This is a genomic window from Cecembia calidifontis, assembly GCF_004216715.1.
GTDB classification, from domain to species: domain Bacteria; phylum Bacteroidota; class Bacteroidia; order Cytophagales; family Cyclobacteriaceae; genus Cecembia_A; species Cecembia_A calidifontis.
Genome location: NZ_SGXG01000001.1, coordinates 3382915 through 3440585, shown reverse-complemented (window position 1 = coordinate 3440585; position 57671 = coordinate 3382915). Strand labels below are relative to the sequence as shown.

Here is a 57671-nt window from a genome sequence, read left to right as displayed (position 1 = left end):
CAGTCCAATTTCTACAGCTAAAGGATGGGGATGCATCTCATTCGGATAATTTTCGGGAAACTCGGGATGGTTTTTTTCAAGATATCTTCCTGCCCAACCTGAATTTAAAATCTGATCTGAATCAGAGGCACTCATCCAAATATCTTTTGACCGGAAATGGGAGAAATTCTGCTGAGGATAGCCTACAGAATGGATGACCTGAAGTCTTCTTTCATCATAAAGTGACTTAAATCCTTCCAATGCCGGGTGAAAAGCAAAATCCGTATTGGTAACTTCTATTAATTCATCCTCGGGCATGATTACATGAGGCCTCACTCTTGTAAGTGCACTGTAATTATTCAATGGGACCACTGTATTGAGGCCATCATTTCCACCATCCAAGTATATCAAGACCAAAACCCTTCCAGTTTCAGTAGCCATTTGGAGTAATCGCTCAATTTCCCTTCCTAATGAAGGTGTACCAAATCCCCCCAAGATTCCAGGTATAGCCAAACTATGGGCAACATGCTTGATAAATTTCCTTCTTTTCATGGTTTACATTAAGTGGGTTTCGGCCATTTGTAATAAAATCTGGAAAGCTGGATTTAGACGGTTCAAAACGGTGGTCCTTGCCAATGCATTATTAGGATTCGCCTTATAGGTCAGCCAGGCTCCCGTCCAATAATAATCCTGCTCCTGACCTGAAAGTAAGACCTGTTTAACCTGTTCGAACTGAACGGTCCCTAAGTCCACTCCAAGCAGAATCAATGCGGACTCTCTGATAAGTTTATTTGGATCTTCAACCCCGGGAAGTTTATCCACAAAATTCAGAACATTTGCATTGGCCATTGCACGGTCAGATAACCTAAAACCCCAAAACACCAATGAATCTGTTAAAAATATCCTTCTTGAAATGGTATAAGTATTTATCCAAATCTTGTCATAAAGCGGAGTTTGGTAATAAGGAGGCCATCCGGCCACATTGGGAGGGTCTCCTACTTCCATCCCCAAATTGGCCATCTGCCATAAGACCCCTGTATACATATCCCTTTCTTCGGCCGGGTTTGTTGCCTTGGTCATTTCAAAGGACTTCCAAAAACCCAATGTGAAATCAAATGGATTTTTAATCACCACGCCTATGATATGCGGATGATAAAAATGTGCGGATTTAAAAAGGGTATACAATGCAGGCAATATATCATAGTTATTGTTGCGTATGATATTGGCCAATGGCTGTATGACATTTCTTTCAGCCAATTCAGTGATTTCTGTTGTTACAAAAAAACTGTAAATCCTCCTTGCCAAATGTTTTGCACACTCAGGGTTAGAGAATATCATATCCAGTAATTCATCCAGTTCTTCAGCCCCAGCTTCACCCGTTTTTCCCTGAATTACCCTATTGCCGTAAAAAGCCGAAAAACGTTTGTCCCCAGTATGGTGTGCCTCCGGGTTGAAAAATGACAAAGGCTCACCAGTTTCATGTACACTGTCCCAATCAATGGTCCAGCCTGTAAGTACCCTGGCCGTCATTCTTACATCCTCTTCCGTGTATCTGGCATCTTTTCCTTTTCCAATACAAAATAATTCCTGCAATTCCCTGGCAAAATTCTCATCAGGAGTGTCTTTATTATTGAATGCCCCACTCAGGAAAATCAACATACCCGGGTCTATAGTCAGGTCTTTTATGATGGTTTTTAAATTCCCAAAGGCATTTCTTTCCAACATTTTTATATACCGGTATGCGATCTTTGATACAAATACATCCCAGAGTTTGATCGGAAGGAAATGCCACCAAAAAAGGATCATTTTTTCTAAGGAGGAATTCTGGGTGTTGATAATCCTCCCTATCATCCAGGTTTTTAGTGAAATTATCCGCTCCCCTTCAATGTCCCTATCAAAGGCTGCATTTACAAAAGGCTCTCCAGTTTCCACCTCCGGATCCAAGATGCCGTTCGCCATGTTATTGTAATTGTTTACAGGTTGAGGGTAGGCAGAAGGCCTGGTGAAAAAAGTATTTAAGATTTGGTCAATACTTGAATTTCTAAACCTGGCAATTTCATTATTGGTAACTCCAAAGCTTATTCTTTTGATAAGGTGAGCAAGATGCCTCTCTGTGAAATTTCCGGTAAATGGTTCTAAACCATCTCTTACTTCAAGCAATCTTTGATTAGGAGCATGTGGTTGGGTGGAGGACTTGCCATTTGTTTCAATGTTCAAAATTTCAGGTTCTACCTTTCGGTATCTATTGGCTACATCTCTAAACTGACCCGATCTTATTTCTTTCATGGCAACAATAGCTTATATTAATGGTACTTTCCACCAAAACAATGCATATTTCAGAAGGGATAAAAATGAAATTTCATGTCATTTTATGAGAAAAAATAACAATGTAAACCGTTAATATCCAAAGTTTTCACGATAAAAATTTTTATCCTGACAAAAATGAAATTCGTCTTTTCGAAAAGGAATTTTACTTGGTTGGATAATGATTTTCGTTATTTTTTTTTCTTAATGCCAGGATAATTATCAGGCTAAAATAAAAAATGGAACTGCCTGATTTTAAGCAAACAGTCCCATTTTTTGGTACTTTTCACTAGAACAACCCTAATTGTTCATCTTCATCTTTCTTGACCTTAAAGGACACAGTGGATCCTATCTCAATATCTTCATCCCCTTCCCCTTTCTCTTCTGCACCTTCCATTGTTTGTTCTTTTTTAGGTTCATTTTGAATGAGGTCAATTTGAAGGACTTGATGGGAAGTCAACTTATTGCCGATAGCTTTCCATCCTTTGACATCAATCAACATGTCCAGATCAAACTCCAGTTCCTCTTGTTCTTTTCCTTTGGCAACCTTTACTCTGACCTGAGGTTGTTTGTCAGTAGATACCACCACTAATTTAGACTGTTTGTGGTCTGAAATCACATTGAATTTCTTATTGATGGTCGTAGTTTCAATGAGGAATCTTTTAACAAAATAGTTTTTGCTGGCACCATCATAATAAATGGCAGACACAACCTTCTCGGGATCAAATTTTTCAATCAAGAGCACATCATTGGCTTCATAGCGGTTGGTCAACTCGAATGAGGTCAGTTCATAATCTCCGTTCTTATAAAACACAATGATCCTGTCTTCTCCTAAGAAATTGCCTATCCACTTTCCCCTTTGGTCTGTATTCAATCTTCCTATGGCTGCATCATAATACACATCCAGTCCGCCCAATGTAGAAACGCCCTCCATCTTTAATTGGATTTTTCTAACAGGATATTTGGTAAGAATGTTACCCCCTGCTGACCTTCCTTTGATTTCAATGGTACTGAAATCAAAATCAAAGACTTTGATCCTGGCTTTAGCTCCTTGTGTCAGGTACACGGTTACAATTTCAGCTTCTCCGTTAGGATTGGCTGTTAAGTATAGGACTTTTGAACCTTTAGTTCCTTTTGTCAAGTCATATTCCCGGTCCCTTGTTACGCCAAGTACTTGAAACCTTTTGACCATGGCCCTACCTGAAGTTCCGTCAAGATAGATCAGGTTGTAAACCATCCTTTCATCCCCTTTCCGGAAGACCCCCACATGGATGATGTCTTTTCCCACAAAACCTTTTTCCTGGATTTTGGTGACCAAACACTTTCCATCTCTGCGGAAGACAATGATATCATCAAGATCAGAACAATCACAGACAAACTCATCTTTTTTGAGGCCATAGCCCACAAATCCATCTGCCCTGTTAACATATAATTTGGCATTATTTGCTGCCACTACTGTAGCCTCAATGGTATCAAAAGTCCTGATCTCGGTCTTTCTTTCTCTTCCTTTACCATATTTAGTCAAGAGGTTTTCATAGTATTTGATGGCAAATTCTGTCAAGTGTTTTAAGTTGTAGTTTACTTCTTTTAACTCTTCCTGCAGCTTGCGCATCAATTCATCTGCTTTAAATGAATCGAACTTGGAAATTCTTTTTATCCTGATTTCTGTCAGACGAATGATATCCTCTGTGGTAATTTCCCTGTAAAAATCAGGCTTGAAAGGATCCAGCCCTCTATCAATGGTCTCCAGGACCGCTTCCCAGGTTTCACACTCCTCTATATCACGATAAATCCTGTTTTCAATGAAAATCTTTTCCAAGGAGGAAAAGAGCAATTTCTCCATCAACTCCCCCTTGCGGATTTCCAATTCCCTTTTCAGTAAGGATTTAGTCTGTTGGGTATTGTACTCCAGGATTTCGTTGACAGAAAGGAATACAGGCTTCTCATTGATGATCACACAGGCATTGGGCGAAATACTGACCTCACAATCCGTAAATGCATAAAGGGCATCAATGGTCATATCAGGGGATTGGCCCGGAGCCAACTGGATCTGTATTTCTACATCCTTGGCCGTGTTGTCCACCACTTTTTTGATCTTGATCTTGCCCTTATCATTGGCTTTGATAATGGAATCAATCAAAGAATTGGTGGTTGTGCCAAACGGTATGTCCTTGATTAAAAGTGTTTTATTGTCCTCTTCTTCAATCCTTGCTCTAACTTTTATCCGGCCACCTCTTTGGCCTTCGTTGTACTCGGAAAAATCAGCAAGACCTCCTGTGGGAAAATCAGGAAGAATATTGGTTTTCTCTCCTTTAAGTATAGCAATAGAACCCTGGATCAATTCTATGAAATTGTGAGGAAGGATTTTAGTGGATAAACCGACTGCTATACCTTCAACCCCTTGGGCAAGAAGTAAAGGGAATTTTACCGGAAGGGTAACCGGCTCACGCTTCCTACCATCATAGGACAACTGCCAATCGGTGGTCTGTGGATTGAACACCACTTCCAAGGCAAATTTGGAAAGCCTTGCTTCGATATACCTTGCAGCAGCAGCAGAATCTCCTGTCCGGATATCTCCCCAGTTTCCCTGGGTTTCGATCAGAAGGTCTTTTTGGCCAAGATTTACTATAGCATCTCCAATGGAAGCATCACCATGAGGGTGGTATTGCATGGACTGACCAATGATATTGGCAACCTTGTTGAACCTTCCATCATCCATTTCCTTCATGGCATGAAGGATCCTTCTCTGTACCGGTTTTAAACCATCTTCTATGGCAGGAACGGCCCTTTCCAAAATTACGTAAGAGGCATAATCCAAAAACCAGTCCTTATACATGCCGGTTACAGGAATGGAATCATGTAAACTCTCGTCTTTTTCTTCAGGGTTTGTTTTATCTATATCACTCATGCAATAAGTTATAACTAAAGGTTGATGTTAAAATTGGTGGTTAACCAACCAAAAACAGATCAATTCGGACTTTTATAAGGTTTGAATCAAGTTTGAAATAATGATTCCTTGTTTACCCTAAAAAGTCAAGCTGCTTCACTTTCCTCTGCCTCTTCTTCTACCTTTTTGGCGGGATCGTCAAAGACAATATCCTTTTCAATTTTTAGATTGTCAATGATAAAGTTTTGGCGGTCAGGGGTGTTTTTGCCCATATAGAAATTCAGCAAATCAGCAATTTTTGTCTCTTTGCTCAAAATAATGGGGTCTAATCGGATATCCTCCCCTATGAATTTTCCAAACTCTTCAGGAGAAATCTCCCCTAAGCCTTTGAAGCGGGTGATTTCAGCAGTCTTGCCCAATTTGTGTATGGCCCTTTGCCTCTCTTCATCGGTGTAACAATAAATGGTTTCTTTTTTATTCCTGACTCTGAACAAAGGTGTATCCAGGATAAAAAGGTGACCATTTTTCACCAAATCTGGAAAAAACTGAAGGAAATATGTCATGATCAGCAGTCTGATATGCATCCCGTCCACATCAGCATCTGTGGCGATGACTATTTTCCTGTAGCGCAAGCCTTCTATTCCGTCTTCGATATTAAGAGCGTGTTGCAACAGGTTAAATTCCTCATTTTCATACACCACTTTTTTGGTCATCCCAAAGCAGTTCAATGGTTTGCCCCTAAGAGAGAATACAGCCTGGGTCTGCACATCCCTTGATTTGGTAATGGAACCAGAGGCAGAATCCCCTTCGGTGATAAAAAGCATGGTTTTGTTTTTCATCTCCTCATCTCCTTTGGGATCATCGTAATGTACCCTACAGTCCCTGAGCTTTTTATTGTGCAGGTTGGCTTTTTTGGCCCTTTCATTGGCCAGTTTTTTAATGCCGGAAATTTCTTTTCTTTCCCTTTCCGATTGAAGGATACGCTTTAAAAGTGCATCTGCCACCGATGGGTTTTTATGCAGGTAATTGTCAAGTTCTGTTTTCACAAAATCATTGACAAAGGTCCTTAAGGTAGGGCCGTCCGGGCCCACATTCTGAGAACCCAATTTGGTTTTGGTTTGGGATTCAAAGACGGGTTCCTGTACCCTGACTGCAATAGCTCCTACAATAGATGACCTGATATCAGAAGCATCATAGTCTTTTTTGTAAAATTCCCTGATGGTTTTCACTATTGCTTCCCTAAAGGCAGCCAAATGGGTACCTCCCTGTGTGGTAAATTGACCATTGACAAAGGAGTAATATTCTTCCCCGTACTGATTGGAATGGGTAAGTGCTATTTCAATATCATTCCCTTTTAAGTGAATTATCGGATACCGGATACTGTCTTCATCCACTTTTCTCATTAATAAGTCATAAAGCCCTTTTTCAGAATAGTACTTTTTCCCGTTATAATTGATGGTAAGACCGGCATTCAAAAAAGCATAATTCCAGATCTGATTTTCGAGATATTCAGGAATAAAATGATAATTTTTGAAAATGGAAGCATCCGGAGAAAAGGTCACTTTGGTACCATTTCTTTCCGTTGTTTTTTCCAGTGCCCTGTCCTCTATTAATACCCCTTTTTCAAATACAGCGACTTTGGTTTCACCGTCCCGGAATGATTGTACTTTGAAATATTCTGATAAGGCATTGACAGCTTTGGTACCGACACCATTGAGGCCTACAGATTTTTGAAAAGCTCCTGAATCATATTTTCCTCCGGTATTGATTTTTGAAACACAATCAATCACCTTTCCCAAAGGAATACCCCTGCCATAATCCCTGACCTCAACCCTGTGTTCGGATATTTTGATGTCTATGGTCCGCCCATATCCCATCATATGCTCGTCAATACTGTTGTCTACAACCTCTTTTACGAGAACATATATACCATCATCCTGAGCACTTCCGTCACCCAATTTACCTATATACATACCGGGCCTTAACCGTATATGTTCCCTCCAATCCAGTGACTTAATACTGTCTTCGGTATATTGAACGTTTTCTGCCATTTATTGATAAAATCTTATTGTGAATTGATATTCAGATACTTATTGATCTTGATCTTGAATAGAATTGAACTTTTTGAATAGAATCCAGAACAGAGCCACAATCCAAACTACAAAAAATATTGGTATCAGGTAAAAGAAAAAAGCAAAATCACCCGAAGCGATCTCATTCTGGTTGTTGATGCTATGGATAAACAAAGCCAAAATAGAGAGGGAAACATTGATTACTCCAACAAAACTGTAAATCCATGTAAGGATATAATCCCTGAATTGATCTCCTGTGGGAAACAGTCTTTTAAAATTGGGAGTACTCTGATTTTCAATCATTTTTCCAGGAGTTATCAAAATGAGATTCAAAATCAAAAAGAAAATTATCCCTGAATAGAAAAAAGTCCCTTTGGTCATAAATTTTTGCCCCACTCCCTCCTCGTTCAGTTCATAGGTAACCACCTCAGGCAAAGCTGAATAAATGTAAAGAAATGATACCAAAAAGAACAGAACTGATAAGAAATGAAATGCTTTTCCGAAACGATAATACATGGTCTTTATGCTTATTTTACGGCCGCTAATATAAATATTAAAAGGCATACTCAATTGAAACTGTTTGTCCCAATTTGAGTTTTAATCAGGGCGCAAGGAAAAAGTATTTCCAAAGACATTGAATGTTAATGAGATTTGGAAATTGTTTTTTTGAAATTGCAGCTTTATTTCTGATTATCAATTGTACGAAAATCATGAACACCAATAACAATGTAGCCTGAAAAACTATTTATCCACAAGAATTTCATGAATCCAAAAGACAGGTTTTACTTTGTAGAGAAATTTGTAGCTCATTTAGACCAAACAAAAATGCCAACTTTAAAAAATTACCTCATTTATAGTTTCATTGTCTTCCTTTTTTGTCAGTGTTCATCAAAAGTAGAGGTTGAAGGTATTGACATTGAACAGTGGAAAAAGGATAGAAATGGCTGTTTGGGATGGAGGTTAAATGAAATAGAAAAGTTCAGGGTTGTAAAGAATGAATTCCTAGGGAAAAATAATCAGGCCTTGATCAAGACATTCGGAAGACCCGACAAAGTTGAATTGGCAGATAGAAGCCAGACATTCTTTATCTATTTCATAGAACCAGGACCAGAATGTAATACTGAATCACCCAATAGCCAACCACTAAAAGTGATTTTCAGGCTCAATGCTGTAAGTAGGGTAAGTGAGGTTACTATCAGCACCCTAGACCCCTAAAACACTCCATTTAAGCCTTTAAAAACTTAAATGAACAAAAATGCCATCCGATCAGGATGGCATTTTTGTTTTTATTCTTCTGAAAAACACAAAGCAGCTGCCCCCAGGGTCCCCGCATTATTTTCTAAGGAGGCTTTCATCAAGTTAAGGTCTCTAACATAATAAGGAGTCAGGTACTGTCTCACTGTTTTATCCAAAGCAGGCATCATGAATTCCAGACCTGCAGAAATCCCACCTCCAAAATAGACATTGGTAACATCCAATATCCTGATAGTGGAAACAATGGCTTCTCCCAAAATCCTGCCCACTTCCTCGAAGACCATCAGGGAAATTTCATTTCCTGCCCTTGCAGTATCTACCAATAAATGTGTCCCCAGTTCCTTGTTTTCCAAATCTCCAACCAGTCGGGGATAAGCTTGGATAAACCTTTCCAAAATTCTCAATATACCATTTCTACCTATCAATTTTTCCAACTCCTCATTACCTCTGGACAACATGTGTCCCATCTCCATGGCATTTCCTCTAGATCCTTTGAAAATTTCTCCATCGATGACCAAGGCACTTCCAATGCCTGTACCCATGGTGATAAAAAGGAAATTTTCAGGTGGATTATTCTTTCCAAAGCGATATTCTCCCAAAGCAGCCGCTGCGGCATCATTTTCTAAATAAAAAGAAATATGGCTGTAAGCCTTTTTTAATTCCCCTTTCAGATTGAATCCGTTCAGCGCAGGAATGGCCGGTATCTCCAATGTGGTATACCTGTCTTTGGAAATCAGACCCGGCAATCCTATCCCAACTTTACGTACTTCTGGAAATTTTCCGAGTATCTTTCCGATACATTCAATAAATAATGGATTGAATCCCCTGGGATCATCCCTGTAGGGAGCGGTATCAATTTTTTCAAAAGAAATAATTTCTCCAGATTTATTTACTAACCCAATTTTTAAATGGGTCCCTCCTACATCTACCCCCAAAAAATGTTGTGCTTCTTTATTCATGGTGTTTCTTCAATAGGTTTAATGCCCTAAAATAGCAAAGAGATTTGTTTACTTCCTAAATTCTTTCCCAAAGTCTTGAAATATTTCAAGAACGGCAGGACAAACCAAAGTATTTTTCAGGCTTAGATCCAAAATTCCATGCATGTTTTTCCTATTGGTATGGGGATACTCCCTACATGCCTTTGGTCTTTCCTCATAAACTAGACAGGTATTATCTTCGTTGAGAAAGGGACAGGGGGAAGCATTCAAGACAAAATCCCCTTCTTCATCCCTGTGCAAATAAGTATCCATGAATTCCGAACTTTTCATCCGGAAAACCCTGGCAAGTCTATCTATATCTGTCTGAAGGAAAATGGGACTTGTCGTTTTACAACAATTGGCACATTGGAGGCAATCAATTTTTTTGAATTTCTCTTCATGCGCTGATTCAAACATTTCATCCAATACCTTATTTTTTACTTTCTTCAGTTTTTGAAGCAGTTTTTTGTTGGCAGAATATTCTGTTTTTGCGAATTTATTAAAACTTTCTATATCCAACGCTCTTAAAATTAATTTCTTCTTTTGTACCAGAGCAAAATAAACAACTTTTGTTTTGAATAAAGCTGTAATTTCTTTATCTTAGAATACACTAAACCAGACAGTTATGAAAACACATCCAAGCGAACTATTCTTCTACTACAATCCTTCCCATGCCGTAGACAAGCAAATGAGGGCTTATGCCAGGTCTATTGCCAAACACATCAATGAGATTAACATAGAGAAAGAGCATATCACCCTGACAGGTTGGAGATCTATTCTCGAAAAGTTAAACCTTAGAGCCAAGGATCTGCTGAACAGGGCCCATCCTGATTACCAGGAGAAAATTGCCGGCAGAACCTGGGATGATGAAAGTTGGCTGCTCATTCTTTCCAAATACCCACACCTGATCAAAGCACCCATTGCCATCAAAAGGGATAAGGCGGTTTTGTGTACCACACCTAACAGGGTCTTGGAATTGGATTAAACCAATTCTATACCGTTTTCTTTGATCACAATTTTTCTGGCTTTATAGAGTTGACCAATAGACTGTTTGAAATGTTTTTTACTCATTCCCAGTGATTCTTTAATGGCTTCTGGGGATGATTTATCGTGAAGGGGTAAAAACTTCCGGACTTTTAGGACTTCCAGGATTTTTTCTGCCCCTTCTTCATATTTTTCTCTGCCTTCAGGAAGTAGTTGGAGGTCAAGCTTACCGTCTTCCCTCACTTTTTTGATAAAAGCTCTGGCCTTATCCCCTATATGAATCGGCTGAAATATTTCATTCTTGTAAAGGAGTCCTTCAAAATTTCCTTCAATCAAAACTTTATAACCAAGTTCAGTCTGGTCAAAAACCAATACTTCGGTTTCCTGACCTTTTTCAAATCCTCTGGTATCCCGGATAAGAAAATCCTCATATTTGCTTACACCTATCAACCGATTTGTTTTGTAATCCTTACAGACCCTTACCAGGTATTTTTCACCTTTTACCATAGGTTTTCCCATTTCTGCTTTTGGTAAAAATAGGTCCTTTGGTAAACCCCAGTCCATAAATGCACCAAACTTGGTGATTTCTTTGGCCTCCATTACTGCAAATTCATCCAATAGGGCTTTTGGCTTGGAAGTGACGGCTACAAGCCTATCTTCACTATCCGTGTAAACAAATACTTCTATTTCTTCTCCTTCTTTTTCTTTCCCTGTCAGATAACTTTTAGGAAGTAAGACTTCCCCGCCATCATGTAAGGAAAGATAAGCTCCGTTTGGAGTAAATCTATTGATGAGCAGACTACTCATTACACCCAATTCTTTCATGATACAAAGGTAACCAATTTAAATCATTAAGAATTGGATTTCCTTTCCATTCAAATTAGATTTGGGCATTAAAACTGGGAGAAATTCCATAATTCGATGGATATTTTTTCAGAAATTTTGTTTATCATCTGAATACTAAACCCAAATCAACATGAATAACATTACTGTAATCGGCTCAGGTACAATGGGCAATGGGATTGCACATGTATTTGCGCAAAACGGATACAAAGTCTCTTTGGTGGACATCAATCAAGCAGCTTTGGACAAAGCTTTGGCCACTATTTCTAGAAACATGGACAGACAGGTAGCCAAAGGAAGCCTCTCTGAAGAAGATAAAAACACCGCATTGAGCAAAATCAAAACATTTACTTCCCTGAAAGCAGGGATTGAACATGCCGATCTTGTTATAGAAGCTGCTACTGAAAACCTCCAAATCAAATTAGACCTTTTCAAACAATTGGATGAGCTCAGTAAAGATGAAGCAATTTTAGCTACCAACACCTCTTCCATTTCGATTACAAAAATTGCTGCTGCCACTACCAGGCCGGATAAAGTCATAGGGATGCATTTCATGAACCCGGTTCCGGTAATGAAACTTGTGGAAGTTATCCGTGGATATGCCACTTCAGATGAAGTGACCGCAAAGATCATGGATCTTTCCAAAAAACTGGACAAAATCCCCGTAGAGGTCAATGATTATCCCGGATTTGTTGCGAATAGGATCTTGATGCCGATGATCAATGAAGCCATCTATACTTTATATGAAAGCGTGGCCGGTGTGGAAGAAATAGACACTGTAATGAAGCTGGGCATGGCACATCCTATGGGCCCATTGCAATTGGCCGATTTTATAGGCCTTGATGTTTGTCTTTCCATTTTGAGGGTTTTGCATGAGGGTTTCGGAAATCCTAAATATGCACCTTGCCCACTTCTGGTCAATATGGTGGAAGCCGGATTCAAAGGAGTGAAAACAGGAGAAGGCTTTTACAAATATACCCCCGGTGTCAAAGAATTTACTGTTTCCCCACAGTTCACCAAATAAAAGAAAAATTTAAAGTAATACATTATAAAATCAATATCAAATTATTGATTTTCAATGAATTTTAATTGATTTATGCATATAGCAGTATCCGGAAATATCGGGAGTGGAAAAACCACCTTGGCAATAAAACTTGCCAAGCATTATGGATGGCATGCAGAGTTGGAAGCAGTAGAAAACAATCCTTATTTGGCAGATTTCTATGAAGATATGAAACGCTGGTCATTCCATTTGCAGGTTTATTTTCTCAACAGTAGGTTCAATCAGATCAAAAGAATAAGAGAAAGCGGCAATTCTGTGATTCAGGACAGGACCATTTATGAAGATGCCTATATTTTTGCAGCTAATCTTCACAAATCCCACTTGATCACCGAAAGAGATTATGAAAATTACCTCAATCTTTTTCACTCCATGATCAGTTATGTGGAGGCGCCGGACCTTTTGATATACCTTAAAGCAGATATTCCCAAACTGGTGGGTCAAATAGAGAAAAGAGGGAGACATTATGAAAATTCGATACGTATCGATTATCTGAAAAATCTAAACGCCCATTATGAGGAATGGATTGCTGGATATGATAAAGGGAAACTCCTGATCATTGATGTCAATGATATGGACTTTGTCGCTTATCAGGAAGATTTTTCTTCCATTGTGGAAAGAGTTGACAGAGAAATTTACGGACTATTTGCTTAAATAATATTCCTAAACCAAATAGGCTGTCTGTTTTTTCCAGACAGCCTATTTTATTGCATCTTTCTTTTTATCCAATTGATTATGGCCTGTTTGGAGGCATCTGTAGGATTTAAAAGCAGGTCATCAATCTTTTTCAAACTTCCGGCAATCATGAGGTTTTCATACATAGGAATCCGTATCAATTTATATCCATGCAACCTGCTTAAAAGGTCATACTGGGCGTCATTATAGGCATTTAACTTCCATCCGGAAGCACCATTCCCGGAAAGGTCTCCCGGTTCTTCAGATTTACCAAAAACTTTTTCGGCAATGGGAGGCCCAAACCAGATCCTTTCCTGAATCCCTGCCTTTTGACAGTCTTTTTCGTAGGTTCTGCACAATCGTTTATAAGTATCTAACCAGGAAAAAGAAAAAGTATCATAAATGCCTGTTTTCAAAGTAGCCAGTCGGTACCTATTGAAATGTACTTCATCATCATAAATAAAAACATGACGGTGGATCTTGAAATCAAATTTTAACCGCTCCAACAATGGCCTCTCCCCCTTTCCTCCCAATGTCTCAAAAACCTCATGTAGCAAAACCTCCCCTTTGCCTTTGATATAGTCAGGGTTAACCTCTAACAAAAATTCAACATCCAGTTCCAGCTCTGATGTTTTTAGGATCTCAAACAAATGATTGACTTTCAGCAAATGCATGGTAATCAACAATTAAAGCTCTCTTACAATTTCCCAAGTATGGTCCGCAAGAAGTTTGACCTCAGCAATAAACCTTGAAAATCTCTTTTTTCTTCCCCACTCTTCAGGAGCCACCATACTCATGCAATCGCTCCCATCTTCCTTTTCATACAAAAAATAGTGGTGGTTGATCAAAGGTTCAAAACTGATGGAAGCTTGGTATATCCTTTCCGAAACTTCTACCCTTTTCTGAATGGCCTTCGCTTGATCCGCAAGCAACTGCATCTGTTGGTAAATCTGGGCCATTTGCATGTCCGTCTGAGAATGCATGGCAGCAACGGCCCTACCTGTGATTTTTCCTTTGTCTTCAGGTTTTATGATAGCGCTTCCAGATTGATGTGCATAAGGCAGAAGACCAGGCACGTCCGTGGTCTTTTCCTTCATTTTTTCAAGATCTATCTGATTTACATCAATTTTGAGGGATTTATTCATTTCAGTTGGAGCTTTCAGTTGGAGCCATTCTTTCCTTTAAATTTCCCTTAGAGCCCGGAAATGTGGTCTTCCTTGAAATATCGATACCTATCCAAAACATTATCAATAGAAAAATGGCAGCCAATATGATAAATACAATTTTATTCTTATTCATAACTTTTTTGACCTAATAATAACAAAGAAAAGCACTGCTCGGTTTGATCTCTGGCAAAATTAATATTCAATAGATGGAATAAAAACCCTGTAGATAAGCTATCGTTCTAAAATATAAACACAAATTTGAAGAATATTTCATCAAAAGCTTGAGGGTTATTTTTTTTATTATTTGAAATACATAAATTTGCGTAAATAATGCAAATATTTATGCTAATATAGATTTTTATGTACAAGCTGATCAGCCCGCAAACTATTATTCAGTATTTTGGTGACGATGACAAGGAAATGTTACAGGAAATGGTGCAGATCATTATTGACACCAATCTTCATGATTTGAAATACCTGGATGAATTTTATGATGCAAAAGATTTTGCAACCATCAAAAAAAAATGTCATAAAGCCAAACCAAGTATGAGCTATGTTGGCGCAGTGGATACTAGAAAGCTGCTAGAAAAAATTGAGGCTGACCTGGAAAACTCCAGGCCTACCTATAAAAAGCTACGAGAGCATGTTCAAATCATCGATGAAGAATTGAAAAAATTTTTAGAGAATCTTTAATACAAAAAGATTTTTCAGCCTTACATAATTTTTTTTCTGTCCAATTATTTTTTTTACCCTCATATTTGACAAAAAACCATTTGATATGAGAATTTTAAAGATTGTATTTCTGGTATCCCTTCTTTTGGCGGAAGGTTTAGCATTTGCCCAATCCCTCAGTGTAGAAAAAATCATGCAGGACCCCAAATGGATGGGTACATTTCCCTCCAACATAAGTTGGGATGAAAAAGGTGAAACACTATATTTCAATTACAACCCGGAAGGAAATCCTTCAGACTCTCTTTACAAAATCAATATCAAAACACCTGATAAGATAGAAAAAGTCAGTCTTGAAGAGAGAAGAAGTTTAATACCAAGCAACGCAGACACTAACCTGAGCAAGACGCAAAAGGTGTACACTTCCAATGGTGATCTGATACTTTTTGACAAAAACACAGGAGAAAAGACCACCCTTGTCTCATTTGGTGACAGAATTTCTAATGCTAAATTCCTTTGGGATGAGCGTAAAATAGCCTTTCAGGCAAATAACAATATCTATGTTTTGGACAGGTCGAATGGAAAATTGTCAAAAATCACAAGAATCTCGGCCGGCACAAAACCCGAAACAAAACCGGAAAACCTTGAACAAAGGGAGCAATGGTTGAAAGAAGATAATCTCCAACTATTAGAGGTAGTTCGTCAGAGAGATGAAAATCAAAAAGCTAGCGAACTTTTTAATAAATCCATAACACCTAAGGAGCCATTTACCTTTTATTTGGGTAATAAGCAATTGAGTAACCTTACCCTTTCTCCTGACGGTAGCTTTGTCACTTTCAATTTGGTCAGCAGGGCAGAAAATAAAGGCACTGTTGTTCCAGATTATACCCATGTTTCCGGATATACCACTAATCTCAATACACGCTCCAAAGTAGGTGACAAACCAAGTAAAATCGAACTGGCTGTATACAACCTTAAAAAAGACACTGTCTATATCGTAAAAACAGACGATTTGCCCGGGATAAAAGATTTGCCGGATTATGTAAAGGATTACCCCAAACAAAAATGGGAAGCCAAAGTAAGGGAAGTTATACCCTCAGGAGTTTATTTTTCAAAAGATGGCAAATATGCAGTAGTGAATATCCGATCTGTTGACAATAAAGACCGTTGGATTACCTTACTTGATCTGGAAAAGGGCACCCTGAAGAGTTTGGATAGACAACGTGATGAAGCTTGGATTTCCGGGCCGGGTATAGGTTGGAGTATGGGAGGCGGAACTTTGGGTTGGCTACCGGATAACAAACACATTTACTTCCAATCAGAAGAAACCGGATATTCGCACCTGTATATTTTGGACGTCAGCAATGGCCAAAAGAAACAACTGACAAAAGGAAATTTTGAAATTTTTGATCCCAAAATTTCAAATAATGGCAAGTTTTGGTATCTGAGTACTTCAGAAGTCCATCCAGGTGAAAGGCATTATTACATGATGCCTTTGATGGGAGGTAAAATGGAAAAATTGACCACAATGACAGGCAATAATGATGTCACTCTTTCTCCGGATGAAAAATACCTAGCTATACTATATTCTTACAGTAATAAACCTTGGGAAATCTACCTTCAGGAAAACCTTCCCAACGCTACTCCAAAACAGTTGACCTATGGGCAGTCTGAGGAATTCAAAAATTATCCCTGGAGAGATCCCAAATTGGTACATTTCAAAGCAGAGGATGGAAAAATGGTTCCGGCAAGATTGTACCTGCCTGAACCCGATAAAAAGAATGGGGCAGCAGTGATTTTTGTCCATGGAGCCGGCTACCTGCAAAATGTTCATAAATGGTGGTCGACCTATTTTAGGGAGTATATGTTCCACAACCTTTTGACAGATCTAGGTTATACGGTACTGGACATTGATTACCGGGGTTCAGCGGGGTATGGCAGAGACTGGAGAACAGGGATTTACAGGCATATGGGAGGAAAGGATCTATCAGACCAAGTAGATGGGGCAAAATACCTCGTAAATGAACATGGTGTGGATGCTTCAAGGGTAGGTATTTATGGGGGAAGTTATGGAGGATTCATCACCCTCATGGCCCTGTTCAATGCTTCTGAAACTTTTAAATCAGGGGCTGCCCTGAGGGCTGTAACCGATTGGGCTCATTACAACCATGGCTATACTTCCAATATTCTCAATGAGCCTTTCAATGATCCAATAGCTTACAGAAGATCTTCACCTATTTACTTTGCAGAAGGATTTAAAGGACATTTATTAATTGCCCATGGCATGCTGGACGTCAATGTTCATTTTCAGGATGTGGTCAGATTGGCCCAGCGCCTGATTGAATTGGGAAAAGATAATTGGGAAATGGCTGTTTATCCTGTTGAAGATCATGGTTTTGTTGAACCAAGTAGCTGGACCGATGAGTATAAAAGAATCTTAAAACTCTTCAATGACACCTTAATCAATTGATATGCAGTTAATCAAAAAATCAACCCGTTTTATAAGCCTTACCCTGGCCATACTTTTTCTTTTTCAATTCTGTAAGGAAAAAGAAATCCTTGTTCAGGAAGGTAGGGGATTGATCGCCGAAAAAGCGATGGTAGTCTCTGCAAGAGAGGAAGCTTCCAGGATAGGATTGCTAATGATGGAGAAAGGGGGAAATGCTTTTGACGCCATGGTGGCTACCGAATTGGCCTTGGCTGTAGCCTACCCTTTTGCGGGAAACCTTGGGGGTGGTGGCTTCATGGTCTATAGGTTGAAGGATGGAACATCTGGTTCTATAGACTACAGAGAAAAAGCTCCCTTAGCAGCCAGCAGGGACATGTACTTGGATAAAAATGGAGAAGTTATCCCCGGTTTGAGCACTTTGGGTGCTATGGCGGTTGGGGTTCCCGGCACCATCGCCGGTGTATTTGAAGTACATCGAAAATTAGGATCTCTACCCATAGAAGAAATCCTGGCTCCTGTGATTGAACTGGCTGAAAAAGGTGTGGTAGTAACGGAAAACCAGGAAAAAAGATTAGCCAATAATAGAGCAGACATCATTAAAGTTAGTGGAGAAAACACACTTTTTGCTCAGGAGTTCAAAGCAGGTGACACCATCAAGTATCCTGCATTGGCAGAAACCTTAAGGAGAATATCTAAAAATGGCAGGGATGAGTTCTACAAAGGGGAGACTGCTCAAAAACTTGTAGCATTTATTCAGGAAAAAGGGGGCATCATTACCATGGAAGACCTGAATCAATATGAAGCCAAATGGAGGGACCCTATCCGGTTTGGATACAAAAATTATCAGCTCATATCTATGGCACCCCCAAGCTCTGGTGGCATTACACTTGCCCAAATCCTGGGGATGCTGGAGCCTTTTGACCTGAAAGCTATGGGACATAACACAGCTGCTTACATTCAGGTATTGACAGAGGCAGAAAGAAGGGCTTATGCAGACAGAAATTATTACTTGGGAGATCCTGATTTTGTGGAAATTCCTACGGAAGTCCTTCTCGGAAAGGATTACCTTAAGGAAAGGATGGCAAGCTTCAATCCGGAGAAGGCCACACTTTCATCCGAAATTTCCCATGGTGTCATCCAATTCTTGGAGAGCGATGAAACCACCCATTATTCTATTGTTGACCAATTTGGTAATGCGGCGGCAATCACGACAACTTTGAATGGCGCTTACGGTTCTAAGCTTTATAGTGATGAACTCGGTTTCTTCCTGAACAATGAAATGGATGATTTCAGCGCAAAGGCAGGGGTCCCCAATATGTTCGGACTTATTGGTGCGGAAGCCAATAGCATTGCTCCCGGCAAACGCATGCTTAGTTCCATGACTCCAACCATTGTAGAAAAGGATGGTAAATTATTGATGGTGGTAGGTACTCCGGGAGGTTCCACAATTATTACTTCTGTGCTTCAGACCATCTTAAATGTGGTGGAATTTGACATGACTATGCAAGAGGCTGTGGATGCTCCAAGATTTCACCACCAATGGATTCCCGACCTGGTAAACTTCGAACCGGAAGGTTTTTCTGCAGAGGTCTTGCAGGCATTAAAAGACAAAGGCTACAACATCAACGAAGGCTACACGCCAATACTCGGAAAAGTAGATGCCATTTTGGTCTTGCCCAATGGGAAACTGGAAGGCGGAGCTGACCGCAGAGGGGATGATGCTGCAGTGGGTTTTTAAATCCAGAAGCTATGGGGAAATTTATTTCTGATTTCCCCATAGTCTTTTGATTATTTTTTTAGACCTAAAATAAAATTTGCCATATCCCCAAGAACCTTAACATTGAAGGTTTCTTCAATTTCAGCATACTCAGCGACAGCACCAGTTTTTGCTTTTTGAAAAAGATGGTTGAGTTCAGGATAAACTTTGAGTTCCAGTAATTCTTCCTTTCCTTTAAAAAGCTCCAATAGGCGATTCCCATTTTGGGCTGCATTTACCTGAACATCTTTTCCACCAAAGGCAGCAAATACCGGAATTTGAATCTGTTGAATATAAAGCTCCGGATTGGTCCGGATAAAATTAAAAAACCAGGGATTTAGGCTTTTTTCCAAAGCGGGAACCAAGGAATTGATCTGTTGCTGTTTCAATTCCGGAGAAAGGTCATAAGTTGCAATCTCTTCATTAACCAGTGCTTTCACTTTGGATTTTGCATCATTAAGATCCCGGCTGTCAATGATCATCTGATAATAGCGGGAATTTATCCTAACTTGTTGCTCCACCAATTCTTTTGGGTTTCCCGCTGATCTTGAAACATCTTCCCCTGACTTCGACAGTCGTCAGTCCCATTTTTACATAAAGTATTGAAATATAGATCATTATAATTTTCAGATTCTCAATTTGGGTGTCCCGGGGTGGTTTTTTGTACTTTTAGGCATGTTTGTTCGGAGAAAACCCAATAAAAGTGGCAAGATCAGTGTTCAGGTAATTGAGAAGATCAAAGGTAAAAGCAAGGTTGTAAAAACGATCGGAAGCAGTTCTGATCGATCTGAGGTTGAAAGACTTTTTATTCTTGGGGAGGAATGGATAAAAAACCATAAAGGAGCACTTGAAATCCCCTTCAGTGATGAAGAACGGATTGCCGATTCTGTTCTGGAAAGTGTTGAAAACATCACTGTTTCAGGTACCGAGCTGCTTTTGGACAGGATTTTCAATGATATTGGGTTCAGCGCAATCCAAGATGATATCTTCAGGTGGCTGGTATATTCCAGGATCTGTTTTCCTGCCAGCAAGCTTAAAACCTGTGATTACCTGCTCACCTACCACGGCCTCGAATTCCAGGTTCAGGACCTTTACAGGTACATGGACAAGCTTTACAACAACTATAAGGAAACGGTCCAGCTGATCAGCTTTGAAAATACCAAGAGAATACTCGGAGGGAGTATCAATATCGTTTTCTATGATGTTACTACGCTTTATTTTGAAGTGGATCATGAAGATGATCTTAGAAAGAGTGGTTTTTCCAAGGAGGGAAAGCATCAAAATCCACAGATTGTTTTGGGTCTGCTGGTTGGACTAGAGGGATATCCTCTGGCTTATGAGATTTTTGAGGGAAACAAGTTTGAAGGGCATACGATGATCCCTGTGATAGAAGCTTTTAGAAAGAAGTATAGCTTACCTGCTCCGATTGTTGTTGCCGATTCAGGTTTACTGTCAAAAAGCAATGTAAAAGAGTTACGGGACAACGGTTACGAGTTTATTCTGGGAGCAAGGCTGAAAGCTTCCCCTGATAAAAGTAAAGAGAGGATATTGGCTTTTGAACTTGAAAACGGCGAGAGCAGGCTGCTGGATTGGGAGGACGGGCTCAGAATGGTTGTCAGTTATTCAGACAGAAGAGCCAAAAAAGACAGGATCAACAGGGAGAAAGGTCTTAAAAAGCTCGAGAAACAGTTAAAATCAGGAAAGCTCAACAAAAGCCACATCAACAACAGGGGCTATAACAAGTATCTTAAAATGGAAGGGGAGGTAAAGATTGCCCTTGATATTGAAAAGTTTGAACAGGATGGGAAATGGGACGGTCTCAAAGGGTATATTACCAACACAAACCTTGACAAAGACGAGGTCATTGAGAATTACAACAACCTTTGGAAAATAGAAAAGGCCTTCAGGATAACCAAAAATGAAATCAAAGTCAGGCCTGTTTTCCATTATAAACAACGCAGGATCGAAGCACATATAAGCATCGCATTCGTCGCTTACAAAGTGTTTAAGGAACTGGAAAGGCAGTAATTGGAAAAAGGACCAAAACTTTCTCCTCAGAAAGCCATAGAAATAGCAAAAGGGATTTACACTGTTGAAATACAGCTCAAATCTTCAGGTAAAAAGCTGAGAAAGACCCTATTTTTGAACGAAAGTCAACAAAAACTCGCAAAAATGTTCGGTTTTTGATTTTGGGTGTCCCAGTGTCGAAGTCAGGAAAAAGCTCCAATAGGCGATTCCCATTTTGGGCTGCATTTACCTGAACATCTTTTCCACCAAAGGCAGCAAATACCGGAATTTGAATCTGTTGAATATAAAGCTCCGGATTGGTCCGGATAAAATTAAAAAACCAGGGATTTAGGCTTTTTTCCAAAGCGGGAACCAAGGAATTGATCTGTTGCTGTTTCAATTCCGGAGAAAGGTCATAAGTTGCAATCTCTTCATTAACCAGTGCTTTCACTTTGGATTTTGCATCATTAAGATCCCGGCTGTCAATGATCATCTGATAATAGCGGGAATTTATCCTAACTTGTTGCTCCACCAATTCTTTTGGGTTTCCCGCTGATCTTGAAACATCTTCCGTTTGTTTTTCCATCAAGCTTGGAATCGGAACCACAGGTCCAGCCAAAGAAACAGCAAATTGAAGGCCCAAATTATCAGCTTCCGCAGCCATCATCCAAGCGATGAGCCCTCCTTCACTGTGGCCGATCATTCCTATTCTTTCTGTATCTACAAAATCAAAGGATTTCAAATGCCTGATTCCCTCTTGAGCATCTTTGAAAAAATCTTCGGAAGTAGCACTGGAAAATTCACCTTCCGATTCCCCTACCCCTCTTTCATCGTAACGCAAAACCACTATGCCATTTTGGGTGAAATAATCAGCCATTACCAAAAAGGGTTCATGACCGAAAATCTCTGAATTTCGGTTTTGGGGACCCGAACCGCTGACTAAAATAACCGCAGGGAAAGGTCCATTCCCAAAGGGTTTGGTTATGGTCCCCTTTAAATGATTCCCAATTTGATTGGAAAAACCTGTATAATGAACTTCATAGTTATATGGAGACTGGGGTTTTTGTGGCCTTTTGACTTCTTTTTCCTTAGCATTACCTTCCGGTGATCTTTTTAAGTCTAGGGGAAGGTCCATTCCGGATTGTTTGAATGTACCCTGGATTGTTTCACCCACAAAAAGCCCATCATACACAATTACCCCATCTCCCACTTCAAAATGAAGCATCAATCCATCAAACAAAATTTTGGAGAGTCCTATCCCCTTCGCCCCCTGTTTAGGACTGTCCATGCTACCACTCCAATCATTATTTACTTCCTTAAAATTGAACACCAAAGGAAGGCTTTGTCCCATTACCTGTAATTCTCCCTCCCATGTACCTGAGAGATTTTGAGAAATGCATAAAGGCGAAAAGAAAAAGAAAAGCAATGCTGAAAACGTCAGTTTTTTCATGGTTTACCTATTTATAACCTGCTAAATTATGACTTACTTTGAAATATGGATAGGGAAATTCTAATGGATTTAGTCACCAAGACGATGCCTTATGGAAAATATAAGGGCCGGCTGCTTTGCGATATTCCGGAATATTACCTTGTTTGGATGCATAGGCAAGGATTTCCTGAGGGAAAATTGGGCATGTGGTTGAGTACTCTTTATGAAATAAGGATCAATGGACTTGAAGGAATTTTGGCTGACCTGAAGAAATTAAAAAAATAAAAAGGTTGTCCAAAAATCTCAGACAACCTTTTTTAATCAAACTCAATTATTCTTATCTATCTACTGATAATCGGATCAGGATTTCCGTCAGGATCATTTTGAACAAATCCTGATGTTTTGGCATTGCCCAGTAAAAGCACTCCTGCTGCATGAGGAGAAGCCATGGAAGTTCCGCTAATGGAATTATACCCCCCTTTCAACCAAGTAGAATTGATACTAACACCAGGAGCACAATAATCCACCGGCGGATTTCCAAAATTGGAAAAAGAAGCAAAAACATCTGAACTGTTCATGGCAGAAATTGTCCAGATATTTGGTCCATTTACTCTCGCAGGAGAAGAGTTATTGGCATTCGTACTACTGTTTCCAGCCGCCAACACAAATTTGATTCCATTATTGGAAGCGGCCAATACCGCATCGTCCAAAGCTTGGGAAATTGGACCTCCCAAAGACATATTGGCTACATCACCCGATGTACCTCTAGCGCCAACCCAGTTAACTCCTGCTATAACTCCTGAATAGGATCCGGAACCCCTTGAATCAAGAACTTTTACTGGAACAACCGGCGCACCTGCAGCGACACCAACTACCCCAATATTGTTATTAATGGCTGCAATAGTACCAGCAACGTGGGTACCATGACCGTTGAGGTCATTGAAATTTGCATCCCTACCGGAGGTGAATGCCGTAAAACCATTTGAAGTACTAACATTGAGATCAGGATGGGTCAATTCTATGCCTGTATCCAAAACCCAAGCGACATTATTACCTGTGTAATTAACAAAACCTCCAACTCTTGTAATACCCCATGGTATAACTTGACCAGTGGAACCACCACCGCCTCCGCCACCTCCAGGTCGGTTTCCTTGAGCTATGGAAATTACCCTGTCCTTTTCTATGTATTTAACGGCAGGATCATTTTTTAAAACTTCAAATTCCTCTGAACTAAGCCTTACAGAAAAACCATCTAAAACAGTTCCGTAAACAAACCCTAACTTTTCCTCCGAAATCCGGTACTTGGCCAATAAACTGTTTGCTGCTGTTCTCAATGCAGCCTGATTACCTTCATAACTTCCATCTTTTCTGAAAGTAATTCCTTCAGGATTAAGCACTACAATAAAACTTCCGGGAATGACATCCCCATTTTGATAGCGGATAAATTGTTCCTCCAATTCCATTGTAGGTGTTTCCTGATTTTCCTGACAGGCAAACGTGATAAAAGCTAAAGCCAATCCCCCAACAACTGCTGGTTTTCCAATAAAACGGTAAATTTTTTTGAACATGAGTAAGTAAGATTAGTGGTTAAACATACATACAAATAATATATGGAGGTTGTAATCAAATTTAAAATTTTAAATTTTGCAATACCCCATCTAAATTATTTTTTAGATTATTTTTCAGAGTATGCCCCTCAAAAAAATTGAAAGTTTGAAAAGCTTATAAATAAAACTAAAATAGGTAGGGGAAAAACATTTTAATCCGTTTCAAATAAAAATGTAACAAAGTTGCAAAAAGCCTTCTGTTTTTCATTTCACCGGCTTATATTTGCAACATAGTTTCAAAAATGAAAAGGATTATACTTTCAGTCATCTTTTACCTTACCTTCATCCAACCTGTATTTTCTCAACAACCATGCAATTTGATTTTGAGGGGTAAAGTAGTTCATTTAGAAAACAATGAACCTATAGAAGGTGCCTATATTTGGTTAATTACGGAAGAAAAAGGTGCTATAAGTGATCAGCAGGGGAATTTTCGTATTCAGGGTATATGTCATGGAAAAGTTATATTAAAAACACAATATCTCGGCCACAAAGAGCATCTGGACACATTGGAAATAAGAACCAATATCAACTATACCATTAGATTAGCTGCTGAAGATTTACGGTTAGAAGGAGTAGAAATCCACGGCCATCAGGATGCTTTGCTGACCTCAAATGCCATATCCAGTATTTATGGAGAGTTTTTAAGGGAAAGCAGAGGGCAAAATCTAGGAGAAATGCTAAGGAAAATTCCTGGAATAACCTCTTATTCTTCTGGCCAAAGTATACAAAAACCCGTAATCCATGGCCTTCATAGCAACAGGATACTCATTATGAACAATGGGGTAAGACTGGAAGGACAACAATGGGGCGCAGAGCACGCTCCTGAAATAGATCCATTTTTAGCCAAAGAGATTGCTGTTGTTAAAGGCGCTGAAACAGTTCGATTTGGCCCTGAAGCCATGGGAGGAGTAATTTTAGTAAATCCCGCTCCCCTGCCCTTGAAACCGGAATTCTCTGGAGAATTTGATTTGATAGGTTTTTCCAATGGGCGCGGGCTCAATGCTGCGGCAATGGTTCAGGGAGGTTCCAACAAAATAAGGGGCTTGGGCTACAGGTTTCAGACTTCCTCCAAAATTGCCGGCAACATTCAAACTCCAGGTTATATGTTGGACAATACCGGAGTAAGAGAATTTAATTTTTCCGGGGCCCTTGGATACAGCAGCAGTAGGCTTGGTGCCGAGGCTTACTTTAGCCATTTCCAGTCTACCATTGGCATATTAAGCGATTCTCACACAGGAAACCTAAGCGATCTTGAAAGCATTATTGAAAATGGAAGGCCTTTTCGAGATGCTGTATTTTCTTACCGTATCAACAATCCCAAGCAAGAGGTAGATCATCAATTGTTCAAACTAAAAGCGCATTATCATTTGCATGAAGGGGCAAAACTCAATTTACAATATGCCTTTCAAAGAAACCATAGGCAGGAATTTGACCGAAGAAGAGGAGAATTAAACAACAGGCCCTCTTTGGACATGGAGTTGTTTACCAATACCCTCGATTTTAGTTTCGCCCATCAGACAGGTAAAAATTGGGATGGTTCTATTGGAATGAGCCTTATGCAACAGGCAAACTCCAATATCCCAGGAACAGGGGTTACCCCGTTGATTCCCAACTTTGACATGTGGAACCTTGGATTCTATGCCATAGAAAAATTCACCAAAGGACCGATTGAAGTGGAAGGAGGACTAAGGTATGACTTCAGAAATCTTCAATCTGCCAGGTTTGTCAACAGGGAGCTGGAACAATATAACCTCGACTTCCGGAACTTCAGTTCTTTTTTAGGAGGAGTATATACCTTTGACAGGAACTGGACATTCAGCACCAATATTGCCACTGCCTGGAGGCCTCCCAATGTCAATGAACTATTCAGTCAGGGTCTTCACCATGGTTTGGCTGCTATTGAATTGGGAAATCCTGAATTTGTCAGTGAGGAATCTTATAAATGGCTCAATTCAATCAATTTTGAAAAAGGAAATTTCACAGCAGAACTTACAGCCTACTTTAATAAAATCAATAATTTCATCTACCTGAGTCCAAGAGAAGAACAGTTTGTCTCTTTGAGGGGAACTTTCAATGTATTTGAATACCTGCAAACCGATGCCTTGCTTTATGGTGCAGACCTGAGTGCCAAATGGCAAATTACTGAGGCCTTGGAATTTTTTTCCAGAAGTTCTCTGATCAGGGCCAATGACCTGATCAATGAAGGATTTCTCCCCTTTATACCTGCAGACAGAACAGAAAATGGGCTAACATTCATTTTCCTAAAAAACCCTAAAAGTTCAGGCCCAAAAGTCACTGTCAGCAATCTTTTTGTAGCCCGTCAGAATAGGGAACCTGATTTTGATTTTGCACCTGCACCCCATGCCTATGCACTTTGGAATTTGGGTCTTAGTAAAGCATTCCCAATCAAAGACAACAAACTGAACCTGGGAATACAGGTCCAAAATTTATTTGACCAGTCTTATAGAGATTACATGAACCGATTCCGGTATTTCACAGATGAAATAGGCCGAAACCTGTTCATCAAACTTAATTATGAATTTTAAACCAATTAAAAATCAATTACTATGAAAAACCTTAATTACAGTTTCCTATTCGTATTGTTGATCACTTTTGTGTTTGTAATGGGCGGTTGTACAAGTGATGATCCTGAAATTGAAAAAGAACAGGAGATCATCACCGATGTAACCTTGGCTTTCACCGAAGTAGATAACAACAACAACCCGGTTGGGAATCCTGTTGAATTTAAAGCCTTTGACCCTCAGGGTCTTGAATTAGGAAATAATCCTACGATTCAGACCATTCAATTGGGCATAGGAAAAAGGTATTTGTTGGAAATTGACCTTTTTAACAGTATTGAAAATGAAGACATTACAGAAGAGATTCTGGAAGAGGCAGATGAACATCAGTTCTTCTTTTTGGGAACAGCCTTCATCGGTTCCCCAGTTCTAAATTACATTTATGCCGATGAAGACAAAAATGGAAACCCGATTGGTCTGAAAGGCTATGTGCAAGTGTCTTCTGCACCTGGATTTAATAATGCACAGTTCAGATTAATATTACGTCATGATCTTAACAAAAGCTTCCCAGGTGCAAATAATCCAAATTGGCAGAACTTCGTTCAGGCAGGAGGCGAAACAGACCTTGATATTACATTCCCATTGGTGTTGACCCCATAATTTGTAAAAGGCTGCCAGAAATGACAGCCTTTTTTTATATTTGGTCAGGAAAAACTAAACAATTATGAGGAAACTTATCTTACCATCCCTGCTTGTATTTACTTTGGCTTTGTTTACTTTTTGTTCGGGTCATAAGCACGAACACCGGGAAATAACTGCAGAACTCAGAGAAGCTAATAAGATTCATCAAAAATCCTTGGATGTCCGTGAGGAAATCATGGATTTAGAAAAATCCCTAAAAGAAGCTGGAATTGATTATGCTGAAATAAAAGAAGAGTTGAAAATTTGGGACAAGGACATCATTGAAGTTCCCGGATTTGAGCATTCCCATGACCACGATCATGACCACGAGCATGAAGGAGAGCACAGAAAATACCACGTACACAACCCTATGAAGCCTTTTTCGGATGCCGAACATTTGGAATACCAAAAGATAATGTACGCTGAAATTCAGGAAATAGCTGAAAAAATGAATTTGTTGCTTGTTCCGAAAGTAATGGAAGAAACAGAAAATAACGGTTAATAAAAATAGAAAAAGGCCTTCCAATTCAATGAGAGGCCTTTCTTTTTGACGATTGATGGTTTAATAATAGGGAGAACACATGGTCATATTTTCCAGTTTGAATGCTTCCATGCTGTTGTCATTTCTTCCCACATTACCTACCGATAGAATTATCTGGTATTCAGGACCTGAATCAGCCAGGTGGATTTTAATATGACCATCGAAATTCCTGAAATCTTCAAATTTCAATTTTGTTCCATTAGATAGTTGCCCCAATACCGTTACACTTTCTAATTTCCTGATATCAATAGGGTTGAGCAGATAAGCAATCGGAGAATCCAGGTTGTCATAAGCCCCGAAATGCAGGTGGGCAGGGAAATAATATTCAGAATCCCCTTTGGCCCCTGTTAGCCTGAGCGTCATTTCAAGATCTCCATTGAGAAGCTCCCGAACCAGTACCTTCCCTGTATAGGCAAAATCAGAACCCTGAAACAGGTCAAAGGCTAATTCATTGCCTGTGTACCCGGATTTTTCATCATCCTGGCAGGAAAATAAAATTATTCCTATCAGAAATAAAATCGCCAACTTTTTCATAGCCGCTTTGTTTTTTTATTAATTACGCCCAATTGGACCAAATGTTCAATTCCCTGTTCAATATAAGCAAATATTGTATGAACGAAAGTGAAACAAGTCACATTATTCAAATTTTACATCCTCCTATAGTGGAAGAACCTTATGAGATCATTTGCCCAGTTGTTCCAAGAACTTGACCAAAGCAACAAAACTTCGGACAAGTTGGATGCTTTGAAACGCTATTTCCTTACTGCTGCTGACGCGGATAGGCTATGGACACTGGCACTTTTTACTCACAAGCGCCCCAAAAGACAGGTCAATACCAGACTTTTAAGAAACTGGGCCTGCGAATGGGCAGGAATCCCTGAATGGCTATTTGAGGAATCTTACCAGACTGTGGGCGACCTCGCCGAAACCCTTTCCCTTTTACTTCCTTTAACCCCGGAAAGTCAAGATAGTTCCCTTGCCTATTGGATAAATTACCTGATGGCCATGGAAAATCTGGAAGAGGAAGAAAAAAAAGAAAAAATTCTACATGCCTGGAAGGTTTTAAGTAAGGAAGAATGTTTTGTATTTACAAAAATCATTACCGGAGGATTCCGGATTGGTGTCAGCCAAAATTTGGTCACCCAAGCGGTTGCTGATGCTTTTGGCATGGAAAAAACAGAAGTAGCGCATAGGATCATGGGAGATTGGGATCCATCCTCTATCGATTTCTCTGCTTTGATCCTTTCCAAGAACCTTTACGATGACCTTTCACGTCCCTACCCTTTTTACCTTGCCCATGCATTGGACAAGGAAATTGCCGACTTGGGTGAAGTAACATCCTGGCAGATAGAGTGGAAATGGGATGGTATCCGTGGACAATTGATCAGAAGGAAAGGTGAAACCTTTATTTGGTCCCGGGGGGAAGAACTTGTCACTGAAAAATTCCCAGAATTAACCGAAATGGCCAAATCCCTGCCAGAAGGGACGGTTTTGGATGGGGAAATCTTATGTTATGCTGATGAAAGACCACTTCCTTTTTCCCTTCTACAAACGAGAATTGGAAGAAAAAATGTAAGCAAAAAATACCTCAAGGAAGCACCGGTCAGTTTCATTGCCTATGATGTATTGGAACTTAAGGGCAAAGACATCCGAAACCTTCCGATAAAAGAAAGAAGGCGGCTTTTGGAAGCACTTTCAATAAATATTTCTCATCAGAAATTCAGAATTTCACCTTTGGTGAAGGCGAACTCCTGGGAGCATCTTCAGGAAATTCACCGGGATTCCAGGAAAATTATGGCGGAAGGTTTTATGCTTAAACATCAGGATTCCCCTTATGAAGTAGGGAGAAAAAGAGGAAATTGGTGGAAATGGAAGATTGATCCATTAACCATTGACGGAGTGATGATTTACGCCCAAAAAGGACATGGAAGAAGGGCGGATCTGTACACTGATTATACTTTAGCAGTATGGGAAAATGATAAATTGGTCCCATTTGCTAAAGCCTATTCAGGGTTAACGGATGCTGAAATCAGAGAAGTGGATAAGTATGTAAAACAAAATACCCAGGAAAGGTTTGGGCCTGTAAGAACGGTCAAACCTGGTTTGGTATTTGAGATAGCTTTTGAGGGAATCCAGGAGAGTCCAAGGCACAAATCCGGAATTGCCCTGAGGTTTCCAAGGATCCAAAGGTGGAGAAAAGACAAACCCATTGAAGAAGCCAATACGCTGGGTGACCTTAAGGAATTACTGGAAGTCTATGGAAAATAAAGAGCTCGCTGTAGCTTTTCAATACTTTGAACAAAAAGGATGGAGGCCTTTTGATTTTCAGGTCAATGCCTGGAAAGATTACCTGGATGGAAAGTCAGGTTTGCTCAATGCCCCAACAGGAAGCGGGAAGACATTTGCCTTATGGTTTCCTGTCATTTTGGAATATATCCGTAACAATCCGCATGATTGGCAAAAACCCAAAAAAAATGGGATCCAATTGATTTGGGTCACTCCCCTCCGTGCGCTTGCCCAGGATATCCAAAAAGCCATGCAGGAGGTTTGTCATTCCATTGGTCTGCCCTGGACCGTTGCGGTAAGAAATGGAGATACGGACAACAAAGAGCGGCTTTCCCAAAAAAGAAATCCACCGGAATGCCTGGTCACTACACCGGAAACTTTGCACATCCTGCTTGCTCAAAAAGAAAACCAAGCACTATTTGAACAATTGAAGGCCATAGTCATCGATGAATGGCATGAATTGGTAGGCAACAAAAGAGGTGTTCAGGTACAGTTGGCTTTAAGCTATATCAGGCATATTGGTTCCAATGGCTTCAAGCTTTGGGGCATTTCTGCTACAATAGGCAATTTGGAAGAGGCCTGTCAAATCCTGTTGGGAAAAAATTCCCCCAGTCATATCATCCGGGCAGATGTAGAAAAAAACATCCTGTTGCATACGATTTTCCCTGAGGAATTGGAAAAATATCCCTGGTCGGGACATCTCGGGATAAAATTGATTGAAAAGGTATTGGAAATCATTGAAAAGCACCGATCAGTCCTACTATTCACCAATACCAGAGCCCAGAGCGAAATTTGGTACCATCATATCATGGAAAAAAGGCCGGATTGGGCAGGATGGGTAGCTATTCACCACGGGTCCTTAGACCAAAATGTCAGGGCATGGGTAGAAGACTCCCTTCATTCCGGAAAACTGAAATTGGTGGTCTGTACCTCTTCATTAGACCTTGGAGTTGACTTTAGACCCGTAGATGCCGTTATCCAAATAGGTAGTCCCAAAGGGGTAGCCCGGTTTGTCCAAAGAGCCGGACGTTCCGGACATCAACCCGGCCTACCCAGTGAAATCTATTTTGTTCCTACCAATTCACTCGAATTGGTCGAAGCCGCTGCACTTCGAAACGCCATTGAAACCGGTGAAATGGAAAATATCCATTCCCCTACCCTGACTTATGATGTATTGATCCAATTCCTTATCACTTTGGCGGTCGGGGAAGGTTTCAGAGCAGACCAAATCTATCCGGTCATCAAAAACACCCATGCTTTTCAAGACCTTAGCCCGGAGGATTTCCAGTGGGTGATGTCTTTTATTACGGAAGGGGGAAGCTCTTTGAGCGGATACGAGGAATTTGCCAAAGTGGAACTGATAGAAAATGGGATTTACAAAGTCAAAGACAAGAAAACAGCCATGAGGCACAGGCTTTCCATGGGTACTATCGTCAGTGATCCCATGTTGAAAGTCAAATTCAAAAACGGCACATACCTGGGGATGATTGAAGAGTACTTCCTTTCCCGATTGCGGCAAGGTGACCGTTTCTTTTTTTCGGGCCGAAATCTGGAATTCATTGGCATCAAAGACATGAACGCTTATGTACAACTGTCTACCAAAAAAAGCAGCAACACCCCTTCTTACATGGGGGGAAGGATTTCACTCACATCAAAGTTATCCGGAAAAATCAGGGAAATATTGGAAAAAGCCAGCCATGGCATTTATGAATCTGAGGAATCTGTCTTTGTCTCGCCCTTATTGGACCTGCAGCAAAGACTTTCCATTATTCCTGATTCCCATACATTTTTGATTGAAAAGAACATATCCAGGGAAGGACATCATGTTTTCTTTTATCCTTTTGAAGGAAGGATGGTCCATGAAGTACTTGGGGCATTGCTGGCCTATAGAATTTCTGTTACTTATCCCTTGACATTCAGCATCGCAATGAATGATTATGGATTTGAGCTCCTTTCGGATCAAGCTATACCCATTGAAGAAGTATTGGAGGAAGATTTATTTTCTGAAAGAAACCTGGAAGAAGATATCCTTGCCTGCATCAATGAGAGTGAGATGGCCAAAAGGAAATTTAGGGATATTGCCACCATCTCAGGTTTGATTTTTCAGGGTTATCCTGGAAAACCCATGAAGTTCAGGCACCTACAGGCTAATTCGGGAATTTTATATGGAGTATTTGAGGATTATGACCCTGATAATCTCTTACTCAAGCAGGCCCATCGTGAAGTTTTGGACATGCAGATGGAAAAAGACAAAGTGCTCGAAGCTATCCGAAAAATCAACAAACAAAATATTGTGCTCAAAAAACCTGGTCAGTTTACCCCATTTTCTTTTCCGATCATGGTGGACAGGTTAAGGGCACAGCTTTCTTCGGAGTCTTTGGAGGACAGAATTGAAAAAATGAAAGCACAGATGATAGAAGGTTAAACTTGTACTCCATCCCTTCAAAGTTTGAATTGATTTTAAAATGGAAAAGGAATTCAATTGAACCACAAAAACAAAAGGGAACAAAAGAAAGGATGGTTTGCCATTTAAGCTTTGATAATCCTAACTATTGTGCCTTTTGCTTCCTTTTGTGGTTAAAATTTCTTCACGGATTTGGACCCGGAGAACCAGAGGAAAGGCCATCAACTACTTTTTTTAACTTCCTGTACAATCAATTTGCCCTCCAAAAATAAGGAGTAAACAGAACCAGGATGGTAAATAACTCCAATCTGCCCAGCAGCATAATGAAAGAAAGAAAAATCTTCGTTGCGGGGTCAAAGAAAGCGAAATTGTCCATTGGACCTACTTTTCCTATTGCCGGCCCCACATTGCCCAAGCTTGTCGCCACTGCCCCAAAAGAGGTCAATAGGTCATAACCCATCAAGGAAACAATGATGGAACCGATTGTAAAAATCATCAAATAGATCAATAGGAAATTCATGATATGGGTGATGATTTTTCCGGTTACCCTTTCCCCATTTATTTTTAAGGGGACAACAGCCCTGGGATGTACTATCCTTTTGAATTCCAGCCAGGAGTTTTTGAAGAAAGTCAGGTGCCTGATAAACTTGATGCCACCGCTGGTTGAACCCGCAGATGCACCAAAAAACAACAACATAAAAAACACCATGGTCAGCCCCGAATGGTAGGAAGTATAGTCTGCCGTTACGAAACCGGTGGTCGTAACCAAAGAAACCACTTGGAACAAAGTGTCCCTGAAAGATTTTTCAATATCCTGTCCAGAGTAATAAAATACCGGTCCCGAAAGACATAAAGACAAAATCAGAAGCACGCTGATATATGTCCTGAATTCATCGGATCTCCAAGCCCGACTGAATTTACCTGTAAGCCCAAAATAAATTACTGTGAAGTTTGTACCCGCCAAAATCATAAAAATAATAGCAGTATATTGGATAAAAGGTGATGTGTAATAGGCAAGACTTGCGTTTTTGGTAGAAAATCCACCTGTTGCTAAAGTCGTCAATGCGTGATTGACTGCATCATAAAAAGTCATACCCCCTACATAATATAAGATACCTGCAAGAATGGTCAAGCCCAAATAAACATACCAGAGGCGTTTGGCTGTTTCCTGAATCCTTGGATGCAGTTTATCGGAGGTGGGGCCTGGTGATTCCGCTACAAAAAGCTCAATACCTCCAATTCCCAAAAGTGGGAATATGGCAACTGTTAATACAATAATTCCTAACCCACCGATCCATTGGGTCATAGACCTCCAAAAAAGTATCCCCTTCGGGCTTGCCTCAATGTCATTGATTACAGTGGCGCCTGTAGTTGTTAGACCTGAAATGGTTTCAAAAACCGCATCGCTGATTCCAAAGGACATATCACTTAGCAAATAAGGTAGCATCCCAAAAATGCACATCAACAACCAACTGACCGAAACGATAAGATATCCTTCCCGTTTCCTTATATTCTGGTCCTGCCTTGAAAAAGAAAAAAACATTAAAGAACCTACTGTGAAGGTAATCAGGGATGACTGCAATAAGGCATCCAAATCCCCCGTCCCAAAATAATAAGCAAATCCGGCACCTGGAAGCATCATCAACGCAAACAGCATCAATAATGCTCCCATCACTTTTCCGATGGCTTTAAAGTGGATCATAGATCAATGGAAGAATTTTTCAAGTGAAACCTTAGCTGCCGGAAGCGCCAAAACAATCACTTTGTCATTCAATGCCAAAATAAAATCTCCATCTGGGATGTACACTTCCTCTCCCCGAATTACCCCTGCAACAATGGCGGTTTCGGGAAAATAAAGATCCTTCAGTGGATTTTTGGTAACACGGTTATTTTTGGTGATCATGTACTGGATGATTTCCGCATCTACTCCATAAATTCCTGAAACAGCTTCAACTTTTCCTTTTCTTAAAAAGCGGGTTACCTGATTGGCAGCAACCAGTTTTTTATTGATCAGGGAATCCACGCCGATACTGTGTGAAATATGGATATATTCTCTTGTATCTACGTGTGCAATAGCCTTATAAACACCATGATTTTTGGCGCTCAATGAAGTAATGATATTGGTTTCGGAAGATTCTGTCAGGGAAATAAAGGCCTCCATTTTTTCCAAACCTTCTTCAATCAACAATTCAATATTTTTATAATCCCCATTGATGACCAATGTATGGTTCAACCTTTCGGATAGCCATTTACACCGCTCTTTATCCCTATGTACCAAAGTGACCCGGTATTCATTCTCCAATTTCAATGCTGTGGTATAGGCCATATCATCTCCTCCAATGATCATAATATTTTTGATCATTACTTTCTGCTGGCCTAAAAGTTCTACAATGGAGGAAACAGCTTTTTTATTTGAAATAAAAAAAACATGGTCATTATTTCGGATAACGGTATTCCCCCTGGGTATAATGGTAATTTGGTCCCTGACAATTGCAATGATCTTGATGTCTTCAAATAGAGGATCACCTTTCATGTCTGAGATCTTTTTATTCACAAGGGAGCAGTATTGGTCAAGTGTAATACCTACCACATTCAGCTTACCGCCTTCAAATTCAAAAACATCCGTAAAAGTTGAGTTTTTGATCATACGGTAAATTTCCGCACTGCACAGCATACTCGGGGAAATGATATTGTCTATCCCTAGGTTTTTGAAATACCCTTCGTTTTCAGGTTTCAGATAATCGTGGTTTCTGACACGGGCAATTACCCGCTTGGCACCAAGTTGCTTTGCCAGCACTGCCGCTACTATATTCGTTTTTTCGGAGGTTGTAACAGCCATAAACATATCCGCATCCCTTACATTGGCATTTTTAAGGATTTCGAGAGAAGTCGCATCTCCTAAAATAGTCAATACATCAAGGTGGGAAGAAACATTATCTAAAACATCCTTGTCCAAATCTACAAGGGTAATGTCCTGATTTTCATAACTGAGCTGCTCGGCCAGGTGATAACCCATATCTCCGGCGCCCGCTATAACAATATTCATGTGCGTGATGGGAAAATTGCTGATTATTGAACCAATCCATTAGGATAGGATCAAATCGCTGAAAAGGTAGGATGTTTTAATTCGATAGTCAAAAAAAATCAATAAAATTATTGACAAAATGATTGGATATACCTTTGCGTATTGGCACTTCCTAATTGAAAGGCCACAGACCAGTCGGAACAGGCTGCTTGGGCATTATTGGTTTTATAATGGCAAAAACCTCTGTTGGTAAGAATATCGGGATTATCTGGGCTAAGCTGCAGGGCATAATCGTAATCTGGAATGGCCTTGCTGTGCTGATTATTCTTTAGGTAACAATTTCCACGATTGAAATAATAGGCCCAAACCAAGGGATAATCTTCACCATTAATCTTGCTGTAGGCAATAGCTTCTGAATAAGCTTCGATCGCCTCTTTCAATCTGTTTTCTTTTTGAAGCAAATTGCCAAGGTAGTAGGCCATTTCATCGTCTTCTTTGAAAATCTTCAACCCCTTACGCAAGATTTGAATGACTTTTTCCTTTTTCTCTTCAACCTGACTTCCTGCTCTGTAATAATTCAGATATGCGGAGTGGTACGAAGGATCATCCTCTAAAACCTTTTCCAATATCCTAGCTGCAGAAGCAAAATTTCCCTTTTGGATCATGTCTACTGCTGTATTGTTGATCACTATGGAGTTTTCCCTCACCTCAATCTCCACTTCATAAAACTCCTGTGCCAATACCTGATGACAAAAGAGTACCAATAGCAGGACTTTGATAAATTTCATGAAAGACTTTTTTTGAAAAATAACGTTAAGTTTATCCACAAGATTTTATTCCAATAACTTTCTCCCCTCTTCCTCCGGAAGTTCTTCCACTTCCTTTAACTTCCTCTGAATCATTCTTGTTCTGGTTCCCACCAAAAGATCCAGGTCATTATTCGCTTCTGAAATCTTTTTCTGAGCTTTACTGATCAGATCGCCAAATTTACTGAATTCTGTTTTCACTGCCCCCAAAACCTTCCAAACTTCAGAGCTACGTTGCTGTATGGCCAAGGTCCTGAAACCCATCTGAAGGCTGTTCAACATGGCCGCCAAGGTGGTTGGACCTGTGACCACAATTTTAAAATCCCTTTGTAGGGACTGGGCCAAGTGGGCATCTCGGATTACTTCTGCATAAAGACTCTCCATAGGAAGAAAAAGAAGGCCAAAATCTGTGGTATAAGGTGGATGGATATATTTCTGACTGATGTCCTGTGCAGCTTTTTTGATCGCCTTGAACAGGTCCTGTCTTGCAGCTTCTACCAGAGTTTTATCTCCTGTATCATAAGCATCCAACAAACGGTAATAAGTCTCCTGAGGAAATTTTGCGTCAATAGGAAGGTAAACAGGACCATCTTCATGGTTGCCGGGCATTTTAATGGCATATTCTACCCTTTCCGTTTGGCCCGTTTTCACTGCCACATTGTAGGCATATTGCTCCGGGGAAAGCACATTTTCCAGAATACCCTGCAATTGGTACTCCCCCATCACTCCTCTGCTTTTTACATTGCTCAAGACCCTCTTCAAATCGCCAACTCCTGTAGCCAAAGTCTGCATCTCTCCTAATCCCTTTTGCACTGCCAACAACTGCTTACTCACAAGTTCAAAGGATTGACCTAATCTTGCCTCTAAAGTCTTTTGCAGTTTCTCATCCACAGTTTCACGCATTTTCTCCAATCTGTCCTCAGTAGACTGAAGCATGCGTTCCTGCTTGTTGACCAATTCCTGGAATTTTTCACGTTGGAGGGCATTAAATTCCTGGACATTCTCCCGGAACAGGCGTCCAAAATCCTTTAAAGCTTCCGATTGGTCCTTTGCATTGGCACGGAGCGATTCCATGACCAAAGCAAACTGCTGCAAAAGGCCTTGTTGTATTTCAGTCCTGTTGGACTGCATCTGCTTTTCCAACTGGGAACGCAATTCCATCAATTCCTTGGCCTGTTCAAGTGAGGCTGAGTTTTTCTTTTGAACTTGAGTCAAAAGAAAAACCACAAGGAAGGTTTGAATGACAACAATCGCTAAAATAAGTATCTCAAGGGACATAGCTGAAGAATTTGGGAGGAGCAAGATAATCCACATCCACCTGTATCCCTAAAAAATGAAGATATTCTATGACAGTTTCCGTCGGAATTTCTTCCATAGGAACATGACCCGCATTTTCAAAAACCTTAAAGGTAGGGCCAGGAATAGCTTGCTGCAACCTTTCCCCCTGGCTCAGAGGTATCCAATTGTCATGGGCTCCCCACATGATCAAAACAGGCATGTTGAGCCTATCAAAATCTACTTGATAAGGTCTCCTGCTTGTCAGTCTGTCTACAGTCGCCCTTCGGTTGCCTTCTCTCCGCATCATTTCATAGTACCTCGTAACCTGTTCATCAGTGATTTTATCTGGATCAAAGTAAACCTGTTTCATATTCCATTTAAAGAGCATTTTGGGGGTGCACTTCAACAGTAATTTATTGAATATGGGATTTTGGGCAACCCTGAAGATCATTGCGCCAGAACTATTGGAACGGGTACCCTGATTTTCTTCAGGGGAACTTACCGGCATGGGGGCGCCACTCGAATCAATCAGATTAAGGCTCAAGATTCTTTCTGGGTGATCAGAAGCCATTTTTAAGGCTACGCCACCTCCCATACTGTTTCCGGCGACATGAAATTCATCAATGCCCAGCGCATCAGCCATTTGAAACAATAAGGCAGCATAATCACTGATGCCATATGCCTTTTTGGGGTCCGGACCTGTCAATCCATGACCTGGAAGATCCATGGAAACCGTCATAAAATATTGACTGAGTTCATTTTCCCATGCCTCCCAGGTTTGCAAAGATGAAAAACTCCCATGGATCAAAAATATGGGCTCCCCTTCCCCTTTAACCTTGACATGTACTTCCAATCCATTGACCTTGACAAAATGAGAATAGGAGTCCGTATACTTCGGCAATAATACTTCATGGGAAATATCCGGTCGGTATGACAAGGCCAAAAGGATTAAAACAAGCAGGAAAAACCCTCCAAGAAATTTGGCTAATAGTAGTAATATCTTTTTCATTGCTCCAATATAAAGCAAAAATCTATTTTAGTTAGGAACAAAAAAGTTAAGGCCCGGATAAATCCCCCGGGCCTAAAAATGTCAACAAATTATCAATGGGTGACCATAGGTTCCATCAGTTTGGCCTGATTGATAAAATCTTCTATTTGGGAAAGGGCCGGAACAGCACGGGTCAATTTTTTTTGTTCATTGGTTTCAATCAGCATCTTATGCAGGTTGGCAGGATTACGCATTTTAAGCTCTTTGACCGTATCTACGCCTGTTGCCTTGAGGAGTTCTGCAAATTGAGTAGCAATACCGTTGATCCTAAACAGGTCAGCCATATTCACCCACTTAAGAATTCTTTTTTCACTGATTCCCGTAGCAGCAGCAAGGTCTACCCTGCCTTTTTTTGAACCTGCTTTTTCAAGGAGTGATTCCACGCTGTTAATTCCAGCTGCTTCCAGTTTACCTTTGTAAACTGCACCGATACCTTCGATCATTGTGATTGCTTTTGCCATAATTGTAAAATTTAAATTTGGTTGTAAGTTTATTTGAATAGATTGCCTAGTCCACCTTTTAAAATATTGCCTACCTGACCGCTTATAGATCCCCCCGCTGCCTTTCCCAACATATCCATAAGATCATTCTGCGAAAAACCTCCTTTTTTACTGTTACTAAAAGCAGAGAAAATTTTGGGTAAAATAAAATTTGTAATCAATCCTGCCCGATCCGGGTTGAAACCCATCTTTTGGACAAACTGACTGCTTAATGAAGAGGCTAGTCCCTGAAAAACCGGATTGGAAGTTTGACTGCCCTTTTGATTGAGCAAATCCAACAAGCCACCGACATTGCCACTAGCCAATTCTTTACTTAAGCCACCCAAAAGACCATCTTTTGTTGTGGTTATGGCCTTGTTGGCCTGTCCCTGATCCATCCCAAAATTCTCGGTCAAACCCTTCAGTAATTCAGGTGAAATATTTTTTAAAACTTGCTCTAACATGGCCTAAAAACTTTAAGATTTAAAAGCGATTTATCTCCTACAATTTAAAAACTTTGAAATAATATTCCGAGAAAATTTTAAATTTTTAAGGATTATTTTTGACCGCTCAAATAATGACCGGCACAGACTGATATCCTTATTTGTGAATTCAATCAAAGCTCCTTACTTTTCCACTGGAAAATGGTAAAAATGGATATATTCAGTGAAGAAAAAACATCGAGGTTATACCATAAATTAGTCTTTCTTAGCATTTTTTTTTCCTTGCTCAGTTTTTCTGAGCTCAGCGCGCAGGTAAGGCCAGCATTAGGTGGTTCCTCCCGTTTGTACAACAATGCCCTCGCTGAAATGGAAAAGGGTAATTATGAACAAGCCAATACTTATTTCAGGCAAATTATTGAAAGCGGGTTACCCATTTCGCCGGAAATGCCTTATCATTTTGCGGTCACCCTCTTTGAATTGGGACAGTATGACAACAGCTTGAACTTTATCAAAAGGTACCTTCAAATCAATGGCAGAAATGCCCCGAATTATGAGCAGGCCAAAGAATTGGAAAAGAAACTGGAAGCACCCATCAAAGCTATTTTAGAATGTCAATTTTGTAATAATCAAGGCTACAGGATACACACCTGTCCTACCTGCGAAGGGAAAAAACAAATCCTTCAGGACTGCAGCCTTTGCAGAGGCAGGGGATTGGTTGGTTGTAATAAATGCTATGGAAAAGGGCTACTGACCAAAAGAAATGTATTTAATATTGTGGAATACTTAGAGTGTGACAAGTGCAAAGGAGAAGGAAAGCATACCTGTCCGACCTGTGATGGAAATCTAAAACAGTTTTCTGATTGCAGAACCTGTCAGGGAATGGGCGTGATCAGCTCAGAAGAAATCTGCAACCATCAACCAGCCCCTAGGCATATGTCCATGGCTTTTGAAAAAATTAAAAAATTCCATTTCCAATGAAATTCTCCTTCCCCCACCCCATGATCATTATGCTTTCTTTTGTTGCTTTGGCGACAGTATTGACATACCTGATCCCTGCAGGATCTTTTGATCGGGTCTTGGATGAGGCAACAGGTCGGGAGGTAGTAGTAGAAGGCAGCTATAAGGTAATAGACAGTCAACCCATAAGTCTAGGGAAAATGTTTCTCAGCATACCTGAAGGCATTATTGAAGGGGCTGAGGTGGTGGTACTGATCCTGATTATTGGTGGGGCCTTTTATGTGGTGGACAAAACGGGTGCCTTCCAGTCCGGTCTTGAAAGCCTGATCCACCGCTTCAAGAATGCCAAAGCCTACTTACTGGCATTGGTTGGAATCTTATTCGCCACAGCTGGAGCATTGAACGGTCTTCAGGAAGAAATCATTGCCATGGTACCCGTACTCATGATCCTGAGCCGAAAAGTGGGTTATACCCCAATAGCCGGTGTCGCCATTTCTTTGGGCTGTGCCCTCATCGGTGGGGCTTTTGGCCCTTCCAATCCCTTTTCAGTACTGATTGCACAAAACTTCGCTGAAGTCCCCCTATTTTCTGCCGGGCTGTATAGGATGTTTTTTTTGGCCTTAGCCTTAGGCTTCTGGATAGTCTATGTCATCCGTACAGGGAAAGACCCCAATCATCAGGAAAACCCATCCGAGGAAGTACCGGATAAAATGTCCAAATCGCATTCTCTGATCTTGATCTTGGTAGCCCTCACCTTTGGAGTCATGATTTATGGCCTGAGCAACTGGGACTGGGATTACAATGAAATGTCCGCTATCTTTTTTGCTATGGGACTAAGTGCGGGAATCATCGGGAAATTGGGCATCAATGGAACTGCCAAAGCTTATTCAGAGGGCTTTGCTGAGTTGGTTTTTGCTGGGATTATCGTTGGTTTGGCCAGAAGCATTTACCTGGTTTTACAGGACGGACAGATTATTGACACCATCATCTATGCCCTTTTCAATCCCTTGGAAGGATTGCCATTGGGACTTTCTGCTTTTGGAATGATGATCGCCCAGGCCATTCTGCATATCCCCGTTCCGAGCACCTCAGGTCAGGCGGTGTTGACCATGCCGCTGTTGACTCCTTTGGCGGATCTGATCGGAATGTCAAGGCAAGTGGTGGTGTTGGCTTATCAGTATGGGGCCGGCATCATGGATATGGTCACCCCAAGTAATGGGGGCCTGATGGCCATTCTGGCTGCTGCGGGGATTTCTTACAAGGATTGGATCCAATATGCCTGGAAACCTATTTTGGTAGTATTTACTATTGCTGCGGTATCAGTAATAGGAGGAATTTTTCTACTTTAAGAAAGAAGTTTTTGAAATGGTTTATTCTTCCTGAATCATTGTTTAAATTCAAACTTTAAACCTTAATAACCCATGCGCATCAACGATCACCAACCTTTACCTCCTTACGTTGCCAATGAAGCCCGCTATGATAAAATGCCTTTTCGCCGCTGCGGGAAAAGTGGCATTTTATTGCCTCAGATTTCATTAGGTCTCTGGCATAACTTTGGGCACAATGCAGACTTCAAAAATGCCCGACATATCCTGAGACAGGCATTTGATTTTGGCATCACCCATTTTGACCTGGCCAACAATTATGGCCCTCCTTATGGCTCTGCTGAAGAGAACTTTGGCAGGATCATGGAAAAGGATTTCCGACCTTATAGAGACGAATTCATCATTTCTACCAAAGCAGGCTGGGATATGTGGCCCGGTCCTTATGGTAACCTGGGATCCAGAAAATACCTGATTGCTTCTTTGGATCAAAGTCTCAAAAGAATGGGATTGGATTACGTGGATATTTTTTACCACCACAGACCTGATCCTGAAACTCCATTAGAGGAAACCATGGGGGCATTGGACCATATAGTCCGTTCTGGAAAAGCCTTGTACGTGGGCATATCCCAGTATTCTGCTGAGGACACGCTTAGGGCTTCACAAATCCTAAAATCAATGGGCACGCCGTTATTAATCCACCAACCCCGCTACAGCATGTTTGACCGCTGGGTGGAAAATGGCTTATTGGATGTGCTGGGAGATGAAGGCATCGGGTCTATTGCTTTTTCACCACTTGAGCAGGGAGTTTTGACGGACAAGTACCTCAAAGGCATTCCTGAGGACAGCCGTGTGGCAAAAGATGGCCGTTACCTGAAAAAGGAACAGATTTCAGATGAGGTGATCCAAAAAGTGAAAGAGCTGAACGAAATCGCCAAAAAACGTGGACAAAGCTTGGCACAGATGGCCATTGCCTGGTTGCTAAAAGACGAAAGGGTGACCACCGTTCTGGTTGGGGTTAGCAAAGCCGAGCAATTGGCGGACAATGTCAAAGCCTTGGACAATATCCGTTTCTCCAAAGAAGAACTGGCTGCCATTGAAAAAATTCTTAGAGATAAATAACCTAATTCAGTTCTATACTACCAAATGAAGGGCTACCTCTACTCCATTATTCTTTTTCTTTTGCTTCTTTCCTGTGCTCAGAAAGAAGAGAAAGTCCATATGCTCCAAGTGGGGGTCTCAAAAGCGGTTATCAATCCCCCAATGGGTGCTTTTATTGCAGGGGACAAACAAAACAGAAGGTTTACCGGGATATTGGACAGTTTGTACGTAAAAGCAGCCGTATTTTACGATGGGAAAGAGAGTTTTGCACTGGTAACGGTGGATTGTATAGGCTTGCTTTATCAGGATTTACTAAAGATCAGGGAAAAAGTTAGAAAAATGGACTTGGGTATACCTTTTACACCTGAAAACATTGTTATCAGTTCCACACATACCCATTCAGGTCCGGATGTCGTCGGCTTATGGGGAGAAAATTATACCCAAAGTGGTGTGGATCCGGAATACATTGATTTTCTGGTAAAAACAACGGCAGAACAAATCCAAGTTGCGGCCTCCAATCTGGAAAAGGCAAGTGCAAAATATGGAGTCACCGAATATGGTCATGATTGGGTGGCCAATATCTGTGAGGAGGAAATTGACAGATCGATGACTGTATTGCAGTTTCTCAATGATAAAGGCCAAAACATCCTTTCTCTGAGCAATTTTGCCTGCCATCCCACCTACCTCGATGCTGTGTACAATGAGGTGTCGGCGGATTATGTAGCGGGCTTTTACAAGGAAATGGAAAAGCAACTGGGAGGAGAACATCTATTTCTTCAAGGCGCCATTGGGGGATGGATACAACCTATGGATAAGGGAATTCCCTATGAGCAAGTACTGGAAAGAGGAAAAGGCTTGGCCCATGCTGCCATTTATGCATTGAAAGAAGGAAAGGATCTTCAGTCTGCATCTTTGACCTTTCGGAGTAAGAAGCTTGCCTTGCCTGTCGAAAACGAAGCATGGAGACAATTGGCAGCAGGAGGAATTATTCAAAGAGCCATTTCAAATGTAGTGGAGACCGAAGTGGTTTGGTTTTCAGTTGGGGAAGCCAATTTTGCGACCCATCCAGGAGAAACTGCCCCCATTTATGCCCTTCAAACCAAAGCCTTGATGCAGGTTGGTCCACAATTTGTTCTGGGGCTCGGGCAGGACGCTTTGGGCTATATTGTTAAACCCGAATATTTTGAAGATCAAACTTTACCACACGCTCCTTATTTGACCAGGATGTCTTTGGGAAAATCTACTGCCAATCATCTCCTGCAAACCTTGGAAGAATTATCAGAAGTCAAAAAATAGTGTAAAGTGGGCTTTGAAAAAACCTTTATGCCATAGATGAATTGATAGAAGTTTTTGCGAAATTCATTGAAAATTAGAGCCCATGGATATCAAAACGCAGCATTGGATCAATGAACTGGATCATCTCAGTGAGGAAATCAAAGCCTCATTTGGCAGCTTAGAAAAGGAAACCCTTTTTCTCAAACCCGATAGCAAAACCTGGAGCATCGCAGAGAATCTAGAACACCTGATTACGGTTAACAGCAGTTATTTCCCTATTTTCAAGCAATTGATAGACAATACTTTTGTAGGCGCATTTATCGGTAAATTCAGCTTTTTCACCAAACTCTTTGGAAATATGATCTACCGCTCTGTTTCTGATGGTGGGAAAAAGAAAATCCGGACTTTCCCGTTATGGGAACCAAAAATCAAGGAAGGTGAAGAGCATATCATTGAAAAATTTTTGTCGCATCAGGATGATTTAAAAAACTGGATCAAGGAATTGGGCCCTTACATTGAAAAGGAAGCCATCATCCATTCCCCTGCAAATAAACTGATCGTTTACTCCCTCCCACAGGCTCTGGATATAATGGTCGCACATGAAAAAAGGCATCTACAGCAGGCAAAAAATGTCCTAAATATTGTTAGGCAGTAAGCTCGGGCACATATTTTATTATCCTATTAAGATTTAGTGTAAACTTGAGATTTAGGTTTTTTTGATTTATTTTGGTAACTAAACTCTCTGATATCTTTTGTTTAATTTAAACCTAATTCAATATAAAAATCAGGATTACTAAGAGGGATGTAGGATTCTTTTTCCTTTGAATTTTTGCCTTTTTCCTATTTGATAGTATTTACAATTGGGATCAGGCTGTGGAAGCTTTTAAAAAGGGATATAATGAAGGGGCGAAATTGGAAAAATATACCGAAGAGCAATAACATTTACTATTACCTAAAATCCGCAGGATTTTAGTTTGGAGATTTGAATCTGCTTGTTTGTGTTCATTTTTGGTCTAGTTCGGGAATTTCTTCCCTTTGATTGAAGAGTGTTCATAGTTTTGAGACAATGGATTTTAGGTTTGAGGATAAAATGGACGGTTTTTTTCCTCAATTTTAATGGAAAAGGCATACCTCTTCCCTGTAAATCTTTATTTTTTGAGCTCCTGAGGGGTTTTTATCTGAATTTAGTTCAAAATCGGCTTGTAATCCTTACTCGTGAACAGTTTGAGCACTTCTCTTCTTCCCGTTCTTATCCACTTGGCTGAAACAGTGATAAATCTGAAGATAAACTTCTTGAGCCTGTCGGTAGGCTTAAGCCAATCAACTTTTCTGGAATACTCTCCAATGATATAGGTGTAAAAATTGGCATACATAGCCGTCATAAGCATAAAGGAGGTATTCTCTGCAAGGAACGAACAGGGCAACTTAGACCAGCCAAAGTCATTGTTGAGTACATCAAACAAGCGTTCGCTTGCACCCCGGGCGTTATAAAACCTTACAACAGCTTCATTGGACGATGTATGTTCATTGGTCAGAATAGCCCTGTAAGTAAATGCATCTCCACTAAACACATCTGCCTGCCCGTCTTTACGCCTGATTCTGGTAATGACCAGCCTGTAAGACCTGTCTTTACCGAAAGGTTTGTAGTCGGATAGGTCAGTAACTTCCATTTCCTGTACACCCAAACGTATTTTCTGCCACTTCTCAGGGGCTATACTTCCAAGGATATTATCCAGTTTGGCACATCTGTTTGCCCGTATATAAAAGCTTTCGGTATGTGCTTCCAGTGTGCGGAGAACTTCTTCCTGATAGGATGCTGAATCGGCTCTGAACCTTCCGATACGGATATTTTCATTGGTAAGCTGCCCAAACATGCGTGTAAGTGTATCAGCCTGCAAATATTTGGCCTGACTGTTGCCATTTCTGCCCTCTACGTACACAGGAATGGCCTGTGAAAATTCAGGATGTGCTATGGAAGCTACACCTGGCTGATATCCATAGACGTGTTTATATGTCTTTTTTGAATCGTACTTTTCAGTTGGAATGACGGTGTTGTCATAATCGAGGTCGTAAGCAACACCTGACTTGAGTAATCCGGTCTTACAAGCTGATTTTAACAACAAGCTGTTGAGTTTTCCATTGATATTAAATTCATGGCTTACTCCACTGGACGGATTTATAAAGAGTTCTGTATCAACAGCAAGCTCTTTGATACCTCTCAGAATTGTATCGGCACTGCATACTGAAAATGAAGGGACCTGTTCAAGTGCGTCTCTCAAGTGAACATTGATATCTTCAGTACAGTCGCCACCATTAAAGAAAATAGCCATATGATTGGCGAAAATGTCACTGTATGAAAACCCTCCCCTTAAGGCTCTAACCCCCAATTGATTATCAATGAGTTCTGGGAGACCAGAATTTTTGAAAGAGTTAAAAACAAAATTAAAACCTCCGAAAGGTGTGATTTTTTCTGTCGAATTCGTAATTTTCATACCGCTTATCAAGGATGTGTGGTAACACCTAAATAAGTGAAAAAAAAACGAGCCGGAAAAGCCTGAATTGAATAAATTCAGCCACTTTTTCGGCTTTTTTTAAATCCGCCCTGCGGATTTAAGGTATTAGTTTAATCAATTGAACCCTGTTCAAATACTGCTTTTTGGTCCAAACCCTTGCAAAGTGATTAAGCTTTTGGACTTATTGAGGCATTTGGTGTATATTCCCTCATTCAAACCAAAGACCTTTATGACTTTCTATTCCAAAAGGGATCTTCAATTTCAGTTGTTTGAGAACCTCAGGGTAATGGAGCTGACCAGGCATGCCTATTTCCATGACCATACAAAAGAAATTTTTAACCTGGTACTGGAAGCAGCTGACCAAATAGCCGAAAACTATCTTAGGCCCTTACTGACAGAGATGGACAGAAAGGAGCCCCAATTGGTCGATGGAAAGATACAGGTTCATGAAGGTATGAAAGGCATCATCCGTCAGTTTGGAGAAAATGGCTGGATCAATGCCACCTTTCCCTATGAGGAGGGAGGACAACAACTCCCCAATACCCTCCATATGGCTGCGGGTTTTATCTTCCAAGCCGCCAATTATTCGGCTTCGGTCTACCCTTTTTTGACTACCGGAGCAGCCAATCTGATCCGTACTTTTGGAAGCAGGGAATTGATTGAAATGTTTACCCCGGACATGTATACCGGCAAATGGCAAGGCACCATGGCGCTGACCGAACCTGATGCAGGTTCTTCCTTATCTGATCTAAGGACATTGGCTGTTCCAACCGAAAAAGATGGAATCTACAAAATCAAAGGCCAAAAAATTTATATTTCCTGTGGGGACCATGATGCCTGCGAGAATGTCATCCACCTCATGCTGGCAAGAATCCAGGGAGCTCCGGAAGGAGTGAAGGGTATTTCCCTTTTTGTAGTCCCTCAAAAAAGAGTGCCTAATGGAACATCCAATGATGTTTTGACCGAGGGTGTTTACCATAAAATGGGTTACAAAGGAGCCCCTATCGCACACCTCATGATAGGATCTAATGATGGCTGTGAAGGTTATTTGGTAGGCGAGCCACACAAAGGTCTGTCCTACATGTTCCAAATGATGAATGAGGCCCGGATTGGGGTGGGAATGAATGCGACGGCCATTGGAACTGCTGCTTACCATGCCTCCCTGGCTTACGCCAAGGAAAGACCTCAGGGAAGAAAAGTTGGTGAAAAAGATCCGTCAAAACCCCAGATCCCGATTATCCAACATGCAGATGTAAAACGCATGTTGCTCTTCCAAAAATCCATCACAGAAGGCTCTCTTGCCCTGCTTCTTTATTGCAGCAAATTGAGCGATATCGTCCATGTGGGAGAGGGACTTGAAAAAGAAGAAGCCACCCTCCTACTCAATTTTTTGACCCCAATAGCCAAATCTTATCCTTCAGAAATGTGTTGCCTGACAACATCAGCCGCCGTCCAAGTCCTTGGCGGGGCCGGTTATACCACGGATTTTCCGGTAGAACAGTATTATCGGGAAGCACGTATCCACCCCATTCATGAAGGCACTACTGGCATCCATGGACTGGATTTACTGGGCAGGAAAGTACCGATGAAAGAAGGCAAAGCGCTTCAATTATTTGGAAGGGAATTGACTACTACAATCTTTCATGCCAAGGAAAAAAATGAGCTCTCCACTTATGCAGAAAAGCTTGAAAAATATTTAGGCAAAGCACAACAAACTACCCTTCACCTGCTTGCTAAGGCAGGGAATCATACAGAAGCATTTTTAGCAGATGCAACACTTTATTTAGAATATATTGGAATTCTAACCATTGCCTGGCAATGGCTAAAACAGGGAATTACTGCTCAGGAACAACTCGAAAAAGGAACTTCAGAGCATGAATTTTACCAGGGAAAAATCATGTGCCTGCGTTACTTTTATGAATATGAACTGGTAAAAATGGATGCTCTTGGAAAAAGATTGCTTTCCTCTGAAATGCCTACACTCGATATGCAGGAAAATTGGTTTTAAAATCCTCATATGAAAAGAGGTTCGAATCTCTTTAAAAATTTTAAGCACTTAAGATTTATCATCATTATCCTACCAATGACAGATTTTTTGAATCCGAAACGTCACTCTAACGAAGGAAGAGTCTCCTAAAATAGAGGAGATCCTTCACCGGCTGTGGCGGATCATGATGACGGTACAGGCTGTCATTGCCTTTCTGAAAATACCAAAATTTTAAAATCTCAGCATGACGCGTAATTTTGTTATTACCTTTTCTATACATTTTCCTAAATGTTAAAATCTCAGGTTGACGCTTCAATAGCTGTCATTTCCTTTTCTGTACGTTTTCCTCAATGTAAAATTCCTCGAATGATCTTTCTAAAAAAAAATCAATACCACTTCTCTTTCCGGTACATCTTTTTTCTGGCTACCCGTTCTCTATTGGATAATCTTAAAAAATCTCCTTCCTGCACTCTGACCCTGTATCCCAATAAATGAAAAAAAGGTTTGGCGAGAAAACGGGCTGTTTTAAGATCGACTTTTAATACCATCTTATCCTTTTCTTCCCAGCTGACACCGGGAAAAATCGTCAACAGGTTATCAATTTTCAATTTTCTTAAAAACCCAGATAGCTTCAAAACAAAAAGGGGAATGCTGTGTATGATAAAGAATCCATCACTTCCCTGACTTTGGTACAAAGGCATGAATATCCTTCCTGAAAATGGAGATTTCACTATTTGATTATTATGGATGGCCAATTCCATCCCTTTCCTGATTACCTGAAAACTCTCAAATCCTACATGCATTTTGAACCTGTCCCACTCCCCTATTTTATGGAGATAAACAATTTCAAAAACCTTATGTAAATCCCCTGAACTCTTTTTTAAGTCGTTAAAATATTGAGGAAGCGCTGGGAATTTTTTCTTTTTGATACTGCCGGTAAAATTCAATGTCAGATATATAAAAGCTTCTGTGTGTTTTACCGACTTCTCATCCTGATGCTGCCCTGCCTCGAAACCTATGGCGACGTAACCCTTCTGATTAATGTAGCTAAGCATGGGTCCATCTAGGTATTCCTCTATTCCCAGAACAATGGGGACGGGATATTGCATGGCAAACTTCCTGTTGATCAGCGCATCATTGATAGTAATAAATGGATAGGATTTGCTGGAAGTGGTATGAAAGTCAATAAAATAAACAGGACCTTTAGCATCCTGAAGGATATTTTGAATCAGGTTCAATAAATCCTTCATTTCATTTTCTTCGTCAAGTAATTTGGGTTTTTTATCCAGTTGTTCAATCCTTTGATTAGTCCAAATCCTGTTCAAGTCCTCATCCAAATATCTTCGGCCAGCATTTAAGGCATTCAAATTACCAAGGATGGCATAAATATTACCCTTTATTTCACTATTTATGGATTGAAGTTCAGCCATAACTTTTTGAAGAGCTATCACCCCCGCAGGTTCATTCCCGTGAATTCCTGCAAAAAACAAAACCGATGGGCCTGAAACTTCTCCCTGAATATACCCAAGAAGCCTATTGGTATGTTTAATCTTTATTTTTTCTCCCAAGCTGCTTTCCATCTTTATACGTCATTGGATGTTACTATGCCTATAAGCTTATTTTCTATGACTACCGGAAGGCTGTTGATCTGATGTTTGGCCATCAAATCCCTTGCTTCTTGGACCGTTTTGTCAGGAGAGATGGTAATGATTTCTTTTTTCATTACCTTTCGCACCCAAAGCTGAACTTCCTTGGGCCTATCCAAATATTGCTGTACATCTGACCAAGAAAGCAAAGCTACCAACTCCTTATCTCCTTTTACCACAGGCATATGATGGATATTGTTCCAGCGCATCATGTTGACGACGAGCTCAATAGGATCTTTCTCTTCTACAGAAAATATATCCGTACTCATGATATGGCTAACCAATTTTTGAATATTAAAAGTTGAGGTAGCATCAGGGGCAACCAACTCCCATTCGGATACAGGGATATCTTTTTCTTGGTTAAGGTATAAATGAGCAGTCAATACCTGTCTTGCCTCGTTTTTTTTCTTGGTTTTGAGGAGATTTCTGTAAGAATCCACCAGCCATGTCGCTCCATTTCTTCTGTTAATACGGTTTTCAATCACTTTCAGGTATTTATCAATATCCTCCTCAACAATCCCCACTTTCCTGAGTCCCCTTCTAGCCATGGGGAGAAAAGTATTCATAAGAAGATTCTGACTTGATACCAATTCATTATTCCATACAAATTGGGATGCCATGCCATACCGTGCTGCTCTGAAGAAATTCGACTTGGTATCTTTAAAATCCCAGCGATCCTGAATGTCCTCATACTCCTCTGTCCTTCCTTTCATCATTCCTACCCAAAATGCAAAATTGGCTACTTGATCTATCATTGTAGGACCAGAGGGTATGTACCGGTTTTCAATCCGCAAATGAGGCCTTCCCCCGCCTACACCATAGCAGGCCCTGTTCCAGCGGTATACAGTACCGTTATGCAGACAAAGTGCTTTTAATTTTGGTATTTGACCATATTTCAGCATTTCCATACTATCCAGTTCAAATTCCGCGGTCAACAAACTCCTAAATCTGGAAATATTGTCCCTGAAAATGTCTGAAATACGGCCTCTCTGCCATTTATCTTCAAAACTCACCCGTGATTGACTATCGTTCAAAAGAAAAGAGTTGGTCCTGATGTCCACACTTTGGGTAAAGAGGGCTATCCTGGTTTCACTCCATAACTCTTTGCCAAAAAGCAGCGGAGAGTTGCAGCAAGCAGCCAAAATTGGCCCTGAAATGGCCTGCGACCAATTGAACATATCAATAAATTCATCCGGATCAATTTGTAGGTGCATTTGCCAACTGGTATTGCAACTTTCCAGCATCACGGAATCATGCATCAGGTTCAGTTCATCAACCCCCTTGATATGGATCATAAAATCCTGTGCCCGGGATTCCCTTGCCGCCTCATTCAATACATAATACCTTTGAACAGGGGTCATATTTTGGATACCGATATGTGAATGGGATAAAGTGGGTAAAATACCTGTAAGGATGATTTTTGAATCTTCTTGGGCAGCCTCTCTTTTGGCCAATTCCAATAAATCAGAAAGATTTTGGTGTAATCTGGAAAAGCAATCTCCTCCCAAAATGAGAGGATCCAAATTGATCTCCAGGTTAAAATTTCCTATCTCGGTGGTAAAATGGGGATCATTGAAAGCCTCTAAAAGCTTAAGGGAATTGTTATTGGGCAAAAAATCATTTCTTACAATGAAAAATTCCTGTTCGGCACCAATGCGTACAGGGGATTTTTCAATCAAACCCGTTTCTACCATTTTGTCAAGGGCTTCCAAATCCCTTATCAAATGATGGAAGTAGTTTGCCTTGGCTTTTCTGCCAGATAATTTGGTGACGTTCAGTGTTCCCATGCGATTCTAATTGCATGAGAAAATTAATGATTATCAAACCTTTAAAACATGACAAGAATCAGTTAGTAAGCTAATTGTCGTCGGGTTTAATACTTCTTAATGGACCCCTTAATTCCCTAAAATCCTTAATGTTTCAAAATCAGACTTCCTACTTCCCTGTCAGGCCTTCCGACCTCGCAATTCCTACTTAACTAAATCCTTGCCTGATAGGTATACAACTGATAATATCTCCCCTGTTTTTCGATCAGCTCCTCGTGTTTGCCCCGCTCCACAATCTCTCCTTGCTCAATCACCAAAATCTGATCGGCTTGACGGATGGTACTCAAACGGTGGGCAATGACGAAAGTGGTCCTGCCTTTCATCAGTTCTTTTAAACTTGCCTGGATCAAGGCCTCACTTTCAGTATCCAAATTGGAAGTGGCCTCATCCAACACCAAAATCCTGGGGTCTGCCAATATCGCCCGCGCAATGGCAATCCGCTGCCTTTGTCCACCGGATAGTTTTACTCCCCGCTCTCCGATCAAAGTATCCAAGCCCTCTTCAAACCGGTTGGTAAATTCATCCACATGTGCGGCTTTAACAGCCTGCATCAACCTTTCCTCACTCGCATCCGGACGTGGAAAAAGGATGTTTTCCCTAATGGTTCCCTCAAACAAAAAGTCATCCTGCAGTACCACCCCCAACTGGGAACGGTAACTTTCAAGCATTATTTTTTTTAAATCTACCCCGTCCACCGTGATCTTACCCGAATCCGGATTCAAAAATGAAGCCGCCAATCCGGCAATGGTCGTTTTCCCTGAACCGGAGGTTCCCACCAATGCCGTTACCGAACCCTCAGGAGCATGAAATGAAATCCCTTTGACCACCTCTTTTCCCTCAGCATAGGCAAAAGAAACCTTGTCAAAGCGGACATCCCCTTTGATACCGGGAAGCCGAATGGTCCTTTCTTTGGCATCACTTTCCAGAGGCATATTCATGATCTCTTCCGTCCGGTCCAGTCCCGCAAAGGCTTCTGTAAACTGGCTGCCAATATTACTCATCTGAACGATCGGAGCGATCATAAAGCCCAAATACAGGGTAAATGCCAGAAAATCCCCAAAAGTCATTTGTCCTTCCATAATCATGTAGCCCCCTATGCCCATGATCCCTGCGGAAGCCAGTCCCAGTAAAAAAGTCGCAGCTGAGGTAACAAAACTGGTTGCCGTCAAACTGGCTTTGACATTCAAAAACAAACGCTCCACCCCAGCTTCAAAGGTTTTGATTTCCTGGGCCTCTGCATTGAAACCTTTTATGACTCTTATTCCCCCCAATGTTTCTGTCAATCTGCCTGTAACTTCCGCATTGATTTTTCCCCTTTCCCTGAATATGGGTCTGATTTTACCAAATGCTTTGAGAGATATCAATCCGAAAATAATGACAGGAACAAGTACATAGAGGGTCATCAAAGGACTGATATAGATCAAAAGGGCCAGAGATATAATGGCTGTTAAAATCCCACCTATCATTTGGGCAAAACCAGTACCGACAAGGTTTCGTACCCCTTCTACATCAGTCATGATCCTGGATACGAGTTCACCTGTTTTGGTATTGTCAAAAAATCGGATGGGCAATTGGATGATATGCTTTTGAACTTTTGACCGCAATTTGGCGATAAGGTGCTGGGCTTCTACACTCAGGATCTGGGTCAGCGCGTAGGAAGTCGTGGCCTGAACGGTGACGGCAGCTACTACTCCGATTACAAGCCACTTCAACAGGTTCAGATCCCCGGAAGGAATCACATCATCAATCAAAAATTTGCTTGCTCCGGGCAAGACCAAACCTGATAGTCTTGAAATAATGATCAGAAAGAGGCCTAAAAACAAATGCTTTCTTCTAGGCCAGATAATCGTTTTGAAAACATGGGCCATTGTGACCTTGGTTTCCTTATTTGTTTTGGTTGCCATATGTCAAAATATGAAGATAAACACCAATTGTTTCCTGTTTAGTTCGTGTCGATTATCGGAAACATGATATTCCGATTCTCATGAGTAAGCCATCCAAGATTTCGGTCTATTGTAGGTACTGTCTTTCTAAATTGCCCGAATCCTTGTATTCTCTACACGCTAAAAGCTATATTTGCAGCTTTGAAAACAAAAAATACACATGAATAACTTTATAGATGAACTGCGCTGGAGAGGAATGCTCCAGGATTTGACACCCGATTTGGATAAACACCTACAAGAAGGCATGCGATCTGCCTATCTGGGTTTTGATCCTACCGCAGATTCATTACATATTGGCCATTTGGTTGGGGTAATGACGCTTTTGCACTTTCAGCGTTCCGGGCATAAACCCTATGCTTTGGTGGGTGGGGCTACGGGAATGATAGGTGATCCCAGCTTCAAATCTGCTGAAAGGAATCTTTTGGATAAGGCCACTTTGGACCATAATGTGGAATGCCTTAAAAAGCAGCTTGCTAAATTTTTGAATTTTGCAGAAGGGGCAGCCAACAAAGCCGAGCTTGTCAACAATTACGATTGGATGTCCCAATTTACTTTCCTCGATTTTATCCGTGATGTGGGAAAACATATTACCGTCAACTATATGATGGCCAAGGATTCTGTAAAAAGGAGACTGGAAGAAGGTAGTGGACTTTCCTTTACCGAATTTTCATACCAACTGATTCAGGGATATGATTTCTTTCATCTTTGGAAAAATCAAGGGGTCAGCATCCAATTGGGGGGCTCTGACCAATGGGGAAATATTATAACAGGGACCGAATTGATAAGAAAAATGGAAGGTGGTTCGGCCTTCGCACTTACTGTTCCATTGATCACCAAGGCTGATGGCTCAAAATTCGGAAAAACGGAAAGCGGTTCAGTATGGCTAGATCCTGAAAAAACCTCACCCTATGCATTTTATCAGTTCTGGCTGAACGTATCCGATGAAGATGCTTCCAAATATATCCGGATTTTCACGCTATTGGACAAGGCAAGTATCGAAAGCCTTGAGAAGGAACACCAAGAAGCACCCCATTTGCGCATCCTTCAAAAAGAAATCGCCAAACAGGTCACCATCATGGTCCATGGTGAAGAGGAATATGAAATGGCACTCAAAGCTTCTTCCATTCTTTTTGGCAAATCTTCCACCGAGGACTTAGCGGCTTTGGATGAAAGGACTTTCCTTCAGGTTTTTGATGGTGTGCCCCAGGTCCAGATCAAAAGAAATGAATTTGAAGAGACCGCTAATGTTGTTGACCTACTTTCAGAAAAAGCACAAGGCCTGATATTCCCATCCAAGGGTGAGGCCAGAAAAATGATTCAGGGAGGGGGCGTTTCCATCAACAAGGAAAAAGTGAGCGATCCGAATTCACCTGTGGCTTTTCCCCTGCTTCAGGACAAGTACCTATTGGTGCAGAAAGGAAAGAAGCATTACTATATCATCTCCGTTAAATAAAGTTCAAAAACATATTGAAATGGTCAAACCATGTTTCAGGGAAACGTTAACACAAATGAGAGAAGTCCTTGGTGAAGAAAAGTGGAATCAATTGTTTTCCTGCATGAAGGATTGAAAAATTAATCCCTGACTTTCAAAAATTTCCATATTTAAAGAACGGCGGCAAATGCAAATTTGACCGCCGTTTAATATATTTGACCCTGAGTCAATAAGATTGTTTTGTTATGCCAAGTTCTGCTAGAGAAAAAAAGACCAAACTCATATTAGAGGTAGCCATTAAATTGTTTACTGAAAAAGGCTATGCAGGGACCACCATGGATGAGGTGGCCAAAACGGCAGGAATCAGTAAGGGTTTGAGTTATTTTTATTTCAAAAACAAAGAAGACCTTTATATGGCAGTGACGAAAAAGGCCTTCGATGAGCTGAAAGGGATTTTCAGGGAAATTTTCAAGCAGAAAGGAAGAACAGGCCTTCAAATGCTCACAGACCTGGCATCCGATTATATTAAATTCACACAGGCCAACCGCATGTTCAACGATGCGATTTTGAATTTTATGGGCATCATGCAGCTTTACACGAGTGATTCAGGTAAACAGCATATCCATCCATTGATTTTGGAAAGTGAGCATTTCCAAAAATTGTTGGACATCCACCACGATTGCGGAAAACTGGGAATTCAAATGGTTTCCCAAGGCATTAAAGACGGAAGCATCCGTCCAGAATTACAGCCTGAGGTCACTTTTTACACCATTTGGTCCATGATTATCGGTTATGAACGGCTGACCGGACCGGTGGCCTATGAAGAAAAAGAAATCAAAATCCATTTGGACAATTGGAAACCTGGTTTTATCAAATTGATGCAGGATATGCTCAAAGGTACCATCCAGGCCCAAAAACCACAGGCGGTACAGGCTTCTTTGTTTTAGGGTTAATAGTTGGCATTTAAATAAAGTGAAAGACAATATATTTCACGCAGCAAACGCAGAGAAACCATCGCGATCGCCGCGTGAAATTTTTTTTGATCTTTTCCTGAAATTTTTCACCAGATGAGTTAAAAATTTAATGGCTTCGAATGAAATGGGGATACCATTGTGGCTTTTCACTTTCTTAGGAAGTCAAAATTATTTTCCCGTTCCTTCCCTCTTTTTCATAAGCTGCCAAAGCTTCCCTGAATTGTTCCAAGGGGAAGGTGGCTTCCACATCCACTTTGATTTTTTGGGAAAGTAAATGGGAAAATACAGTCTTAAATGCTTTTTGGGTTTCTTCCGGACTCAAACCAGCCATCCAGGTGGTCAGCCAGAATCCTTCAACTTTAAGGTTTTTGAAAATCAAAAGACCTGAATTCAATGGGATATTCTCGAGACTCAACAATCCAAAGACCATCATCTTACCACCAGTTTTCAAACTGGCCAAGGCCCTTGCCCCCAAAACACCTCCAACCGCATCAAATACCACATCCACTCCTTCCTGGGTCTGTTCCATGATTACTTTCTGGAGTTTCTCCTTTTCTGTATTGATCACCAGATCGGCTCCCAATTTTACAAGGATTTCTTTTTGTTCATCCCGTCTTACTGTACAGGCAACTTTGATTCCCTTCTGCTTGGCCATTTGGATGACCAACTTTCCATAAGCAGATGCGGCAGCAGTGACCAACAACCATTGCCCTTCCTTCAATCCACTGCTTTCCAACATACCATAAGCCGTCAATGGGTTGACAAAAGCTTGGCAAGCTACCTCATCAGGCATCCCAGCGGGGCTAGGAATTACCATGTGAGAAGGCACACAAACATATTCTTTCCAAGTACCTATTGCCGTGAAAATGACTTTAGTCCCCACAGGAATGCTTCCTTTTTCATCACTCTTGTCCACAATTCCCACGGCTTCAAATCCGGCTGAACTCGGTAATTTAGGGGTAATCCCATACATGCCTCTGATAAACATTATATCAGAAGGATTGATATTACGTGCAGTAACCCTGATCCTAACTTCATGGGCCCTTGGTTCTGGCATGGGGGCTTCT

General features: G+C 40.8%; 47 protein-coding genes and 1 pseudogene (2 of these 48 only partly in view). 22 read left to right on the top strand and 26 right to left on the bottom strand.

Features of this window, described 5'->3' with window-relative positions; all coding sequences use genetic code 11:
- The 5 genes from BC751_RS14775 to BC751_RS14755 all read right to left on the bottom strand — a co-directional run.
- Positions 1–531: the start of a DUF1501 domain-containing protein gene (locus BC751_RS14775; protein WP_130276331.1), read on the bottom strand. It extends 1020 nt beyond the left edge of the window; only the first 531 of its 1551 coding nucleotides appear in the window; the start codon lies at positions 529–531; its stop codon lies off the left edge, out of view.
- A 3-nt stretch (positions 532–534) separates the two neighbouring features.
- Positions 535–2265, bottom strand: a complete 1731-nt coding sequence (locus BC751_RS14770) for a DUF1800 domain-containing protein (protein ID WP_130276330.1) — start codon at positions 2263–2265, stop codon at positions 535–537.
- A gap of 307 nt (positions 2266–2572) precedes the next feature.
- Positions 2573–5191: a DNA gyrase/topoisomerase IV subunit A gene (locus tag BC751_RS14765; protein WP_130276329.1), complete on the bottom strand. Its 2619-nt coding sequence runs from the start codon at positions 5189–5191 to the stop codon at positions 2573–2575.
- 125 nt (positions 5192–5316) lie between these two features.
- Positions 5317–7221 (bottom strand): DNA topoisomerase IV subunit B, encoded by a 1905-nt coding sequence (locus tag BC751_RS14760; RefSeq protein WP_130276328.1) that lies wholly within the window; start codon positions 7219–7221, stop codon positions 5317–5319.
- 39 nt (positions 7222–7260) lie between these two features.
- Complete coding sequence (locus BC751_RS14755) at positions 7261–7758, bottom strand: DNA topoisomerase IV (RefSeq protein WP_130276327.1); 498 nt, start codon at positions 7756–7758, stop codon at positions 7261–7263.
- 309 nt (positions 7759–8067) lie between these two features.
- Here BC751_RS14755 and BC751_RS14750 point away from each other — a divergent pair, with 309 nt between their 5' ends.
- Positions 8068–8457 carry a hypothetical protein gene (locus tag BC751_RS14750; RefSeq protein ID WP_130276326.1) on the top strand — a complete coding sequence of 130 codons (390 nt, stop codon included), beginning with the start codon at positions 8068–8070 and terminating at the stop codon, positions 8455–8457.
- A 71-nt stretch (positions 8458–8528) separates the two neighbouring features.
- Here the strand turns inward: BC751_RS14750 and BC751_RS14745 are convergent, their stop codons facing one another.
- On the bottom strand, positions 8529–9455 hold the full coding sequence (locus tag BC751_RS14745; RefSeq protein WP_130276325.1) for an ROK family protein: 927 nt from the start codon (positions 9453–9455) through the stop codon (positions 8529–8531).
- Positions 9456–9503: 48 nt separating this feature from the next.
- On the bottom strand, positions 9504–9992 hold the full coding sequence (locus BC751_RS14740) for a YkgJ family cysteine cluster protein (protein WP_130276324.1): 489 nt from the start codon (positions 9990–9992) through the stop codon (positions 9504–9506).
- A 106-nt stretch (positions 9993–10098) separates the two neighbouring features.
- Here BC751_RS14740 and BC751_RS14735 point away from each other — a divergent pair, with 106 nt between their 5' ends.
- Entirely contained in the window at positions 10099–10458 is a 360-nt protein-coding gene (locus tag BC751_RS14735; RefSeq protein WP_130276323.1) for an arsenate reductase family protein, read from the top strand.
- Here the strand turns inward: BC751_RS14735 and BC751_RS14730 are convergent.
- Complete coding sequence (locus BC751_RS14730; protein ID WP_130276322.1) at positions 10455–11282, bottom strand: CvfB family protein; 828 nt, start codon at positions 11280–11282, stop codon at positions 10455–10457. The genes BC751_RS14735 and BC751_RS14730 overlap by 4 nt on opposite strands.
- A 151-nt stretch (positions 11283–11433) precedes the next feature.
- Here BC751_RS14730 and BC751_RS14725 point away from each other — a divergent pair, with 151 nt between their 5' ends.
- Entirely contained in the window at positions 11434–12324 is an 891-nt protein-coding gene (locus BC751_RS14725) for a 3-hydroxyacyl-CoA dehydrogenase family protein (RefSeq protein ID WP_130276321.1), read from the top strand.
- 72 nt (positions 12325–12396) lie between these two features.
- Positions 12397–13014: a deoxynucleoside kinase gene (locus BC751_RS14720; RefSeq protein ID WP_130276320.1), complete on the top strand. Its 618-nt coding sequence runs from the start codon at positions 12397–12399 to the stop codon at positions 13012–13014.
- Positions 13015–13064: 50 nt separating this feature from the next.
- Here the strand turns inward: BC751_RS14720 and BC751_RS14715 are convergent, their stop codons facing one another.
- Entirely contained in the window at positions 13065–13709 is a 645-nt protein-coding gene (locus BC751_RS14715) for a DUF7255 family protein (protein WP_130276319.1), read from the bottom strand.
- Between the two features lie 12 nt (positions 13710–13721).
- Positions 13722–14180, bottom strand: a complete 459-nt coding sequence (locus BC751_RS14710; RefSeq protein ID WP_130276318.1) for a DUF2452 domain-containing protein — start codon at positions 14178–14180, stop codon at positions 13722–13724.
- A gap of 381 nt (positions 14181–14561) precedes the next feature.
- On the opposite strand from BC751_RS14710, the gene BC751_RS14705 reads away from it, so the two are divergent.
- From BC751_RS14705 to ggt, 3 genes are all read left to right on the top strand, one after another.
- Entirely contained in the window at positions 14562–14894 is a 333-nt protein-coding gene (locus BC751_RS14705) for an Hpt domain-containing protein (protein ID WP_130276317.1), read from the top strand.
- 85 nt (positions 14895–14979) lie between these two features.
- Positions 14980–17340, top strand: coding sequence for a S9 family peptidase (locus tag BC751_RS14700; RefSeq protein WP_130276316.1), 2361 nt, complete (start codon positions 14980–14982; stop codon positions 17338–17340).
- Position 17341: 1 nt separating this feature from the next.
- Complete coding sequence (gene ggt / locus BC751_RS14695) at positions 17342–19057, top strand: gamma-glutamyltransferase (RefSeq protein ID WP_130276315.1); 1716 nt, start codon at positions 17342–17344, stop codon at positions 19055–19057.
- A 50-nt stretch (positions 19058–19107) separates the two neighbouring features.
- On the opposite strand, the gene BC751_RS14690 is transcribed toward ggt, so the two are convergent.
- On the bottom strand, positions 19108–19596 hold the full coding sequence (locus BC751_RS14690; protein WP_242617582.1) for a dienelactone hydrolase family protein: 489 nt from the start codon (positions 19594–19596) through the stop codon (positions 19108–19110).
- Between the two features lie 154 nt (positions 19597–19750).
- Here BC751_RS14690 and BC751_RS14685 point away from each other — a divergent pair.
- Positions 19751–21262: pseudogene (locus BC751_RS14685) on the top strand (IS1634 family transposase).
- Here BC751_RS14685 and BC751_RS14680 read toward each other — a convergent pair.
- The gene (locus BC751_RS14680; RefSeq protein ID WP_130276314.1) at positions 21180–22532 is read right to left on the bottom strand and encodes an alpha/beta hydrolase family protein; all 1353 of its coding nucleotides are present in this window, start codon (positions 22530–22532) and stop codon (positions 21180–21182) included. The pseudogene BC751_RS14685 and the gene BC751_RS14680 overlap by 83 nt on opposite strands.
- Before the next feature lie 45 nt (positions 22533–22577).
- Here BC751_RS14680 and BC751_RS14675 point away from each other — a divergent pair, with 45 nt between their 5' ends.
- Positions 22578–22796, top strand: a complete 219-nt coding sequence (locus BC751_RS14675; RefSeq protein ID WP_130276313.1) for a DUF3820 family protein — start codon at positions 22578–22580, stop codon at positions 22794–22796.
- Between the two features lie 56 nt (positions 22797–22852).
- Here BC751_RS14675 and BC751_RS14670 read toward each other — a convergent pair whose 3' ends face one another.
- Positions 22853–24079 carry a S8 family serine peptidase gene (locus tag BC751_RS14670; protein ID WP_130276312.1) on the bottom strand — a complete coding sequence of 409 codons (1227 nt, stop codon included), beginning with the start codon at positions 24077–24079 and terminating at the stop codon, positions 22853–22855.
- Positions 24080–24360: 281 nt separating this feature from the next.
- Here BC751_RS14670 and BC751_RS14665 point away from each other — a divergent pair, with 281 nt between their 5' ends.
- The 3 genes from BC751_RS14665 to BC751_RS14655 all read left to right on the top strand — a co-directional run bounded on the left by BC751_RS14665 (position 24361) and on the right by BC751_RS14655 (position 27820).
- On the top strand, positions 24361–26664 hold the full coding sequence (locus BC751_RS14665) for a TonB-dependent receptor (protein WP_130276311.1): 2304 nt from the start codon (positions 24361–24363) through the stop codon (positions 26662–26664).
- A 21-nt stretch (positions 26665–26685) separates the two neighbouring features.
- Positions 26686–27297 carry a hypothetical protein gene (locus tag BC751_RS14660; RefSeq protein ID WP_130276310.1) on the top strand — a complete coding sequence of 204 codons (612 nt, stop codon included), beginning with the start codon at positions 26686–26688 and terminating at the stop codon, positions 27295–27297.
- A gap of 64 nt (positions 27298–27361) precedes the next feature.
- Positions 27362–27820: a hypothetical protein gene (locus BC751_RS14655; protein WP_130276309.1), complete on the top strand. Its 459-nt coding sequence runs from the start codon at positions 27362–27364 to the stop codon at positions 27818–27820.
- A 60-nt stretch (positions 27821–27880) separates the two neighbouring features.
- Here the strand turns inward: BC751_RS14655 and BC751_RS14650 are convergent, their stop codons facing one another.
- Complete coding sequence (locus BC751_RS14650; protein WP_130276308.1) at positions 27881–28393, bottom strand: hypothetical protein; 513 nt, start codon at positions 28391–28393, stop codon at positions 27881–27883.
- Between the two features lie 141 nt (positions 28394–28534).
- On the opposite strand from BC751_RS14650, the gene BC751_RS14645 reads away from it, so the two are divergent.
- Both BC751_RS14645 and BC751_RS14640 read left to right on the top strand, forming a co-directional pair.
- On the top strand, positions 28535–30127 hold the full coding sequence (locus BC751_RS14645) for an ATP-dependent DNA ligase (protein WP_130276307.1): 1593 nt from the start codon (positions 28535–28537) through the stop codon (positions 30125–30127).
- Positions 30117–32570: a ligase-associated DNA damage response DEXH box helicase gene (locus BC751_RS14640; RefSeq protein ID WP_130276306.1), complete on the top strand. Its 2454-nt coding sequence runs from the start codon at positions 30117–30119 to the stop codon at positions 32568–32570. Before BC751_RS14645 ends, BC751_RS14640 begins: the two co-directional genes overlap by 11 nt.
- 229 nt (positions 32571–32799) lie before the next feature.
- On the opposite strand, the gene BC751_RS14635 is transcribed toward BC751_RS14640, so the two are convergent.
- The 7 genes from BC751_RS14635 to BC751_RS14605 all read right to left on the bottom strand — a co-directional run bounded on the left by BC751_RS14635 (position 32800) and on the right by BC751_RS14605 (position 39649).
- Positions 32800–34251 carry a TrkH family potassium uptake protein gene (locus BC751_RS14635; RefSeq protein WP_130276305.1) on the bottom strand — a complete coding sequence of 484 codons (1452 nt, stop codon included), beginning with the start codon at positions 34249–34251 and terminating at the stop codon, positions 32800–32802.
- A 3-nt stretch (positions 34252–34254) separates the two neighbouring features.
- A complete protein-coding gene (trkA, locus tag BC751_RS14630; protein ID WP_130276304.1) occupies positions 34255–35595 on the bottom strand; it encodes a Trk system potassium transporter TrkA in 1341 nt (446 codons plus the stop codon).
- Between the two features lie 107 nt (positions 35596–35702).
- Positions 35703–36362, bottom strand: a complete 660-nt coding sequence (locus tag BC751_RS14625; RefSeq protein WP_130276303.1) for a tetratricopeptide repeat protein — start codon at positions 36360–36362, stop codon at positions 35703–35705.
- A gap of 45 nt (positions 36363–36407) precedes the next feature.
- On the bottom strand, positions 36408–37658 hold the full coding sequence (rmuC, locus tag BC751_RS14620; protein ID WP_130276302.1) for a DNA recombination protein RmuC: 1251 nt from the start codon (positions 37656–37658) through the stop codon (positions 36408–36410).
- Positions 37648–38667, bottom strand: coding sequence for an alpha/beta fold hydrolase (locus BC751_RS14615; protein WP_130276301.1), 1020 nt, complete (start codon positions 38665–38667; stop codon positions 37648–37650). The genes rmuC and BC751_RS14615 overlap by 11 nt, the downstream gene beginning before the upstream one ends.
- Positions 38668–38759: 92 nt before the next feature.
- Positions 38760–39167: a DUF4332 domain-containing protein gene (locus tag BC751_RS14610; protein WP_130276300.1), complete on the bottom strand. Its 408-nt coding sequence runs from the start codon at positions 39165–39167 to the stop codon at positions 38760–38762.
- A gap of 29 nt (positions 39168–39196) precedes the next feature.
- Complete coding sequence (locus BC751_RS14605) at positions 39197–39649, bottom strand: DUF937 domain-containing protein (protein ID WP_130276299.1); 453 nt, start codon at positions 39647–39649, stop codon at positions 39197–39199.
- Between the two features lie 189 nt (positions 39650–39838).
- On the opposite strand from BC751_RS14605, the gene BC751_RS14600 reads away from it, so the two are divergent.
- The 5 genes from BC751_RS14600 to BC751_RS14580 all read left to right on the top strand — a co-directional run bounded on the left by BC751_RS14600 (position 39839) and on the right by BC751_RS14580 (position 44938).
- Entirely contained in the window at positions 39839–40606 is a 768-nt protein-coding gene (locus BC751_RS14600) for an outer membrane protein assembly factor BamD (protein WP_207226891.1), read from the top strand.
- Positions 40603–41934 carry a YfcC family protein gene (locus BC751_RS14595; RefSeq protein WP_130276298.1) on the top strand — a complete coding sequence of 444 codons (1332 nt, stop codon included), beginning with the start codon at positions 40603–40605 and terminating at the stop codon, positions 41932–41934. The genes BC751_RS14600 and BC751_RS14595 overlap by 4 nt, the downstream gene beginning before the upstream one ends.
- A 72-nt stretch (positions 41935–42006) precedes the next feature.
- Complete coding sequence (gene mgrA / locus BC751_RS14590) at positions 42007–43029, top strand: L-glyceraldehyde 3-phosphate reductase (protein WP_130276297.1); 1023 nt, start codon at positions 42007–42009, stop codon at positions 43027–43029.
- A 24-nt stretch (positions 43030–43053) separates the two neighbouring features.
- A complete protein-coding gene (locus BC751_RS14585) occupies positions 43054–44304 on the top strand; it encodes a neutral/alkaline non-lysosomal ceramidase N-terminal domain-containing protein (protein ID WP_130276296.1) in 1251 nt (416 codons plus the stop codon).
- Positions 44305–44386: 82 nt separating this feature from the next.
- On the top strand, positions 44387–44938 hold the full coding sequence (locus BC751_RS14580; RefSeq protein WP_130276295.1) for a DinB family protein: 552 nt from the start codon (positions 44387–44389) through the stop codon (positions 44936–44938).
- Positions 44939–45467: 529 nt separating this feature from the next.
- On the opposite strand, the gene BC751_RS14575 is transcribed toward BC751_RS14580, so the two are convergent.
- Positions 45468–46775 (bottom strand): IS1380 family transposase, encoded by a 1308-nt coding sequence (locus BC751_RS14575; RefSeq protein WP_130273823.1) that lies wholly within the window; start codon positions 46773–46775, stop codon positions 45468–45470.
- 250 nt (positions 46776–47025) lie between these two features.
- Here BC751_RS14575 and BC751_RS14570 point away from each other — a divergent pair, with 250 nt between their 5' ends.
- A complete protein-coding gene (locus tag BC751_RS14570) occupies positions 47026–48804 on the top strand; it encodes an acyl-CoA dehydrogenase family protein (RefSeq protein ID WP_130277592.1) in 1779 nt (592 codons plus the stop codon).
- Positions 48805–49169: 365 nt separating this feature from the next.
- Here the strand turns inward: BC751_RS14570 and BC751_RS14565 are convergent, their stop codons facing one another.
- The 3 genes from BC751_RS14565 to BC751_RS14555 all read right to left on the bottom strand — a co-directional run bounded on the left by BC751_RS14565 (position 49170) and on the right by BC751_RS14555 (position 54159).
- On the bottom strand, positions 49170–50363 hold the full coding sequence (locus tag BC751_RS14565; protein WP_130276294.1) for a succinylglutamate desuccinylase/aspartoacylase family protein: 1194 nt from the start codon (positions 50361–50363) through the stop codon (positions 49170–49172).
- 2 nt (positions 50364–50365) lie between these two features.
- Entirely contained in the window at positions 50366–52216 is a 1851-nt protein-coding gene (locus tag BC751_RS14560; protein ID WP_130276293.1) for a CBS domain-containing protein, read from the bottom strand.
- Positions 52217–52407: 191 nt separating this feature from the next.
- Entirely contained in the window at positions 52408–54159 is a 1752-nt protein-coding gene (locus BC751_RS14555; protein WP_130276292.1) for an ABC transporter ATP-binding protein, read from the bottom strand.
- Positions 54160–54358: 199 nt separating this feature from the next.
- Between BC751_RS14555 and tyrS the strand changes: the two genes are divergently transcribed.
- Both tyrS and BC751_RS14545 read left to right on the top strand, forming a co-directional pair.
- Positions 54359–55651, top strand: a complete 1293-nt coding sequence (tyrS, locus tag BC751_RS14550) for a tyrosine--tRNA ligase (RefSeq protein ID WP_130276291.1) — start codon at positions 54359–54361, stop codon at positions 55649–55651.
- Between the two features lie 224 nt (positions 55652–55875).
- Positions 55876–56577: a TetR/AcrR family transcriptional regulator gene (locus BC751_RS14545; RefSeq protein WP_130276290.1), complete on the top strand. Its 702-nt coding sequence runs from the start codon at positions 55876–55878 to the stop codon at positions 56575–56577.
- A gap of 181 nt (positions 56578–56758) precedes the next feature.
- Here BC751_RS14545 and BC751_RS14540 read toward each other — a convergent pair whose 3' ends face one another.
- Positions 56759–57671, bottom strand: partial view of a zinc-dependent alcohol dehydrogenase family protein gene (locus tag BC751_RS14540; RefSeq protein ID WP_130276289.1) — the 3' portion only. The gene runs 56 nt beyond the window's last position; 913 of the gene's 969 nt are visible here — the last part of the coding sequence; the start codon falls outside the window, past its right edge — the gene reads right to left on this strand; its stop codon occupies positions 56759–56761.

Bases quoted from the DNA above. Each gene is read 5' to 3' on its own strand.
- BC751_RS14770 (WP_130276330.1), bottom strand. From the start codon at position 2,265: ATGAAAGAAATAAGATCGGGTCAGTTTAGAGATGTAGCCAATAGATAC.
- BC751_RS14765 (WP_130276329.1), bottom strand. From the start codon at position 5,191: ATGAGTGATATAGATAAAACAAACCCTGAAGAAAAAGACGAGAGTTTA.
- BC751_RS14760 (WP_130276328.1), bottom strand. From the start codon at position 7,221: ATGGCAGAAAACGTTCAATATACCGAAGACAGTATTAAGTCACTGGAT.
- BC751_RS14755 (WP_130276327.1), bottom strand. From the start codon at position 7,758: ATGTATTATCGTTTCGGAAAAGCATTTCATTTCTTATCAGTTCTGTTC.
- BC751_RS14750 (WP_130276326.1), top strand. From the start codon at position 8,068: ATGCCAACTTTAAAAAATTACCTCATTTATAGTTTCATTGTCTTCCTT.
- BC751_RS14745 (WP_130276325.1), bottom strand. From the start codon at position 9,455: ATGAATAAAGAAGCACAACATTTTTTGGGGGTAGATGTAGGAGGGACC.
- BC751_RS14735 (WP_130276323.1), top strand. From the start codon at position 10,099: ATGAAAACACATCCAAGCGAACTATTCTTCTACTACAATCCTTCCCAT.
- BC751_RS14730 (WP_130276322.1), bottom strand. From the start codon at position 11,282: ATGAAAGAATTGGGTGTAATGAGTAGTCTGCTCATCAATAGATTTACT.
- BC751_RS14725 (WP_130276321.1), top strand. From the start codon at position 11,434: ATGAATAACATTACTGTAATCGGCTCAGGTACAATGGGCAATGGGATT.
- BC751_RS14720 (WP_130276320.1), top strand. From the start codon at position 12,397: ATGCATATAGCAGTATCCGGAAATATCGGGAGTGGAAAAACCACCTTG.
- BC751_RS14715 (WP_130276319.1), bottom strand. From the start codon at position 13,709: ATGCATTTGCTGAAAGTCAATCATTTGTTTGAGATCCTAAAAACATCA.
- BC751_RS14710 (WP_130276318.1), bottom strand. From the start codon at position 14,180: ATGAATAAATCCCTCAAAATTGATGTAAATCAGATAGATCTTGAAAAA.
- BC751_RS14705 (WP_130276317.1), top strand. From the start codon at position 14,562: ATGTACAAGCTGATCAGCCCGCAAACTATTATTCAGTATTTTGGTGAC.
- BC751_RS14700 (WP_130276316.1), top strand. From the start codon at position 14,980: ATGAGAATTTTAAAGATTGTATTTCTGGTATCCCTTCTTTTGGCGGAA.
- ggt (WP_130276315.1), top strand. From the start codon at position 17,342: ATGCAGTTAATCAAAAAATCAACCCGTTTTATAAGCCTTACCCTGGCC.
- BC751_RS14680 (WP_130276314.1), bottom strand. From the start codon at position 22,532: ATGAAAAAACTGACGTTTTCAGCATTGCTTTTCTTTTTCTTTTCGCCT.
- BC751_RS14675 (WP_130276313.1), top strand. From the start codon at position 22,578: ATGGATAGGGAAATTCTAATGGATTTAGTCACCAAGACGATGCCTTAT.
- BC751_RS14670 (WP_130276312.1), bottom strand. From the start codon at position 24,079: ATGTTCAAAAAAATTTACCGTTTTATTGGAAAACCAGCAGTTGTTGGG.
- BC751_RS14665 (WP_130276311.1), top strand. From the start codon at position 24,361: ATGAAAAGGATTATACTTTCAGTCATCTTTTACCTTACCTTCATCCAA.
- BC751_RS14660 (WP_130276310.1), top strand. From the start codon at position 26,686: ATGAAAAACCTTAATTACAGTTTCCTATTCGTATTGTTGATCACTTTT.
- BC751_RS14655 (WP_130276309.1), top strand. From the start codon at position 27,362: ATGAGGAAACTTATCTTACCATCCCTGCTTGTATTTACTTTGGCTTTG.
- BC751_RS14650 (WP_130276308.1), bottom strand. From the start codon at position 28,393: ATGAAAAAGTTGGCGATTTTATTTCTGATAGGAATAATTTTATTTTCC.
- BC751_RS14645 (WP_130276307.1), top strand. From the start codon at position 28,535: ATGAGATCATTTGCCCAGTTGTTCCAAGAACTTGACCAAAGCAACAAA.
- BC751_RS14640 (WP_130276306.1), top strand. From the start codon at position 30,117: ATGGAAAATAAAGAGCTCGCTGTAGCTTTTCAATACTTTGAACAAAAA.
- BC751_RS14635 (WP_130276305.1), bottom strand. From the start codon at position 34,251: ATGATCCACTTTAAAGCCATCGGAAAAGTGATGGGAGCATTATTGATG.
- trkA (WP_130276304.1), bottom strand. From the start codon at position 35,595: ATGAATATTGTTATAGCGGGCGCCGGAGATATGGGTTATCACCTGGCC.
- BC751_RS14625 (WP_130276303.1), bottom strand. From the start codon at position 36,362: ATGAAATTTATCAAAGTCCTGCTATTGGTACTCTTTTGTCATCAGGTA.
- rmuC (WP_130276302.1), bottom strand. From the start codon at position 37,658: ATGTCCCTTGAGATACTTATTTTAGCGATTGTTGTCATTCAAACCTTC.
- BC751_RS14615 (WP_130276301.1), bottom strand. From the start codon at position 38,667: ATGAAAAAGATATTACTACTATTAGCCAAATTTCTTGGAGGGTTTTTC.
- BC751_RS14610 (WP_130276300.1), bottom strand. From the start codon at position 39,167: ATGGCAAAAGCAATCACAATGATCGAAGGTATCGGTGCAGTTTACAAA.
- BC751_RS14605 (WP_130276299.1), bottom strand. From the start codon at position 39,649: ATGTTAGAGCAAGTTTTAAAAAATATTTCACCTGAATTACTGAAGGGT.
- BC751_RS14600 (WP_207226891.1), top strand. From the start codon at position 39,839: ATGGATATATTCAGTGAAGAAAAAACATCGAGGTTATACCATAAATTA.
- BC751_RS14595 (WP_130276298.1), top strand. From the start codon at position 40,603: ATGAAATTCTCCTTCCCCCACCCCATGATCATTATGCTTTCTTTTGTT.
- mgrA (WP_130276297.1), top strand. From the start codon at position 42,007: ATGCGCATCAACGATCACCAACCTTTACCTCCTTACGTTGCCAATGAA.
- BC751_RS14585 (WP_130276296.1), top strand. From the start codon at position 43,054: ATGAAGGGCTACCTCTACTCCATTATTCTTTTTCTTTTGCTTCTTTCC.
- BC751_RS14580 (WP_130276295.1), top strand. From the start codon at position 44,387: ATGGATATCAAAACGCAGCATTGGATCAATGAACTGGATCATCTCAGT.
- BC751_RS14575 (WP_130273823.1), bottom strand. From the start codon at position 46,775: ATGAAAATTACGAATTCGACAGAAAAAATCACACCTTTCGGAGGTTTT.
- BC751_RS14570 (WP_130277592.1), top strand. From the start codon at position 47,026: ATGACTTTCTATTCCAAAAGGGATCTTCAATTTCAGTTGTTTGAGAAC.
- BC751_RS14565 (WP_130276294.1), bottom strand. From the start codon at position 50,363: ATGGAAAGCAGCTTGGGAGAAAAAATAAAGATTAAACATACCAATAGG.
- BC751_RS14560 (WP_130276293.1), bottom strand. From the start codon at position 52,216: ATGGGAACACTGAACGTCACCAAATTATCTGGCAGAAAAGCCAAGGCA.
- BC751_RS14555 (WP_130276292.1), bottom strand. From the start codon at position 54,159: ATGGCAACCAAAACAAATAAGGAAACCAAGGTCACAATGGCCCATGTT.
- tyrS (WP_130276291.1), top strand. From the start codon at position 54,359: ATGAATAACTTTATAGATGAACTGCGCTGGAGAGGAATGCTCCAGGAT.
- BC751_RS14545 (WP_130276290.1), top strand. From the start codon at position 55,876: ATGCCAAGTTCTGCTAGAGAAAAAAAGACCAAACTCATATTAGAGGTA.